Source organism: Candidatus Blastococcus massiliensis AP3 (assembly GCF_000582785.1).
GTDB classification, from domain to species: domain Bacteria; phylum Actinomycetota; class Actinomycetes; order Mycobacteriales; family Geodermatophilaceae; genus Blastococcus; species Blastococcus massiliensis.
Genome location: NZ_HG931174.1, coordinates 397331 through 455001 on the forward strand (window position 1 = coordinate 397331; position 57671 = coordinate 455001).

The 57671-nt window shown below is 73.5% G+C and carries 45 protein-coding genes and 1 pseudogene (1 of these 46 cut by a window edge); 14 read left to right on the forward strand and 32 right to left on the reverse strand.

The annotated features are described in order from the left end of the window. The 4 genes from BN344_RS10345 to BN344_RS10360 all read right to left on the reverse strand — a co-directional run. Positions 1 to 1130, reverse strand: a 1130-nt coding sequence (locus BN344_RS10345) for an AAA family ATPase (protein ID WP_155858889.1), incomplete at its 3' end; no start/stop codon positions are given. After that, positions 1127 to 2284, reverse strand: coding sequence for an exonuclease SbcCD subunit D (locus tag BN344_RS10350; RefSeq protein ID WP_040338443.1), 1158 nt, complete (start codon positions 2282 to 2284; stop codon positions 1127 to 1129). The genes BN344_RS10345 and BN344_RS10350, both read right to left, overlap by 4 nt. A gap of 79 nt (positions 2285 to 2363) precedes the next feature. After that, a complete protein-coding gene (locus tag BN344_RS10355; protein ID WP_081788537.1) occupies positions 2364 to 3005 on the reverse strand; it encodes a PH domain-containing protein in 642 nt (213 codons plus the stop codon). Positions 3006 to 3386: 381 nt separating this feature from the next. Next, on the reverse strand, positions 3387 to 4214 hold the full coding sequence (locus BN344_RS10360) for a biotin--[acetyl-CoA-carboxylase] ligase (protein WP_040338444.1): 828 nt from the start codon (positions 4212 to 4214) through the stop codon (positions 3387 to 3389). 118 nt (positions 4215 to 4332) lie between these two features. Here BN344_RS10360 and BN344_RS10365 point away from each other — a divergent pair, with 118 nt between their 5' ends. The 4 genes from BN344_RS10365 (at position 4333) to BN344_RS10375 (ending at position 8627) form a co-directional block, all read left to right on the forward strand. After that, a complete protein-coding gene (locus BN344_RS10365; RefSeq protein ID WP_040338445.1) occupies positions 4333 to 5961 on the forward strand; it encodes an acyl-CoA carboxylase subunit beta in 1629 nt (542 codons plus the stop codon). Further along, complete coding sequence (locus BN344_RS19545) at positions 5958 to 6173, forward strand: acyl-CoA carboxylase subunit epsilon (protein WP_081788538.1); 216 nt, start codon at positions 5958 to 5960, stop codon at positions 6171 to 6173. The genes BN344_RS10365 and BN344_RS19545 overlap by 4 nt, the downstream gene beginning before the upstream one ends. Further along, a complete protein-coding gene (locus BN344_RS10370; RefSeq protein ID WP_040338446.1) occupies positions 6170 to 6775 on the forward strand; it encodes a Maf family protein in 606 nt (201 codons plus the stop codon). Before BN344_RS19545 ends, BN344_RS10370 begins: the two co-directional genes overlap by 4 nt. Positions 6776 to 6863: 88 nt before the next feature. Then, positions 6864 to 8627, forward strand: coding sequence for an acetyl/propionyl/methylcrotonyl-CoA carboxylase subunit alpha (locus BN344_RS10375; protein WP_040338447.1), 1764 nt, complete (start codon positions 6864 to 6866; stop codon positions 8625 to 8627). A gap of 72 nt (positions 8628 to 8699) precedes the next feature. On the opposite strand, the gene BN344_RS10380 is transcribed toward BN344_RS10375, so the two are convergent. The 17 genes from BN344_RS10380 to BN344_RS19060 all read right to left on the reverse strand — a co-directional run bounded on the left by BN344_RS10380 (position 8700) and on the right by BN344_RS19060 (position 33185). Further along, positions 8700 to 10385, reverse strand: coding sequence for a reprolysin-like metallopeptidase (locus BN344_RS10380; RefSeq protein ID WP_155858837.1), 1686 nt, complete (start codon positions 10383 to 10385; stop codon positions 8700 to 8702). A 111-nt stretch (positions 10386 to 10496) separates the two neighbouring features. Beyond that, positions 10497 to 12842, reverse strand: a complete 2346-nt coding sequence (locus BN344_RS19045; protein WP_051515784.1) for a hypothetical protein — start codon at positions 12840 to 12842, stop codon at positions 10497 to 10499. Between the two features lie 71 nt (positions 12843 to 12913). After that, positions 12914 to 14317 (reverse strand): NAD(P)H-quinone dehydrogenase, encoded by a 1404-nt coding sequence (locus BN344_RS10390; protein WP_040338449.1) that lies wholly within the window; start codon positions 14315 to 14317, stop codon positions 12914 to 12916. Between the two features lie 64 nt (positions 14318 to 14381). Continuing rightward, positions 14382 to 15101 (reverse strand): polyprenol monophosphomannose synthase, encoded by a 720-nt coding sequence (locus BN344_RS10395; protein ID WP_040338450.1) that lies wholly within the window; start codon positions 15099 to 15101, stop codon positions 14382 to 14384. Positions 15102 to 15135: 34 nt separating this feature from the next. After that, a complete protein-coding gene (mptB, locus tag BN344_RS19050; RefSeq protein ID WP_051515786.1) occupies positions 15136 to 16629 on the reverse strand; it encodes a polyprenol phosphomannose-dependent alpha 1,6 mannosyltransferase MptB in 1494 nt (497 codons plus the stop codon). A 142-nt stretch (positions 16630 to 16771) separates the two neighbouring features. Next, a complete protein-coding gene (locus tag BN344_RS21030) occupies positions 16772 to 17710 on the reverse strand; it encodes a WxcM-like domain-containing protein (protein WP_040338451.1) in 939 nt (312 codons plus the stop codon). After that, a complete protein-coding gene (locus BN344_RS19055; RefSeq protein WP_051515787.1) occupies positions 17707 to 18117 on the reverse strand; it encodes a GtrA family protein in 411 nt (136 codons plus the stop codon). Before BN344_RS19055 ends, BN344_RS21030 begins: the two co-directional genes overlap by 4 nt. After that, the gene (locus BN344_RS10415) at positions 18104 to 19135 is read right to left on the reverse strand and encodes a glycosyltransferase family 2 protein (protein ID WP_197022301.1); all 1032 of its coding nucleotides are present in this window, start codon (positions 19133 to 19135) and stop codon (positions 18104 to 18106) included. Before BN344_RS10415 ends, BN344_RS19055 begins: the two co-directional genes overlap by 14 nt. A gap of 1 nt (position 19136) precedes the next feature. Next, the gene (locus BN344_RS10420) at positions 19137 to 20306 is read right to left on the reverse strand and encodes a DegT/DnrJ/EryC1/StrS family aminotransferase (protein ID WP_081788540.1); all 1170 of its coding nucleotides are present in this window, start codon (positions 20304 to 20306) and stop codon (positions 19137 to 19139) included. A 288-nt stretch (positions 20307 to 20594) separates the two neighbouring features. After that, positions 20595 to 22106 (reverse strand): hypothetical protein, encoded by a 1512-nt coding sequence (locus tag BN344_RS10425; protein WP_040338452.1) that lies wholly within the window; start codon positions 22104 to 22106, stop codon positions 20595 to 20597. Between the two features lie 274 nt (positions 22107 to 22380). After that, on the reverse strand, positions 22381 to 23796 hold the full coding sequence (locus BN344_RS10430; protein WP_040338453.1) for a hypothetical protein: 1416 nt from the start codon (positions 23794 to 23796) through the stop codon (positions 22381 to 22383). A gap of 109 nt (positions 23797 to 23905) precedes the next feature. Beyond that, a complete protein-coding gene (gene meaB / locus BN344_RS10435; RefSeq protein ID WP_040338454.1) occupies positions 23906 to 24919 on the reverse strand; it encodes a methylmalonyl Co-A mutase-associated GTPase MeaB in 1014 nt (337 codons plus the stop codon). 43 nt (positions 24920 to 24962) lie between these two features. Beyond that, positions 24963 to 27170, reverse strand: coding sequence for a methylmalonyl-CoA mutase (gene scpA, locus BN344_RS10440; protein WP_040338455.1), 2208 nt, complete (start codon positions 27168 to 27170; stop codon positions 24963 to 24965). Further along, entirely contained in the window at positions 27167 to 29086 is a 1920-nt protein-coding gene (locus tag BN344_RS10445; RefSeq protein ID WP_040338456.1) for a methylmalonyl-CoA mutase subunit beta, read from the reverse strand. Before BN344_RS10445 ends, scpA begins: the two co-directional genes overlap by 4 nt. After that, positions 29083 to 30375 carry an amidohydrolase gene (locus BN344_RS10450; RefSeq protein ID WP_040338457.1) on the reverse strand — a complete coding sequence of 431 codons (1293 nt, stop codon included), beginning with the start codon at positions 30373 to 30375 and terminating at the stop codon, positions 29083 to 29085. The genes BN344_RS10445 and BN344_RS10450 overlap by 4 nt, the downstream gene beginning before the upstream one ends. Beyond that, a complete protein-coding gene (locus tag BN344_RS10455) occupies positions 30372 to 31577 on the reverse strand; it encodes a glutamate--cysteine ligase (protein WP_040338458.1) in 1206 nt (401 codons plus the stop codon). Before BN344_RS10455 ends, BN344_RS10450 begins: the two co-directional genes overlap by 4 nt. An 87-nt stretch (positions 31578 to 31664) precedes the next feature. Beyond that, entirely contained in the window at positions 31665 to 33185 is a 1521-nt protein-coding gene (locus BN344_RS19060) for a peptidase M16 family protein (RefSeq protein WP_051515788.1), read from the reverse strand. A 233-nt stretch (positions 33186 to 33418) separates the two neighbouring features. Between BN344_RS19060 and BN344_RS10465 the strand changes: the two genes are divergently transcribed. The 8 genes and pseudogenes from BN344_RS10465 (at position 33419) to BN344_RS10500 (ending at position 42755) form a co-directional block, all read left to right on the forward strand. After that, positions 33419 to 34228 (forward strand): purine-nucleoside phosphorylase, encoded by an 810-nt coding sequence (locus BN344_RS10465; RefSeq protein WP_040338459.1) that lies wholly within the window; start codon positions 33419 to 33421, stop codon positions 34226 to 34228. Next, positions 34225 to 35049: an NAD-dependent epimerase/dehydratase family protein gene (locus BN344_RS10470; protein ID WP_040338460.1), complete on the forward strand. Its 825-nt coding sequence runs from the start codon at positions 34225 to 34227 to the stop codon at positions 35047 to 35049. Before BN344_RS10465 ends, BN344_RS10470 begins: the two co-directional genes overlap by 4 nt. Then, the gene (locus tag BN344_RS10475) at positions 35046 to 36665 is read left to right on the forward strand and encodes a phospho-sugar mutase (RefSeq protein WP_040338461.1); all 1620 of its coding nucleotides are present in this window, start codon (positions 35046 to 35048) and stop codon (positions 36663 to 36665) included. Before BN344_RS10470 ends, BN344_RS10475 begins: the two co-directional genes overlap by 4 nt. 241 nt (positions 36666 to 36906) lie before the next feature. After that, a pseudogene (locus tag BN344_RS10480) lies at positions 36907 to 38118 on the forward strand (acyltransferase family protein); the annotation flags it as partial. 169 nt (positions 38119 to 38287) lie between these two features. Then, a complete protein-coding gene (locus BN344_RS10485) occupies positions 38288 to 38869 on the forward strand; it encodes a DUF6318 family protein (RefSeq protein ID WP_040338463.1) in 582 nt (193 codons plus the stop codon). 431 nt (positions 38870 to 39300) lie between these two features. Beyond that, positions 39301 to 39768, forward strand: coding sequence for a hypothetical protein (locus BN344_RS20735; RefSeq protein ID WP_231486715.1), 468 nt, complete (start codon positions 39301 to 39303; stop codon positions 39766 to 39768). Between the two features lie 219 nt (positions 39769 to 39987). After that, the gene (locus BN344_RS10495) at positions 39988 to 42063 is read left to right on the forward strand and encodes an acyltransferase family protein (RefSeq protein ID WP_040338465.1); all 2076 of its coding nucleotides are present in this window, start codon (positions 39988 to 39990) and stop codon (positions 42061 to 42063) included. A gap of 128 nt (positions 42064 to 42191) precedes the next feature. Continuing rightward, positions 42192 to 42755 carry a dihydrofolate reductase family protein gene (locus BN344_RS10500; RefSeq protein ID WP_040338466.1) on the forward strand — a complete coding sequence of 188 codons (564 nt, stop codon included), beginning with the start codon at positions 42192 to 42194 and terminating at the stop codon, positions 42753 to 42755. A 12-nt stretch (positions 42756 to 42767) separates the two neighbouring features. On the opposite strand, the gene BN344_RS10505 is transcribed toward BN344_RS10500, so the two are convergent. Together BN344_RS10505 and upp are read right to left on the reverse strand one after the other, a co-directional pair. Beyond that, on the reverse strand, positions 42768 to 43658 hold the full coding sequence (locus BN344_RS10505) for a Gfo/Idh/MocA family protein (protein ID WP_051515789.1): 891 nt from the start codon (positions 43656 to 43658) through the stop codon (positions 42768 to 42770). 2 nt (positions 43659 to 43660) lie between these two features. After that, on the reverse strand, positions 43661 to 44284 hold the full coding sequence (gene upp / locus BN344_RS10510) for a uracil phosphoribosyltransferase (RefSeq protein ID WP_040339086.1): 624 nt from the start codon (positions 44282 to 44284) through the stop codon (positions 43661 to 43663). Between the two features lie 98 nt (positions 44285 to 44382). Here upp and BN344_RS10515 point away from each other — a divergent pair, with 98 nt between their 5' ends. Next, on the forward strand, positions 44383 to 45789 hold the full coding sequence (locus tag BN344_RS10515; protein WP_040338467.1) for a hypothetical protein: 1407 nt from the start codon (positions 44383 to 44385) through the stop codon (positions 45787 to 45789). Positions 45790 to 45922: 133 nt separating this feature from the next. On the opposite strand, the gene BN344_RS10520 is transcribed toward BN344_RS10515, so the two are convergent. The 8 genes from BN344_RS10520 to BN344_RS10555 form a co-directional block, all read right to left on the reverse strand. Next, complete coding sequence (locus BN344_RS10520; RefSeq protein WP_231486717.1) at positions 45923 to 47434, reverse strand: DEAD/DEAH box helicase; 1512 nt, start codon at positions 47432 to 47434, stop codon at positions 45923 to 45925. 331 nt (positions 47435 to 47765) lie between these two features. Next, a complete protein-coding gene (locus BN344_RS10525; protein WP_040338469.1) occupies positions 47766 to 48974 on the reverse strand; it encodes an acyltransferase family protein in 1209 nt (402 codons plus the stop codon). A gap of 8 nt (positions 48975 to 48982) precedes the next feature. Next, positions 48983 to 50041 carry a glycosyl hydrolase family 18 protein gene (locus BN344_RS19065; RefSeq protein WP_051515790.1) on the reverse strand — a complete coding sequence of 353 codons (1059 nt, stop codon included), beginning with the start codon at positions 50039 to 50041 and terminating at the stop codon, positions 48983 to 48985. Next, positions 50038 to 52359 (reverse strand): bifunctional polysaccharide deacetylase/glycosyltransferase family 2 protein, encoded by a 2322-nt coding sequence (locus tag BN344_RS10535; protein WP_051515791.1) that lies wholly within the window; start codon positions 52357 to 52359, stop codon positions 50038 to 50040. The genes BN344_RS19065 and BN344_RS10535 overlap by 4 nt, the downstream gene beginning before the upstream one ends. A gap of 425 nt (positions 52360 to 52784) precedes the next feature. Beyond that, positions 52785 to 53603, reverse strand: coding sequence for an ABC transporter permease (locus BN344_RS10540; protein ID WP_040338470.1), 819 nt, complete (start codon positions 53601 to 53603; stop codon positions 52785 to 52787). Continuing rightward, complete coding sequence (locus BN344_RS10545) at positions 53600 to 54511, reverse strand: ABC transporter ATP-binding protein (protein ID WP_231486719.1); 912 nt, start codon at positions 54509 to 54511, stop codon at positions 53600 to 53602. Before BN344_RS10545 ends, BN344_RS10540 begins: the two co-directional genes overlap by 4 nt. Positions 54512 to 54517: 6 nt before the next feature. Beyond that, on the reverse strand, positions 54518 to 54976 hold the full coding sequence (locus BN344_RS10550; protein ID WP_051515792.1) for a cytidine deaminase: 459 nt from the start codon (positions 54974 to 54976) through the stop codon (positions 54518 to 54520). Beyond that, positions 54966 to 55976, reverse strand: coding sequence for a BMP family lipoprotein (locus BN344_RS10555; protein ID WP_040338471.1), 1011 nt, complete (start codon positions 55974 to 55976; stop codon positions 54966 to 54968). Before BN344_RS10555 ends, BN344_RS10550 begins: the two co-directional genes overlap by 11 nt. Before the next feature lie 231 nt (positions 55977 to 56207). Here BN344_RS10555 and BN344_RS10560 point away from each other — a divergent pair, with 231 nt between their 5' ends. Further along, a complete protein-coding gene (locus BN344_RS10560) occupies positions 56208 to 57392 on the forward strand; it encodes a D-alanyl-D-alanine carboxypeptidase family protein (protein WP_040338472.1) in 1185 nt (394 codons plus the stop codon). Positions 57393 to 57413: 21 nt separating this feature from the next. Here BN344_RS10560 and BN344_RS10565 read toward each other — a convergent pair whose 3' ends face one another. Next, positions 57414 to 57671, reverse strand: the 3' portion of a protein-coding gene (locus tag BN344_RS10565) for a 2'-5' RNA ligase family protein (RefSeq protein ID WP_040338473.1). Its footprint extends 288 nt past the window's final position; 258 of the gene's 546 nt are visible here — the last part of the coding sequence; the start codon falls outside the window, past its right edge; the stop codon is at positions 57414 to 57416.

A 57671-nucleotide genomic window follows, 5' to 3' on the forward strand; every position in this document is an offset into this window, starting at 1 on the left:
CGCAGCGCCGCCACCTCGTCCCGGAGCGCCCGGGCCAGCGCCGCGTCCGGTTCGCGACCGGCGGCGACCGCCGCCCAGTGTTCGCGCGCCGTCGTGAGCGCTGCGGACGCCTGTTCGGCCTCCACCGCGGCGCGACCGGCCGCCTCGAGCACGTCACGCACCGGTTCGGCTCGCCGAGCGGAGTCCAGCGTGGCCCGCAGCGGCTCGAGGGCGGGCGCGGCCGCCTCGAGTCGTTCGAGCTCCGCGCGCGCCCGGTCGCGGCGGACGTGGCACTCCTCCTGGGCGCGGGCGTCGGCGAGGGCGGCCTCGCGGGTGCGCGCCAGATCGGCGGCCTCGTCGGCGGTCGTCGTGGCCCGGGCCGCCGCCTCGGCGGCGCCGACGCGGACCGTGCGGACCCAGGCGGTGACCGGTGAACCGGGCGCCGCCCCCACCAGCTCGGGGGCGAACTCCTCGGGGACGGTGACGTCGGCCGCCTGGGCCACGAGCGAGACCAGGGTCCCGGCCCGCGCCCGGATGCGCTCCAGGCGCTCGCGGGCCACCGTGCGCTCGCCGGCGAGCCAGTCCTCCACCCGGGCGAAGCGGCCGACGTCGAAGAGGGTGCGCAGGAGCCGGCCGCGATCCTCCGGCTCGGCGCGGAGGAACCGGGCGAAGTCACCCTGCGGGAGCAGCACCACCTGGCAGAACTGCTCGGCCGAGAGCCCCAGGCGGGTGCGCAGGTACTCCGAGCCCTCGTCGATGCGGGTGCTGACCGGCTCCCAGCCCTCGCCGAACCAGCGCTGCAGCGTCAGGCGGGCCTGCTCGGTGGTCCAGCCCTCGCCCCGGCGCTTGGGCCGCTGCTGCTCGGGGCGCCGGGTGACCCGGAGGCGCTCCCCGCCCAGGGTCAGCTCCAGCTCGACCTCGGTGCGCAGGTCGTCGGGCGCGTGGTCGCTGCGCAGCCGCTTCTCCTCGCCGCGCGCTCCGGGGACCGTGCCGTAGAGCGCGAAGACGATCGCATCGAGCAACGTGGTCTTGCCGGCGCCGGTCGGGCCCCACAGCAGGAAGAGCCCGTCACGCCCGACGTCGTCGAGGTCGACGTCGACCCGCGACGCGAACGGCCCGAAGGCGGTCAGCGCGAGCTGGTGGACCCTCACGCGACGTCCTCGCGCACCGCGGCGGCCAGGGCCTGGCCGAGCAGGTCCCGCTCCGCGGCGCTCGCGGCGGCGCCACGGACGTGGTTGACGAACTCCTCGGCCACCTCCAGGTCGCTGCGCCCGCGGAGTCGTTCCTGGTAGCTGCGGCCATCGGTGTTCTCCCCGGCGCCGGCCCACTCCAGGTGGACGCAGTGCGGGAACCGCTCGCGCAGCTGCCGCATCGGGTCGGCCGGTCGGACGGCGTCGGTCAGCCGCGCCGACACGAAGTGCTCCTCGGCTGCGGCGTGCTCCGGCGCGGCGAGGAGCTCGGCCAGCTCGCCGGTGAGCACGCTCAGCTGCCGGGGCGCCGGCAGCGGCACCGGCCGGACCTCACCGAGGCCGCCCGCGTCGAGCTCGACCAGCCAGGCCTGCTTCTGCTGCCCGGCCTCCCCGAAGGAGTAGGCCAGCGGCGAGCCGCTGTAGCGCAGCCGCGGGCTGAGCGTCTGCGGACGGTGCAGGTGGCCCAGGGCGACGTAGTCGACGCCGTCGAACACGCCCGCGGGCACCAGGTCGACGCCGCCGACGCAGATGTCGCGCTCGCTGTCGGTGGGGACGCCGCCGCCCACGAACGCGTGCGCGAGCACCACCGAGCGCACGCCGGGACGCAGGAAGAGGTCGGCCCGGATGCGGTCCATCGCCGCGGTGAGCACGCCCTGGTGCCCCCGGGCGCCCTCGGCCTTGGCGTCCAGACCCAGCTCGTGCCGCGCGACCTCCGGCTCCAGGTAGGGGATGCCGTAGACGGCGACGTCGCCGTGCTCGTCGGACAGCAGCACCGGCTCGTCGAGGGCCTGCGTCGCGGCGCGCACGTGCAGCCCGGCGGTGGCGAGCAGGCCGGAGAAGGTGCCCAGGCGGCGGGCGGAGTCGTGGTTGCCGGGCGTGAGGATCACCTGGGCGCCGGCGCTGAGCAGCCGCCCGACCACCCGGTCCAGCACCGCGGTCGCGTCGGCCGAGGGCACCGCGCGGTCGTAGACGTCACCGGCGATGACGACCGCGTCGACCGACTCCGCGGCCACGACCTGGGCCAGACCACCGAGGACCGCCTCCTGCTCGGCGAGCAGGTCGGTGCCGTGCAGCGTCCGGCCGAGGTGCCAGTCGGAGGTGTGCAGCAGCCGCATGGGCGGAACGTAAGCGGGGGGTCCGACAGAACCGTCCAGGCGCGCCGTGACGGAACCGTCACAACGCGCTGTGGAGGGGTCAGACGACCGACGTCGGACGACCGCCGTAGCCGTCGCCGCCGGCACCGCGACGGGCCTGCGGACGGGTGTCGTGGGGAGCGTCGCCCCAGGACGGTCCGCCGTCCCAGTCGCCCGCGTCGCGGAGGTAGCCGGCGCTCTCCTGCGCCCGGCGGTCGGCGTCCTCCTCGATCATGAGATTGAGGAGCTGCTGGACCCCGTCGCTGTCCGGGATCTGCCGGAGCACCGTCGCGCCGCCGTCACCTGCGGTCTCGATCGTGATCGTGCCGGAGCTGATCAGCCGCTCCCAGAGCGTCTGCGTGTAGGAGACGTCGGTGATCCGCGACAGGCCCAGGTCACGCCCCCGGCGGGCCAGGATCCCCTCGCGGAACAGCAGCCGGTGGGTGGTCACGACGTAGTGCGTCGTCCGCCAGCGCAGCAGCGGTACGACGACGGTGACCACCAGCAGCACGACGGCGAGGCCGAGCAGCAGCATGCGGTAGATGCCCTGCTGCCGGCCGTCGGGGATCAGCGCCATGCCGAAGGACGTGCCGCCCACGATCAGCAGGAACCGCACCACCGGCCAGAAGATCGTGAGCCAGTGCGGGTGCAGGTGCCGGACGACCTCTTCGTCCGCGGCCAGCAGCTTGTCGGGATAGGGCATCACGTCAGGATGACGCAGCCGCGATCGATCGAGACGCAACAACGGCGCGGTGTCGCGCCGAGAGAGCCCGGAGGCTCCCGCAGGACTGACCGCCGGCAGGGTCGCGCCGAGTGGGCCCCGGAGGGGTCCGCACAGGCGCGACGGAGGCGCTCCGAGCAGCAGGGGGACGGCACGTGGCCGCAGGGTCGCGCCGAGTGGGCCCCGGAGGGGTCCGCGCAGGCGCGACGGAGGCGCTCCGAGCAGCAGGGGGACGGCACGTGGCCGCAGGGTCGCGCCGAGTGGGCCCCGGAGGGGTCCGCGCAGGCGCGACGGAGGCGCTCCGAGCAGCAGGGGGACGGCACGTGGCCGCGGTGCGATCCGGAGGATCGCGATGTCAGGGCGTCAGCCCTTCCTCACGTGGCGGACGTCGCCGCTGGCGAGCTCCACCGTGCCGGCGGGGGTCCGCACGACCAATCGCCCGTCCCAGTCGACGGCCTCGGCGACCCCGTGCAGGAGGGAGCCGTCGGGCAGGTGCACCTCGACCGTCGTCCCGACCGTGGACGACCAGCGCAGGTAGTCGGTGGCCAGGCCCGAGGACACCGGGTCGCCGACGTGCTCCACCCAGCGCAGGTAGCGCCGCTCCAGGGCACGTAGGAAGGCCAGGAGCACCGGCGCCCGGTCCACGGTCCCGCCGGTGACGACCGACAGGGACGTGCCGGTGTCGGGCAGCTCGGCTGCCGTCGTGGAGACGTTCAGTCCCGTGCCGACGACGACGGCCGAGCCCGAGCTCTCCGCCAGGATCCCGGCCAGCTTGAGACCGTCGCGGGCCAGCAGGTCGTTGGGCCACTTGACCGAGGCGAGGACGCCGGTCGACTCCCCCACCGCCTCGGCCAGGGCGACGCCGGTCAGGAGCGGCAGCCACCCCTTGCGGGCGGCCGGGACGTCGGGGCGCAGGAGCACCGAGACGGTCAGCCCCGCGCGGGGCGGGGAGGTCCAGACCCGGTCCAGCCGGCCGCGGCCGGCGACCTGGTGCTCCGCGAGGAGGACGGCGCCCTCGGGTGCGTCGCGGCCGGCCGCCGCGATCAGGTCCGCGTTCGTCGACCCCGCCTCCGCCACCACCTCGAGCGCGCGCCAGAGCGCGCTGTCGCGGACGAGGGCGGCCTCCAGGGCCCCGCCGTCGAGCGGCGGGCGCTCCAGATCCGACCATCGAGGTGAGGACTCGTCGGGCACTCCCCTACGCTACGTAACCCGTGACCGGGCGTGCGCGGTCAGGACGAGCAGGCGGCCCCGCCACCGCGGGCCCGCGCTGGGGGCACCTCCCGCTTGCGGGGGACTGCGAGGAGGAAACGTGAGCGCGGCTGAACTCGAGAACGCCGGGGAGCAGGTCCCCGACGACATCGACATCCACACCACCGCCGGGAAGCTGGCCGACTTCGAGCGTCGCGTCGAGGAGGCCCAGCACGCGGGCTCCGAGCGTGCCGTCGAGAAGCAGCACGCCGCGGGCAAGATGACCGCCCGCGAGCGGATCGAGGCGCTGCTGGACCCGGGCTCGTTCACCGAGTTCGACGAGTTCGCCCGCCACCGTTCGACGAACTTCGGCATGGACGCCAAGCGTCCCTTCGGCGACGGCGTGGTCACCGGGTACGGCACGGTCGACGGCCGGCCCGTCGCGATCTTCTCCCAGGACGTGACCGTCTTCGGCGGGGCGCTCGGCGAGGTCTACGGCGAGAAGATCGTCAAGGTCCAGGACTTCGCCATCAAGAACGGCTGCCCCGTCGTCGGCATCAACGAGGGCGGTGGCGCCCGCATCCAGGAGGGCGTGGTCTCCCTCGGCCTCTACGGCGAGATCTTCCAGCGCAACGTGCACGCCTCCGGTGTCATCCCGCAGATCTCGCTGATCATGGGCCCGGCCGCCGGCGGCCACGTCTACTCCCCGGCGCTGACCGACTTCATCGTCATGGTCGACAAGACCAGCCAGATGTTCATCACCGGGCCCGACGTGGTGAAGACCGTGACCGGCGAGGAGGTCACGCTCGAGGAGCTGGGCGGGGCGCGCACGCACAACACCAAGTCCGGCGTGGCCCACTACCTCGCCGAGGACGAGGCCGACGCGCTCGACTACGTCAAGGCGCTGCTGTCCTACCTGCCGAGCAACAACCTCGACCCGCTGCCGGCGCTGGACATCCCCCCGGCGGAGACCGTCCTCCCGGACGCGCTCACCGACGAGGACCTCGAGCTCGACACGTTCATCCCCGACTCGGCGAACACGCCCTACGACATGCACACCGTGATCGAGCACGTGCTCGACGACGGCGAGTTCCTCGAGGTGCAGCCGCTGTTCGCGCCCAACCTCCTCATCGGCTTCGGCCGGGTGGAGGGCCGGCCGGTCGGCGTCGTCGCCAACCAGCCCACCCAGTTCGCCGGGACCCTCGACATCGACGCCAGCGAGAAGGCCGCGCGCTTCGTGCGCACCTGCGACGCCTTCAACATCCCGGTGCTCACCTTCGTCGACGTCCCCGGCTTCCTCCCCGGGACGTCGCAGGAGTGGGAGGGCATCATCCGCCGCGGCGCGAAGCTCATCTACGCCTACGCCGAGGCCACCGTCCCCAAGGTCACGGTGATCACCCGCAAGGCCTACGGCGGCGCCTACGACGTCATGGGCTCCAAGCACCTGGGCGCCGACGTCAACCTCGCCTGGCCCACCGCGCAGATCGCCGTCGTCGGCGCGCAGGGGGCGGTCGGCATCCTGTACCGCAAGGAACTGGCCGCGGCCGAGGACCCCGACACCCGCCGCGCCGAGTTGATCGCCGAGTACGAGGACACCCTCGCCAACCCGTACATCGCCGCCGACCGCGGGTACGTGGACGCCGTGATCCCGCCGTCGCACACCCGGGTCCAGGTGACCAAGGCGCTGCGCGTCCTGGCCAACAAGCGCCAGACGCTGCCGCCGAAGAAGCACGGGAACATCCCGCTGTGAGCGAGGAAACCCCGCCGCTGCTCCGCGTGGTGCGCGGAGAGCCCTCGGCCGAAGAGCTCGCCGCGCTCACCGTGGTGGTCGCCGCGCTGTCCCAGCGCCGGGAACGCCGTCGTCCCACGCCGGTCGGCGCCTGGGCGTCGTACGGTCGCACCCATCGTCGGCCGGCCCAGGCAGGTCCGGGCGGCTGGCGCGCGGCAGGCAGCCCCGCATGACCGACCGCAGGCTGGTCCTCGCCTCGGCCTCCCCCGCCCGGCTCTCCCTGCTCCGGCAGGCGGGGCTGGCGCCCGAGGTCGTGGTGAGCGACGTCGACGAGGCGGCCTACCCCGCACCGCGGGTGGCCGAGCAGGTCGCCCTCCTGGCCGCGGCCAAGGCCGCCGACGTCGCCAAGCGGGTGACCGACGCGCTGGTGATCGGCGCGGACTCGCTGCTGGAGTTCTCCGGCAAGCCCCTCGGCAAGCCCACGGACGCTTCCGACGCCCGCGACCGCTGGCGCCGGATGTCGGGCCGCTCGGGCGTGCTGCACACGGGGCAGGCCCTGTTCGACGTACGCGACGGCGCGGTGGTGAGCCGCGACATCGCCGTCGCCTCCACCGTCGTCTACTTCGCCGAGCCCACGCAGCCCGAGATCGAGGCCTACCTGGCCACCGGCGAGCCCCTGGCCGTCGCGGGTGCCTTCACCCTGGACGGCCTGGGCGCCCCGTTCGTCCGCCGGGTCGAGGGCGACCCGGCCGCCGTCGTCGGGCTCTCGCTCACCGTGCTGCGCACGCAGCTGGGCAAGCGGGGCCTGGCCATCACCGACCTGTGGCGGCGCTGACCGCCGTCCCCGACAGGAGTGACCTGGCCCGGTGGGGCCGGCGAGCCCTGGTTACAGTCCGACCGGTCCACGGAAGAAGGAGAGCCCGGTGCAGAAGGTCCTGATCGCCAACCGCGGTGAGATCGCGGTGCGCGTGGCTCGTGCATGCAAGGACGCGGGGCTGACGAGCGTGGCCGTCTACGCCGAGCCCGACCGCGACGCCCTGCACGTCCGCGCCGCCGACGAGGCGTTCGCGCTGGGCGGTACGACGCCCGGTGACTCCTACCTGGTCATCGAGAAGATCCTCGACGCCGCCAGGCAGTCCGGCGCCGACGCGATCCACCCCGGGTACGGCTTCCTGTCGGAGAACGCCGACTTCGCCCAGGCGGTCATCGACGCCGGGCTGACCTGGATCGGCCCGTCCCCCGAGGCGATCGTCGCGCTGGGCGACAAGGTGCAGGCCCGGCACATCGCCACCAAGGCCGGCGCCCCCCTGGTCCCCGGGACCAAGGACCCGGTGAAGGACGCCGACGAGGTGGTCGCCTTCGCCGAGGAGCACGGCCTGCCCGTCGCCATCAAGGCGGCGTTCGGCGGCGGTGGCCGCGGACTCAAGGTGGTCCGGAAGAAGGAAGAGATCCGCGAGCTGTTCGACTCCGCGGTGCGCGAGGCGGTCTCCGCCTTCGGCCGCGGGGAGTGCTTCGTGGAGAAGTTCCTCGACAAGCCGCGGCACGTCGAGGCGCAGGTGCTCGCCGACCAGCACGGCAACGTCGTGGTCGTGGGCACCCGCGACTGCTCGCTGCAGCGCCGCAACCAGAAGCTGGTCGAGGAGGCGCCCGCGCCGTTCCTTACCGACGAGCAGCGCGCCCGCATCCACTCCTCGGCCAAGGCGATCTGCGCCGAGGCCGGCTACTACGGCGCCGGCACCGTCGAGTACCTGGTCGGCGTCGACGGCTCGATCTCCTTCCTCGAGGTCAACACCCGCCTGCAGGTCGAGCACCCGGTCTCGGAGGAGACCAGCGGCATCGACCTGGTGCGCCAGCAGTTCCGGATCGCCGACGGACTCCCCCTCGAGATCACCGAGGATCCCGAGCCGCGCGGCCACAGCATCGAGTTCCGGATCAACGCAGAGGACGCCGGACGCAACTTCATGCCGGCCCCCGGCCCGGTGAACCGCCTGGAGATCCCCCAGGGCCCCGGCGTCCGCTGGGACTCCGGCGTCGAGACCGGCGGGGAGGTCGCCGGTGCGTTCGACTCGATGCTCGCCAAGCTGATCGTCACCGGCGCCACCCGCGAGGAGGCCCTGCAGCGGGCCCGCCGCGCCCTGGACGAGCTGGTGGTCGAGGGCATGCCCACGGTCATCCCGTTCCACCGCGCCGTCGTCCGTGACGAGGCGTTCACCACCGAGCCGTTCACCGTGCACACGCGGTGGATCGAGACCGAGTGGGACAACCAGGTCCAGCCCTACGACGCCGCTCCGGCCGAGCAGGACGAGCAGGCCCCCCGGCAGACCGTCGTCGTCGAGGTCGGCGGGCGCCGGCTCGAGGTCTCGCTGCCCGCCGGGCTCGCCGCGGGTGGCGGTGGCGCTGCTCCCGGCGCGGCCGCCAAGCCGCGCAAGCGCGGCGGGAGCGGGGGTGGATCGGGCGCCTCCGGTGACTCCCTGGCCTCGCCCATGCAGGGCACGATCGTCAAGGTCGCGGTCGAGGAGGGCGCCACCGTGGAAGCCGGCGACCTGGTCGTCGTCCTCGAGGCGATGAAGATGGAGCAGCCGCTCACCGCGCACAAGGCCGGCACCGTCACCGGGCTGACCGCCGAGGTGGGCGCCTCGGTCACCAGCGGCGCGGTCATCTGCACCATCGCCGACGCCGCCGAGTAGTCGCACACGCGAGAGGAGGCCGGACCCGCCGAGCGGGTCCGGCCTCCTCTCGTCGGTGGGTGGGCCCCCGGCTCAGCGGAGGCGGAGCCGGCGCGCGCGCCGCACGACCAGCAGCGTCGTCCCGGCCAGGCCGGCACCGGCCAGCGCCACGGCCAGGCCGCCGAGCGAGGCGGTCCCGGAGGTGGGCTCCAGCATCGGGGAGGCGAGAACGGCGGACCGGTCCTCCGTCGGGAACCAGGGCACGGTCAGCGGGTCCACCTCCGCGACGGCGGGACCGGTCGCGGGGGACGGCGACGTGCCGGCGCCCTGTCCGGACCGGGCGGTGCCCGCCTGGAGCTGACCGGCGCCGTTGTCGCGCGGGGCCGCGGGGACGACGGCCTGCCCCGCGGCCGTGGGCACCACGTCGATCGATGCGCCGTCGGCGAGCGAGCGCACCGTCACGGTGAAGTCCCCGCCCGACAGGACGATCGGCTCGCCGGCGGGCAGCGCCGTCTGCAGGTCGGCGTCCCACCCGGCCGCGGCCGCCGGTGTGCCGTCCAGCAGCACGGCGGTGTCGGGGAAGGTCGCCGACCGGCGCAGCAGGACGCCGCTGTCGAGCCCGTAGCGGTTCTCGGCGGGACTGCCCAGCCAGGAGTCCTGCCGCGTCGCGCTGCGGTACTCCAGCCAGTAGTCGGTTCCCTCGGCGTCGGTGAGCCGGATCGCCCGGGTCCCGGAGCCGGTGGCCAGCGGAGCCAGGAGCAGGCTCTCGGGCGCGTCGTGGACGCCCAGGTGGCGCGTCCCGCTCGCGGGCAGCGCCCCGAGCAGCGCCGCCTGGGGGGCGCTCAGCGAGCCCAGGTGCTTCCAGGAGGCGCCCATGACGTCGTAGTAGTCGCGGTAGCCGGCGGTGCGGCACGTCCCGGTCTCGAGGGCGCCGTCGCACTGCAACGCCGACGAGTGGTTGAGGCCGAAGTTGTGGCCCAGCTCGTGGGCGATGACCGACGTCAGCTGGTCGCGGACGTAGAGCAGACCGCCCGAGCCGGGGCCGCTGCCGACCTCGGCGAGGGCGTAGTAGCAGCCGGGCTGGTTGCGGGTCTGGCTGCTGAGCCGGAGCAGCAGGTGCTTGCCGGGCCCCGGCTGGAAGCCCACCTCGGCGGCGACCTCGTTCCACAGCGCCCGCGCGTCCGCACACCCGGTCGTCGTGGTGATCCACTCGTGCGTGGGGCCGACGCCGACGCGGACGGCGCCGCCGGTCTGGCTCGACCAGAACTCCGCCACGGGGCCGCTGACGAGCGCGGCGACCTGGCCGGCGGTGGCACCGGCGTCCGGCGCGGTGCCGGCCGGCGCGACCAGGACGACGGTGACCTCGTTGGTGACGGGACCGGGCAGCACGGCCGCGGGCGCCGGCGGGACGACAGCGCCCGTGCTCAGCACGGGGAGCGGCTCGCCGTCCTCCTCGCCGGTGACCTCGCCGTCGACGTCCAGGGTGACGGTGGAGCCGACCGGGAGGTCCTCGACGTCGGCGCTCTGCACGGGCACGGCGCCCTGGGCCGTCTCCACCCAGGTCAGCGGGTCGGCATCGTGCCCGTGGCCGTGGTGGTCGTGGTGCTCGGTCTCGGGCACCGCCTGCACGAGTCGACCGACGACGGTCGTGCCGGCGGGCTCGTCGGCGGAGGCCACGGCCACCACCGGCCCGGCCGTGACCGCAGCGGCGACCGCGCCGGCGACGACGAGGACGCGCAGGAGGGCAGCGGGACGGCGGAGACCGCGAGCAGGAGACATCCACTCCTGCATCGGCGGCTTCGGCGGCGACCGGCACGACCTTCAGCCCAAACGCGGACACATCCGTCGCACCCGCCGCAGTCCTCACACCCGGCCCGCGGGTCCCGTCGCTCAGCGCCTGGAGACCTGGCCCCGACCGTCGACGACGAGCAGGCCGCCCTGGAACCGCTGCTGGAGGACCACACCCCCGCGGAGGACGAAGTGCGGTGCGTCGACCGGGTAGCCGAGCCGCCCTCGCTCCCAGCCCTGCCCTTCCCAGGCCCGCCGGATCGCCTCGGCCCAGCCACCCACCGGATGGGCACCCGACCTCGGCGACCAGTAGACGGCGCCGCCCTGGAACGGCTGGAAACAGCCGCCGTCCCGCAGACCGCACACCTCGTTGCCCACCGGATAGCCCAGGCCACCGAGCTCCCAGCCCTGCTGAGCCCAGCGCTGCCCGATCGCACCCAGCACCACGTGCGCACCCGAGGCCGGCGACCAGTACACCGACCCACCCTGGAACGCCTGGAAACAACCACCGCCCCGCAGACCGCACACCTCGCCGCCCACCGGATAGCCCAGGCCACCGAGCTCCCGGCCCTGCTGAGCCCAGCGCTGCCCGATCGCACCCAGCACCACGTGCGCACCCGAGGCCGGCGACCAGTACACCGACCCACCCTGGAAGTGCTGGGAACACCCACCGGCCCGCCGCCCGCAGGCGGGCTCGCCCAGCGGCCTTCCGAGCCGGCCGTCCGCCCCTCCCGTGCTCCGCCACGGGGACCCGAGCGCGCCCCAGACCAGGGCGGGACGCCCGGTCACGTCCCTGACCAGATGGCCGCCCTGGAACGTCTGGTAGCAGGCGGCGGTGCACCGCAGCGCGTCGACGGGGTAGCCGAGCACGCCGCTGGCACCGCCCCGCGCGCGCCAGGCGGCCAGCTCGACCGAGCCCATCACCTGCGCTCCGGTCGCCGGGCTCCACGAGACCAGGCCGCCGAGGTACTCGCGGGCACAGCCACCAGCGGGGAGGCCGCAGGCCAGGGCCGCGCGGGCCGGCCCGAGCGGCCCGGCGTCCCCGCCCAGCCGCCGGTGCAGCGCATCGACGGGATGCATGACGTCGGCACCGCTCAGCACGCGGACCTGTGCCGAGGTGGCGGTGAGCTGCACGAGCTCCACCTCGAAGCGGCCGCCGGCGAGGACGACCCGCTGCCCGGCGGTGCGCAGGGCCGTCTGGGAGTCAGTGCTCCAGGACGCCGCCGGGGAGGGGGTGGCGTCCAGCAGCAGGGAGGTGTTCTGCCCGGTCGCGCTCTGGCGCACGAGGACGCCGGTGCCCAGCCCGAACACGTCCTGGGGTGTGCCCAGCCAGCCGTCCGTGCCCGTGGCCGAACGCAGCTCCACCCAGTACTGGGTCGAGCCGTCGGTCAGTGTCAGCGCGCGCACCCCGGAGGTGGCCGCGACGGGCGACAGGGACACCGTCGTCGCCGGGTCGGCCGCCGTCAGGGCGACGACCCGGGCGGGCGGCAGGACGTTCAGCCGGGCGGCGTGCGGGGCGCCGAGCGAGCCCACCTGCGACCAGGAGTAGCCCATGACGTCGTAGCCGTCCCCGTACGCGGTCACCGAGCAGCTGCCCGCGTCGACCGAGCCGTCGCACTGACGGAGCGAGGCGTGCCCGAGGGAGAAGTTGTGCCCGAACTCGTGGGCGATCAGCGACGTCAGCACGTCGGTCACCCAGAGCCGGCCGCCACTGCCGATCCCGCTACCGACCTGGGCGAGACCGGCCCCGCAGCCCGGCGCCGCACGGGAGACGTAGAGGAGCAGGTGCCGGCCGGGGCCACCGGCCCAGCCGACCGCGGAGGCGACCTCGTTCCACAGCGAGCTGGGACTCGCGCACGTGGCCGTGGTGACCATCCAGTCCCGCTGGCCGGTCACCTGCAGCTGGACCTGTCCCCCGGTCTGCTCGGCCCAGAACGTCCGGACCGGCCCGTCGACGGCGCTGACCACGTCGGCGAGCCGGCGACCGTCCGTCGGCACGCCACCCGGCTGAACCATCACGACGGTGACCTGGTTGGTGCCGCCGACGAGGGCGGACGACGTCGGTGCCGCCTCGAGCACCTCCACGTCGACCACCGTGCGGGCCGGTTCGAGGCCCTCGTCCGCGGCCTCGTCGCGGACCTCGCCGCCCACGGTGACCTCGACGAGGGCACCGGCGGCCAGACCGGCGCTCCGGGGCAGCTCGGCGGTGGGCACGCGGACGCTGTCGCCGTCGGCTGTCTCCACCCACGACAGGGGTCCCTGCTCCGCGTGCTGGTCGGCCTCGTGTGCGTGGGCGAACTCCGGCCACGCCTGGACGAGCTCTCCCACGACGGTGTCCAGCTGGTCGGCACGGGCGGCCGAGGAGCCGGCCACCACGAACACGGGCACGGTCACGACGGCGGCGGCCAGCGCGGCGAACGGGGCGCGGAGGCGGACGAGCGGGTTCACGAGCTACTCCTGGAAGAAGGGGGTCCTCTTCCATCGGCTCGTCCTGGCCACTCCCTGAGCGGTCCGCCCGGTCAGGCCAGGTGATCGGCCCCCATGAGCCGCCGTCCGGCCTCGGTGATCGAGCCCGACAGCGACGGGTAGATGGCGAAGGTCTGCGCCAGGTCGGCCGCAGTGAGCCCCTTGGTCACCGCGAGCGCGATGGGCAGGATCAGCTCCGAGGCTCCCGGTGCCACGACGACACCGCCCATGACCACGCCGCTGGACCGCCGGGCGAACAGCTTGACGAACCCGTCGTGCAGATCGGCCATCTTGGCGCGGGCGTTGGTGGCCAGCGGCAGCCGCACCACCTCGACGTCGTCGCCCTCGGCGACGTGCGCCTCCTGCACGCCGACCGTCGCGATCTCGGGGTGGGTGAAGACGTTCGCCGCCACCGTCTTGAGCTTGATCGGGGCCACCGCCTCCCCCAGGGCGTGCCACATGGCGATGCGACCCTGCATGGCCGCCACCGAGGCCAGCTGGAAGATCCCGGTCACGTCACCGGCCGCGTACACGCCGGCGACCGAGGTCCGCGACACGCGGTCGACGACGACGTGCCCCGCCTCGGTCAGCTCGATCCCGCACGCCGCGAGGTTCAGCCCGGCGGTGTTCGGCACGGTGCCCACGGTCATGAGCGCGTGCGAGCCCTCGACCGTGCGACCGTCGGTGAGCTCGACCGAGACGCCCTTCTCCGAGCGCCGCACGCCGGCCGCCCGGCCGCGCTCGAGCCGGCCGCCGCGGGACTGGAAGACCTGCTCCAGCACCTCGGCGGCGTCGGAGTCCTCGCCGGGGAGCACGCGGTCGCGGGAGGAGACCAGGGTGACCGGCACGCCGGCCTCCAGGTAGCCGGAGGCGAACTCCGCACCCGTGACACCGGAGCCCACGACCACGAGGTGCTCGGGCATCTCGGCCAGGTCGTACACGTCGCGCCAGTCGAGGATCCGCTCGTGATCGGGTTCGGCCCCGGGCAGCACCCGCGGGTCGGCGCCGGTGGCGATGAGGACGACGTCGCCCTCCAGCTCCTCGGTGACCGCGCCGTCGGCGTCGACGACCTCCACGCGGTGCGCCGCCAGGCCGCGCATGTCGTCGGAGAGCCGTCCGCCGCCGCGCACGATGCGCACGCCCTCGGCCGCGAGCCGCTCGTGGATGTCGGCGGACTGCGCCATCGCCAGGTGCTTGACCCGCTGGTTGGCCGCGGGCAGGTCCAGCCCGACCCGCGACAGCTCGGCGCCGTGCACCCCGAGCGCGGCCGAGTGGCGGACCGACGTCATCGCACCGGCCGAGGCGATCAAGGTCTTCGAGGGCACGCAGTCGGACAGGACGCTGGCGCCACCGATGCCGTCGCGTTCGATCACGGTGACCTGTGCACCGAGCTGGGCGGCGACGAGCGCGGCCTCGTAGCCGGCCGGTCCGCCGCCGATGATCACGATGCGGGTCATGGGTCTTCTCCGATGCTGTGCGGGGGTTCGCCGGCCATTGTCCCGCGACGACGCCCGAACGGCGTCAGGACGCGGGCGGGGACGGCGTGCGGCGGATCCGCCAGACGGCGGAGACGGCCTCCACCGCGATGCCGGTGCTCATCTTCGACACCCCGACCTCGCGGTCGCGGAAGACGATCGGCACCTCCACGACGACGGCGCCCGCCTGCAGCGCGCGGTACGTCGTCTCGATCTGGTACCCGTAGCCGTTCGCCGCGAAGGAGTCGACGTCGAGGCGGGTCAGGAGGTCCGCGCGCCAGGCCTTGAATCCGCCGGTGAGGTCGCGCACCGGCGCCCGGAGCACCGAGCGCGCGTACAGGTTCCCCACCCAGGAGACGGTCCGGCGGCTCCAGGGCCAGTCCGCCACCTCCCCGCCGGGCACGTAGCGGGAACCGATCACCAGGTCGGCGTCGCCGATCCGGGTCAGCAGGTCGTCGACCGCGCGGGGGTCGTGCGAGCCGTCGACGTCCATCTGCACGATGACGTCCCAGCGCTCCTGTCCGAGCGCCCACCGGAAGCCGGCCACGTAGGCCGTGCCGAGGCCGAGCTTGCCCGAGCGCTCCAGCAGGTGGACCCGCCCCGGGTGCTCGGTCGCGAGCGCCTCGACCTCCGCGGCGGTGCCGTCGGGCGACCCGTCGTCGACGACGAGGACATCGGGCCGCGCCGGGCGGTCGAGCACCGCCTCGACGTGCCGACGCACGTTCTCGACCTCGTTGTAGGTCGGCGTGACCACCAGGACGCGCACGGTGCCTTCTCTCTGCTCGGACGGTGGGGACACGTCAGTGGACGCCCGCAGGATCCTGCCGGGCCCGCCACTGACGACGTCGCAGGGCCCAGGCGATGCCGCCGACGAGGACGACGGCGTAGACCCCCAGGACGAACCGGTCGACGCCCGGGCGCGAGAACAGCGCCAGGACCGACTGCCCCCCGGGCTGCGTGGTGAACAGCATGAGCACCGACCACACGGCCACCATCGTCCGTTCCGCCCGCGTGCCGGCCGCGGCGAAGATCATGGTCGGCCAGAGGAAGTACCACGGCCACACCACCGACCCGGTGACGATGACGACCACGAAGGCCCATCCGGTCACGCGGACCGGACCCCATCGGCCCAGCAGCAGGGTGAGCAGCAGGGTGGCGACCGCGCCGACGACGAGGGCGGCCAGCCGCAGCCCGTCGAGCGGCGGGTCCTGCAGGTCGATGGTCACGGCGAGCGCCGTCGTCGGCGTGAGGGGCTCGAGCGCCTTGCCGGGGACCTCGAGGTTGTCCAGCCATCCCCATCCGAAGCCGGACAGCTGGACGCTGAGGGCGAAGGCACCGGCGCCCACGGCGCCGGCGAGGGCGAGCGCCCGCAGCCGGGCCGGCCAGCCGGTCTGCCTGCGGGCGTAGTCCACGCCGATGACGAAGACGGCGACCAGGGCGATGACCTTCACGCCGGCGGCGGCCACGCACAGCAGCACACCCAGGAGCGGCCGTCCGCGCAGGGCGAGCAGCAGACCGGGCAGCACCAGGGCGACCATCAGCGCGTCGTTGTGCGCGGCCGAGACGATGTGCAGCAGGACCAGTGGGTTGATCACGCCGAGCCACACGGCCCGGTTGGCCGCGAACCCGTAGTGCCGCGCGATCTTCACCAGGACGACGGCGGCGAGCAGCCAGGCCGCGACCGACAGCACCCGCAGGGCGACGAACACCGACAGCAGGTCCACCTCGAACACCCGCGACAGCCCGCTCAGGAGGAAGACGAACGGCGGGCTGTACGGGGTCGGCTCGAAGCGCCAGAACTCCTCGGCGCCGCGCACGACCCACGGGTCCTCGACGACCCCGGGGCCGTTCTCGTACGGGTCGATCCCGCTGCGGACGGCGGCGCCGATGGCCGTGTAGAAGTACGCGTCACCGCTGAACAGCGGCGGCCCCACCAGGAGCGGGACCGACCAGAGCGAGCCGACGAGGAACAGCCAGCGCGCCGCCACCCCGCGCCGCACGGCGACGAGCAGGAGCAGCCACGCGGCCGCCCAGACCGCCAGGACGACCGCGTTCCAGGTCTTCGCCGCGGTCTTCCCCATCTCCTCGGGAGAGAGCGCCTCGGAGTTCTCGAAGAACCACAGGTCCTCGACGAAGAGGTGGGACCCCAGGGTGGTGCCTGCGACGACGAGGTAGGTGGCCGCGGCCAGGCCGAGCAGCGTGGCGGCGACGAGGACCGCGACCGAACGCCGGTCGGGGCGGCGGGGAACGTATGTTGCCGGAGGAGCCGAGGACTCGTCGGTCCGTCCGGTCACGCCTGCGCTGACGGTCGTCTCCTGAGGTCTTCGTAGTTCGCGGTCCGGACCTGAGGCCGCTGAACCGCGGCGGACCGGCAGACTCCGCGTGAACCGGTCAGCACCCTAACAGCGCCGGACACCGGGTCCGCCGCGCTCGCGGTCAGTGACCGACGTGCCCGTTCTGCGCCACCTCGGCCAGGAACATCTCGTGGTCCCGGATGTAGTCGCCGGCGTCGTAGGGGTCCGAGGCCAGGACGAGGAGCACGGCGTCGGCGGAGTAGCGGTACTGGGTGCCCCAGATCATGGGTGCCATGTGCAGGCCGACGTCGGGACGGTCGAGGACGAACTCCTGCCGGGTCGTCCCGTCGTCGACCACCGCGTTGACGCTTCCCTGCACGCAGACCAGGAGCTGGTGGCACCGCCGGTGGGCGTGCGCCCCCCGGACGTCCGTGGACGGAACCCCGAACACGGTGAAGAAGCGGCGTGGGACGAAGGGCAGCTCCTGCTCGAAGTTGGCTGCCACGAGGCTGCCGCGGAGGTCGTCGGCACGGGTGAGCCGGATGACGTCGACCCCGGGCACGCGGCTCGTCGGCAGCGCGCCGGCTGCGACATCGACCTCGGGCTCGCCCAGGTCGGCGTCGACGTAGCCGACGATCCGGGCGGGGTTGCCGACCACGATGGCGTTCGGCGGCACGTCCTTGGTGACGACGGCTCCGGCGCCGACCATGGCGTGCCGGCCGATCGAGACGCCGGGGAGGATCGTGCAGTTGGCGCCGAGCGAGGCCCCGGGTCCGACGACCGTCTGCGCGAACTTCTCGGGATAGGCCTTGCTGCGCGGGAACGGGTCGTTGGTGAACGTGACGTTCGGGCCCACGAAGACGTCGTCGGAGAGCCGGACGCCGTCCCAGAGCTGCACGCCGCACTTGACGGTCACCCGGTCGCCGACCACGACGTCGTTCTCCACGTAGACGTTGTCGCAGATGTTCACGTCGGCGCCGAGACGCGCGCCCGGCAGCACGTGCGCGAAGGCCCAGATCCGGGTGCCTTCGCCGATGTCGCTGCTCTCGCAGAGCCCCATGTCGTGGACGAAGTAGTTCATCGGGAGATCTCCTGTGCAGGGGTGGGGCGGGAGACGGGAGCGAAGATGACGCGTCCACCGAGGAAGCTCAGCGGAGCAGTGACGGCGATGGTGGCCAGCGCCAGCGGGATCGACGACCACTGGAGCCGGGAATCCACGAGGTCCACCACGGCCAGGCCCACGGCGTAGACCACGAGGTACCACGCCACGAAGGCGCCCATGCGGAGCCACGAGCTCTCGGCGGAGAAGACGTACCTGCTGGTCATCACCGTCGTGAAGGCCAGCCCGAGCACGTAGACGACCGTGTAGGCCACCGTCGGCTCGATCAGCCCGGCGAGCACCGCGAGCAGGACGACGGTCACCGCGGTGTTGGCGCCCCCGACGAGGAGGAACCGCCAGGCCTGGCGCAGGTGGTCAGACCTCGACACGGTCCGGCGTCTCGGAATACGTGCGAGTCCCCGGGATCGTCGGTGCGACGGCGGGAACCTGCTCCGTCGTGAGCCGCGGTGCCCGGAAGCGCTCGTGCGACATGGACACCGAGCTTGGGCGGCCCTTGCTGTTCTCGTAGGTGCGCCAGACGTAGGACCCCACGACGCCGAGGCCGAACAACAGGGTGAACGTGGAGAGCAGGACCACGAGCATCAGCGGCGTGTACCCGGCCTCGTCGATGACACCGGACAGGCGCGCGCCGACCAGGAAGGCGCCGGCGAGCACCGTGAGGACCGCACCCACGGCTCCGATCATCGTCAGCAGCATCACCGGCACGTCGGTGAACGAGAAGACGCTGTCGAGGAAGTAGCGCATCTTCCGCTTGAACGACCAGCCGCTCTTCCCCTCGGGCCGCGGGGCCCGGCGGTAGGGCACCTCGACGCGCCGGAAGCCGAGCCAGTAGAGCAGGCCGACGAGGCTCGAGTGCGACTCGTCGAGGGCGACGAGCTGGTTGGCCACCTGCCGGGTGCACCCGAAGATGTCGACGCCGCCGGCGGGCATCTCGCGGTGCACGCTGCGCCGGTACAGGGCCCAGAAGGCGCGCGACAGGAACATGGTGGTGCGCGGGTCGTCACGGCCCGCGCGGGTGCCGACGGCGACGTCGTACTCCCCCGTCGCGAGCGCCTGGAAGAACTCCTCGACGAGCTCGACCGGCTCCTGCAGGTCGGCCGCCATCGCTGCGACGAAGTCGCCCTCGGCGGCGGCGAAGCCGGTGCGGATCGCGGCGAAGGACCCGAAGTTCCGCGAGTGCGCCACCAGCTGGGAGTGCAGTGCAGCCGTGGAGAGCAGCCGGCGGAGCACCAGCAGCGACCCGTCCGGCGAGCCGTCGACGACGAAGACGGCCTCCAGGGGGCCGTCCAGCCGGGTCGCGAGCTGCTCCAGCCGCTCGACGAGGGCAGGGAGCGTGGCTTCGTTGCCGTACACCGGGACGACGACGGAGTAGCGGATGGAGGTCATGTCACAGCTCCCGCAGGGCCGCGCACACGCGGTCGATCTCGTCGGTGGTCAGCTCGGGGAAACAGGGCAGGCTGAAGACCTGACCGGAGCGCTCCTCGGTGACCGGCAGCGAGGTGCCGGCGTACTCCGCGAGGAAGGGCCTCTGCCGGTGGTCCGGGATCGGGTAGTGCACGTCCGTCTGCACCCCCGCGGCGGTCAGCGACTCCCTGGCCGCGTCGCGGTCCCGTGCCACGGCGACCGCCAGGTGAGCGACGTGGCCCTCCCCGACGGCGGGCAGTACCCGGACACCGGTCCCCTCGGCGGCCTCGACGTAGCGCGCGATGATCGCTCGGCGGGTCTCGTTCCACGCGTCGAGGTGGGAGAGCTGCACCCGGAGCAGCGCCGCCTGCATCTCGTCCAGGCGGCTGTTGCGACCGCCGTCCTCCCCGACCTCGTACTTCGCGGTCCAGCCGTACATCCGCAGCCGGCGGGCGCGGTCCGCGACGTCCGCCCGCGAGCTGGTGACAGCACCGCCGTCGCCGAACGCGCCGAGGTTCTTCGTCGGGTAGAAGCTGAACGCGGCGACGTCGCCCAGGCTGCCCGCGCGAGCACCGGGTGCACCTGCACCGGCTGCCTGCGCGCAGTCCTCCAGGACCGCGATACCCCGGTCGTGGAGGACCTTCCGGATCCCGGCCACGTCGGCCAGCCGGCCGTAGAGGTGGGTGACGACGACGATCGACACGTCGTCGCCGAGCACCGCCGAGACGGCCTCAGGGGTGAGCAGCAGCGTCTCCGGGTCGACGTCCGCGTAGCGGGGACGCAGCCCGGCGCGCCGGATGGCGGTCGAGCTGTACATGCCCGCGTTCGCGGCCGTGACCACCACGGAGCCCGGCGCGGGATCCAGCGCCTTCAGCGCGATCTCCAGGGCGTCGGTGCCGTTCGCCACGCCCACGCAGTGCTCCGCGCCCAGGTACGTGGCGAACTCGCGCTCGAACGCGGCGTGCTCGGGTCCCTGGACGTACCACCCGCTGCTCAGCACGCGGGCCGCCGCCGCCTGCAGCTGCTCGGACAGGCTGCCGAAGCCGCGCTTGAGGTCGTTCAGCGGGACCGTCGGCCGCCGCTTGAGGTCGTGCGGCGCGATCGCCGGCCGGGTCGCCGTCTCGAGGACCTCGTGCGCCAGAGCCTTCGTCATGCTGTCTCCCGTATTCCGCGCCCCGGTCCGGATTCTGTGACTCCGCGTGATTCCGCGAGCACCCCCGGTGGCAGTTCCTCACGCTACCGGCGGGTTGAGCCGAGAACGCGAATCGAATCCGAACAGGAACGCGATCGGCCCGTGCGTCTCAGCAGTCACAGGGCGCAGGCTCACAGCCTTGCCCGGGCGGGGTGCGCCACAGCCATGAGCGGACCGGTTCGTCACCTTTTGCGGTTGAGGCGCGACAGCTTCGGTGGCACCGGCCTCACACCCCTTCGCCGAGGCGGATCAGTCGACCGCGTGCAGGCGGACCGTTCCCAGGGAGGTCTCCTCGGAGCCGATGAGAGTGCTCCCCGGCCCGGACAGGTAGCTGCCGCAATCCTCCGTCGTGCCGATCGGGAAGACGGCGGCCTTCGGGTGGTCCCGGACGACGCCGGTCGCGGTGCACAGCACGCTCTGCGCCCCCTGCCCGAACTCGACGTCGAGGGCGACGTCCAGATGGGGCGGCAGGAGCAGGTAGACGTCGCCGTACCTGCCGCTCACGTCCTCCACGACGAGCGTGGCGTCGTCCGGCAGCTCCTCCCGAGCCTCACCGACGACAGCGATCAACTCCTGCTGCGCCGAGGAGTAGTTGGTCCACTGGACGTAGCCCGCCACCGCGCCGACCGCTGTCGCCACGACCGTCCCCACGAGGATTCCGCGCCCCACTCGCGTGTCGTCGGGCAGTTCGTCCGCGAGAACGCACGCGATCACCCAGAGGGTCAGCCCCACGGGGGCGGCGATGCGCTCGATGTCGTTCAGGTGCAGGACGGTCGACGCGTAGGCGAGGCCGGCCAAGGGCGAAGCGAGGGCCAGGGCGAGGAGGCTCCAGACCTGCCACCGCGCCAGCCGGCCACTCAGCCCGAGCGCGATGACGGCCACGACCACGACCACCAACAGCAGGAGCACGGCCTTGCCGTGGAGGACGAGCGTCCGGAGCAGCGCCCGGAGCAGCTGTCCCGGATCCCCCAGTCCCTGGGACAGGAATCCGGACTCGTAGGTGTCGGCGCTCAGCCTGGGCGCGATGACGACCGACCACGACATCACCGCCCCCACGGTCGCGGTGGTCACGACGACCAGAGCCACGCCCCGACGACCGGCCGCGGCGGTCACCGCCAGGGCGACGGAGGCGAGGACCAACGTCCCGGCCGGAGCCTGGTAGGTCAGCATCCCGAGCGCCGGCGCGACGACCACGAGGACCAGCCACCGGCGGTCGCCCGCGTGCAGGTAGCGAAGCGCCGCGCCCAGCCAGACGACGACGCCCAGGATCGCGACCTGCGACGGCATGAAGCGCAGGACGTCGCCGGCGACCCACCACGGGTGCAGCGCGACGGCCAGCCCGAGGACCCAGCGCACCCACCACGACGAGACGAGGGGTCGCAGCGCCCACATCGCCAGCAGGAACTGGGCGACCGCGACGAGCGCGAGGACACCGTACGGGCCGGCCATCGCGCCGTCCGCGGCCACCATCCCGGTGTAGTGCGGCACGACGTGCAGTGGTCTGCCGAGATTGGCGGAGAACCGGTCGGCGAAGCCGCCGAGCCCCTCCACCTGCCAGGCCCACGCGAGAGCCCAGTCCTCCAGGAGAGCGCCCTGCCACGGCCGGAAGTGCAGCGCGGCCACGAGTACCGCACCCACGACCGTGAGCACCGTCAGCAGGACGCCGTGCTCCGTCCTGCCCTGTTCCGACGGCGCCGTTCGGCCGGGCGGCTCGATCGCCTCGTGTGCGTCGAGCGTGGCGGTCGAGGTGCTGGAGGACATGCGGTCCGCAATCTGTCGGGGCCGGAAGCGACGGGGCTCGCTGCGAGCCCTACCGGGGCGCCTCGTGACTGGGTGTGTTCATCCGAGCGCGACCGGTGGCGTCGCCGACGATACGGGACGGCTCCGACCCCCAGCGAGTCTTCGGACGAGCCGTCCGCCGGCCGCTCCCGCCGCCCCCACCCGTCACACGGCGAAAGGTTCTCGGCTTGCGTCGACCGGCCCGAGCGGGATGGACCGGTCCGCTCCGCGCTGCGGCTCCCAGGACAGCGTCGGGTCAGGCGCGGGCGCAGTCCTGAACCGTGGCGCGCCCCTCGACGGGGTGCTGGAGGCCGGTCACGCCGACCGCGAAGACAGCCAGGACCGCCACGACGAGGAAGCCGGACCGAACCCAACCCGCCCGGTCGCGAGGAGTGTGCAGCCCGTCGGCCACCAGCGCCGCACATCCGGCGATACCGATCAACACCAGCACCAGCGCGAACCGGCTCTCCGGGGCGGCGGACAGGAGCGAAAGCAGGGTCCCGACCCAGACGAGCAGAGCCGCCACCTGGGCCAGCGACAGGACCCGCAGCCCCCTCGTGACCACCGCGTGCAGGCCGACAGCCGCCCCGGTGACGGCCACGGCGGTGACCAGGACGGCGATCAGGGCGTTGACCCCGGGCGCCTCGTCGGAGTACGGCACGGCGAGGCCCCAGTGCAGGGCGGCCGCGACCTTCTGCGCCGACAGGACCGACGCCTCGACCGGGTGGGACAGGAACGCGGCCACCAGTCCACCACCGGACGTCGGGGGCGCGTCCTCGACGGCCTGCGCCATCGACGGGCTGCAGTAGAACAGTGGCGCCACGCTGTCGGGAGTGACCAACGTGTCGTAGCGGACCGTGAAGGAGGCCCAGTGCGCCTGCCGGCCGGACAACCCGAAGGTCTCCTCCGGCCACGGCAGCCAGGAGGTCCCGCGCGCCAGGTTGTACAGGCTCTGGGGCAGGAGGGCGGCCGCCGCTCCGGCGAGGAACCACAACCCCGAGATCCTGCGTGCGACCAGGACCGCGATCACCACACCGGCGACCGGGAGCAGCACGGCCGGCCGCAGGTTGAACGCCAGACCAGCAGCAGCGCCCGCGACCAGCAGATGCTGCCACCGGCGGCCGTGGAGGGCGATCGTCGCGGCGAGAAGGAGCGACGCCGCCCAGACGTCGGTCAGCGGGATGGGGGCGAACCCGGCGAGCAGCAGCCCGGTCCCCAGGGCGCATGCCCACACCAGGCGGGGGGTGACCGGTCGCCAGATACCGACGAAGCGCGGCAGGAGGAACGCACCGGTGCCCGCGAGGAGCAGGGCGTTCTGGACCATGACGGCGAAGGCAGCTCCCGCTCCACCCGCCAGGGTGACGACCACACCGGCCGGGAGGTACAGGAAGCTGGTCGCGATGCCGCGCAGCTCCAGCCTGCCCGCGGCGTGCAGGTCGCCGCCCTGCAGGATCGCCATGGTGGCGTTCCAGTAGGTCGACGCGTCGGCGTAGAAGACCGACGCGGGCTGCTGGAGGCAGGTTGCGAGGACGACCAGCGCCGCCGCGGCCCACTGCGCTCGACGGACGGGCGTCCGTAGCCCCAGCCACGCCTGCCGGCCGGCGGGCGGTTCCCCGGGCCGCTCCGGGGAGGGGCCGGGCCGCTCGACGACGGCAGAATTCCGGGCGGCCATGGTCGGGAGGCTAGCCCGCGCGAGGTCCTCCACCGGGCATCCGGCCCGGTGGCAGCCACGCCAGCCCCTCTGCGTCCCTGGCGTCACGGCAGGGTGGGCCGGAAGCTCCTCAGGCGGTGTCGGCGGCGGCGTCGTCCGGGTGCGCGAGGAACGCCTGCAGAATCTGTCGCGCCGCCAGCGCCGGCGTGAGCTCACCCGCGAGCACGGCCTTCTCCAGGGTCGGCGCCAGCGCCCGGACGTCCGGGTGCGCCCGCAGCGAGTGCTCCAGCCCGTCGCGGACGAGCTGCCAGGTCCAGCGCACCTGCTGGGTGCGCCGGCGCTCGTCGAAGGCGCCGGATGCCTTGGCCCGCTCCTGGTGCTCCACGAGCTTGGCCCATACCTCGTCCATGCCCTCGCCGGTGAGTCCGGCGCAGGTGAGCACCGGGACGTCCCAGTCCTCACCGTGGCCGCGCAGCATCCGGATCGCCTGCCCGAGTTCGCGGGCCGCCTTGCGGGCGCCCGGAGCCCCGTCGCCGTCGGCCTTGTTCACCGCGATGACGTCGGCGATCTCCAGGATCCCGCGCTTGATCCCCTGGAGCTGGTCGCCGGTGCGGGCGAGTGTGAGGAACAGGAACGAGTCGACCATCTCCGCGACGGTGATCTCCGACTGCCCGACGCCCACGGTCTCGACGAGCACGACGTCGTAGCCGGCGGCCTCGACGACGACCATCGACTCCCGCGTCGCCTGCGCGACCCCGCCGAGGGTCCCCGACGTGGGCGAGGGGCGGATGAAGGCGTTCGGGTCGACGGCGAGCCGGGCCATGCGCGTCTTGTCGCCCAGGATCGAGCCGCCCGAGCGCGCCGAGGACGGGTCGACGGCGAGGACCGCGACCTTCGAGCCCGCCGCGGTGAGGGTCACCCCGAGCTGGTCGATGAACGTCGACTTCCCGACGCCCGGGACGCCGCTGATGCCGACCCGGCGTGCTCCCCCGGCGTGCGGCAGCAGCTCCACCAGGAGTTCCTGGGCCTGCTCCCGGTGGTCGGCCCGCCGGGACTCGACCAGGGTGATGGCACGCGCCATGACCCGCCGGTCGCCGGCGAGCACCCCCTCGGCGAGCGCGGGGACCTCGATCGGACGGCTCACGCCGCCTCCCCCAGGGCCCACATGGCCATTCTGGCCCTTCTCATCAGTGACCCAGGCGCTGCGAGAGCGTGCGCAGCAGCTCCTGGGCTGCCTCGGCGATGACCGTGCCGGGCGGGAACACCGCGGCCGCGCCCATCTCCTTGAGGGTCGGGACGTCGTCGGGCGGGATGACGCCGCCGACGACGATCAGCACGTCCTCGGCACCGAGCTCGGCCAGCGCCTGCTTGAGCGAGGGCACCAGCGTGAGATGACCGGCGGCCAGCGACGAGACGCCGACGACGTGCACGTCGGCCTCCACCGCCTGCCGGGCGACCTCGTCCGGCGTCTGGAACAGCGGGCCGACGTCGACGTCGAAGCCGAGGTCGGCGAAGGCGGTGGCGATGACCTTCTGCCCGCGGTCGTGGCCGTCCTGGCCCATCTTGGCGACCAGGATGCGGGGGCGGCGGCCCTCGGCCTCCTCGAACGCCTCGGCCATCCGGCGGGTCTCGTCCATGGGCCCGGATGCTCCTGCCTCGTCGCGGTAGACACCGGAGATGGTGCGCACCTGGCCGGCATGCCGTCCGTAGACCTCCTCGAGCGCGTCGGAGATCTCGCCGACGGTCGCCTTGGCCCGTGCGGCGTCGACGGCCAGCTTGAGCAGGTTCGACTCCAGCCCGCCGTCCCGGCGCCCCTCGGCCGCGGCACGGGCGGCGTCGGTCAGCCTGCGCAACGCCTCGGTGACGGCTCCGCCGTCGCGCTCGGCGCGCAGCTGCTCGAGCTTGGCCTTCTGCTGGGCGAGCACGTCGGCGTTGTCGACCTTGAGCACCTCGATCGCCTCGTCGGCCTCGACGCGGTACTTGTTCACGCCGATGACCGGCTGGCGGCCGGAGTCGATGCGCGCCTGGGTGCGGGCCGCGGCCTCCTCGATGCGCAGCTTCGGGATGCCCTCGTCGATGGCCTGCGCCATGCCGCCGGCCTCGGTGACCTCCTGGATGTGCGCCCACGCGCGCCGGGCCAGGTCGTAGGTCAGCTTCTCGACGTAGGCGGAGCCACCCCAGGGGTCGATGACCCGCGTGGTGCCCGACTCCTGCTGCAGCAGCAACTGGGTGTTGCGGGCGATCCGGGCGGAGAAGTCGGTGGGCAGGGCCAGCGCCTCGTCGAGCGCGTTGGTGTGCAGCGACTGGGTGTGCCCCTGGGTGGCGGCCATGGCCTCCAGGCAGGTGCGGACGACGTTGTTGTAGACGTCCTGCGCGGTCAGCGACCAGCCCGAGGTCTGCGAGTGGGTGCGCAGCGAGAGCGACTTCGGGTTCTTCGCCCCGGCCTCCTTCACCAGCTTCGCCCACAGCAGCCGCCCGGCCCGGAGCTTGGCGACCTCCATGAAGAAGTTCATGCCGATGGCCCAGAAGAACGACAGGCGCGGCGCGAACGCGTCGACGTCCATCCCGGCGTCCTGGCCGGCCTTCAGGTACTCGACGCCGTCGGCGAGGGTGTACGCGAGCTCCAGATCGGCCGTCGCCCCGGCCTCCTGGATGTGGTAGCCGGAGATCGAGATCGAGTTGAACCGCGGCATCTGCTGCGAGGTGAACGAGAAGATGTCGCTGATGAGCTGCATCGAGGGCTTGGGCGGATAGATGTAGGTGTTCCGCACCATGAACTCTTTGAGGATGTCGTTCTGGATCGTGCCGGTGAGCTGCTCGGGCTTCACGCCCTGCTCCTCGGCGGCGACGATGTAGAGCGCCAGCACCGGCAGCACGGCGCCGTTCATCGTCATCGAGACGCTCATCTTGTCCAGCGGGATCCCGTCGAACAGCTGCCGCATGTCGAGGATCGAGTCGATGGCGACGCCCGCCATGCCGACGTCGCCGACCACACGGGGGTGATCGGAGTCGTAGCCGCGGTGGGTCGGCAGGTCGAAGGCGACGCTCAGGCCCTTCTGACCCGCGGCGAGGTTGCGGCGGTAGAAGGCGTTGGACTCCGCGGCGGTGGAGAACCCGGCGTACTGGCGGACGGTCCACGGCTGGGTCGTGTACATCGTCGGGTAGGGGCCGCGCAGGAACGGCGGCAGACCCGGGAGCGTCTCGAGGAAGTCCAGGTCCCGCAGGTCCTCCGGCGTGAACAGCGGCGGGACGGCGATGCCCTCGGGGGTCTCCCAGGCCGCCTCCTCGACGCCACGGCCGGTGGTCTCCTTGAACGCCTTGGCCCACTCATCGGCCGACGCGGTGGCCGACGGGCGGCCCAGCTCGACGCCGCCGAAATCGGGGATGGTGCTCATGACTGCGCTCCTTCGAGGCCCAGCTGCGCGTGGACGGTGCGGAGCACGTCCAGGGCGTCGCATCCGGCGTACACGTACCCGTCGACCCCGTCGACGGCGAGGTCGGGCTTGCCGGCCAGCCACACCTGGGTGGCGCCGGCGTCCTTGAGCGCGGCAGCCAGGCCGGCCGCCGCCTCGGCGTAGTCCTTGTCCGTCCCGCAGATGCAGGCCACCGTCGTCCCGGCGTCGGCGACGCCCTCGGCTCCGTCCCCCGAGGGCGTGGCCAGCCCACCGGCCTGGAACAGGTTGCCCGCGAAGCTCGCGCGGGCGGTGTGCCGCGCGATCGGCCCGATGGTCGCCAGGTAGACGGCGGGCCGCTCCCCCGCGGCGTCAGCGGCGTCGCGCAGCGCCTCGTACTCCTGCGCCGCACGGACCCGGGGCAGCCCCCCGCCGCGGTGCAGGTCCGCCGCGGGCTGCCGCTCGGGCAGCTTCTCGGCCAGGTTGGGGAACTCGCTGACGCCGGTGATGGCGTCGGCACGGGTGGCCAGCCGCTCCGCGCGGGCGTCCCAGGCGGTGGCGATGCGGTCGCGGACGAGACCGGAGTCCAGGGCCGCGGCGAGGCCACCGGCTCGTTCGATCTCGGTGAACCACTCCCAGGCGGCGCGGGACAGCTCGTCGGTCAGCGACTCGACGTACCAGGACCCGCCGGCCGGGTCGAGGACGCGGGCGAGGTGCCCCTCCTCCACCAGCAGGCTCTGGGTGTTGCGGGCGATGCGCCGCGAGAAGGAGTCGGGCAGGCCGAGCGCGGCGTCGAAGGGCTGCACGGTGACGGCGTCGGCGCCGCCCACGCCGGCGGCGAAGCAGGCGACCGTGGTGCGCAGCATGTTCACCCAGGGGTCGCGCTTCGTCGTCATCACCGAGGAGGTGACGGCGTGCTGGCGCTGCGCACGGGCCTGCGGTGCGGCGCCGCTGACCTCGCCGACGCGGTCCCACAGCCGGCGGGCGGCCCGGAGCGCGGCGATGGTCGTGAACTGGTCGGCACTGGCGCTGTAGCGGAACTCGAGCTGGCCGAAGGCCTCGTCGACGGACAGGCCGGACTCCGTCAGCGCCCGCAGGTAGGCGACTCCGGAGGCGAGCGAACAGCCCAGCTCCTCGACCGCCGAGGCGCCGGCGTCGTGGAAGACCGTCGCGTCGACGACGACGCTGCGCAGGTCGGCGTGGGCGGCCGCGCGGCGGGCGACGTCGGCCAGGCCGCCGAGGTCCTGGGCCTGCCCGGAGGCGGCGTGCTCGCCCAGCGGGTCGAGGCCGAGCGAGCCCCCGGGAGCGAGGTCGTCGCGGCCCTCGACGAGGTCGAGGAACGCCGTCGCCGCCGATTCGCCGCCCTCGACGGAGACCGGCGCGAGGTCGAGGTAGACGTCGGAGAGCACGTCGCCGAGCCGGTCGGCGGGAACGGCGCCCTCGCCGACGACGAGCCACAGCGAGGTGACGCCGTTCTCCAGGTCGGCGGCGATGGCCTCCTTCGTCGCGGCGACGTCCGGGTGCGCGTGCCGCTGGCGGACGTCCCAGCCGCCGGGCACGTCGCCGTCCGGGCCACCGGCGGCACCGGTCGCGCCGGCCCGCGCGCCGCGCACGAACGGGGGGAGGCCGGGGACGCCGACCGCCGTCGGCAGGTCGGCGGCGTCCTCGGCGGTGTACAGCGGGGCGACGGTGACCCCGGGGGCGACCGGGCGGCGCAGGGCGTCCTCGACCGGCTCGGGGAGATCCTCGCGACCGGCCTTGCGCAGGACGCCGGCCACCAGGTCCCGCCACTCGTCGCGGGTGACCGCGGGGAACTCGGCGGCGAGCCCGAGGTCCGCGGGGACCTCGTGCTCGCTGGGCACCGTGGCGTCGGCCGACGCCGGGGCCGGACCGCTGCTGTGCTGGTCGGTGGAACTCATCCTCGGTGGGTCTCCTCGACAGGGGGTCTACCTGCAGTGTCTCCGGCCTCGTGCCGTCCCGTGCGGCCGGGTGGCGGTGCGGCCTGCGGGTGCAGCACCGCGGCGTCGGCCTCCAGCGCGTGCAGCGCCGTGCGGGCGAGGAGCAGCACCCCCAGCGGGATGGCCCGCTCGTCCACGTCGAACGTGCCCCGGTGCAGGTCGAGCGGGGCTCCCCCGCCGTGCGTGCCGAGCCGGGCGAGCGCGATCGGCAGCCGTTCGGCGAACCAGCCGAAGTCCTCTCCACCCATGCTCTGCGGCGACAGGACCACCTCGTCGCCGCCCACGGTCTCCAGCGCGGCGGCCCGGAGCAGCGCCACCGAGCGCGGGTCGTTGACCACCGGCGGCACCCCGCGGACGTAGTCGACCTCCACGGCAGCGCCGCTGGGGGCCGCGACCTTCGCGACCAGCGAGCGCAGCAGCTCCTCCGCGCCCTGCCACGCGTCGCGGTCCAGCACCCGGACGGTCCCACGCAGAGTGCCGCGTTGCGGGATGGCGTTGGCTGCCACGCCCGCGTCCACGGAGCCCCACACCAGCGACATCCCGGCGCGCGGGTCCACCTGGCGCGACAGCAGTCCGGGCAGCTCGGTGATGAGCCGGCCCAGCGCGTCGACGAGGTCGACGGTGAGGTGCGGGCGGGCGGTGTGCCCGCCCGGGCCGGTGAGCGTGACGTCCAGGCGGTCGCAGGCGGCGGTGATGGCTCCGGTGCGCAGGCCGATGCGCCCGACGGGCACCGACGGGTCGCAGTGCAGGGCGAAGGCCCGCGAGGCGCCGTCGAGCACGCCCGCGGAGACCACCTCGGTCGCGCCGCCGGGCAGCGTCTCCTCCGCCGGCTGGAAGATGCAGCGCACCCGCCCGGGCAGGCCGTCGAGCGTGGCCAGCGCGAGGGCGACGCCGAGGACCACCGTGGTGTGCACGTCGTGACCGCAGGCGTGGCACAGGCCCTGGCGGGTCGAGGCGTAGGGCACGTCCTTGAGGTCGGCCAGCGGCAGGGCGTCGATGTCACCGCGCAGGACGACGGTCGGCCCCGGGCCCTCCCCCACCTCCACGACCAGCCCGGTGCCGGTGGGCAGCCGCCTCGGGGACAGGCCGGCTTCGCGGAGCCGCTGCTCGAGGTAGGCCGTCGTCTCGAACTCGGCGTAGGCCAGCTCGGGGTGGGCGTGGAGGTGCCGCCGCACCGCGACCAGCTGCGCGGTGTGCGCCTGCACCCAGTCCTCGACCGCGGCACCGAGCTTCTCGACGACGGGGGTCACGCGGCGTGCCCTCCGGCGCAGTCGCCGGGGCCGGGCACGGGCTCGGTCGGCCGCCCCACCGGGCCGGTGGCGGGGAGACCGTCCCGGAGCTCGGCGAGCAGGCTGTCCACGACCGGCTTCAGGTCGCCGTCGTGCGCGGCCGCGACCGCCCGCTGCCGCTGGTAGGAGGCGCCGACCTCGAGCACCCGGAGCACGTCCTCGAGCTCGGCCTCGCAGCCCAGCCGCTTCGCGGTCGGCCGCAGCTCCTCGACCAGCTCGAGGATCGCCTGCCGCACCGGCTGCACCGTGCCCTTCTCGTCGACGACGATGTCCGCGTCCAGGCCGTACCGGGCCGCCCGCCACTTGTTCTCCCGCAGCACCCAGGACGCCGGCGTCGGCAACGTGTAACCGCGGTCGAGCTGGTGGTCGAACTGCTCGACCAGGCACTGGGCGAGAGCGGCCACGGCACCGATCTCGTCGAGGGTGGGCAGGCCGTCGCAGATGCGCAGCTCGACGGTGCCGAACTCGGGGTGCGGCCGGACGTCCCACCACACCTCGCGGACGCTCTCGATGGCGTTCGTGGAGATGAGCGTCTCCATGTACCCCTCGAACTCGTCCCAGCCCGCCAGCTGGTAGGGCAGCCCGGCCGTCGGCATGCCCTCGAAGATCTTGGTGCGCGACGAAGCGAGCCCGGTGTCGCAGCCGACCCAGTACGGGGAGGACGACGACAGGGCCAGGAAGTGCGGGATGTACTGGCACAGCGCGTTGACGATCGGGATCGCCTTCTCCGGCGACCGCACGCCGACGTGGACGTGCACGCCGAAGATCTGCAACCGGCGGGCCATCCACTGCATCCGCTCGACCAGCTGGAGATACCGCTCCTTGGGCGAGATGAGCTGCGTCTGCCAGTCGGTGAACGGGTGCGTGCCCGCGCACATCAGCCCCAGGCCGCGCTGCCCGGCGGCCGCGGCCACCTCCGCCAGGGTGCCGGCGAGGTCGGCCTTGGCCTCCGCGACGGTCGTGCAGATACCGGTGATGATCTCGATGGTCGACTGCAGCAGCTCGTGCTTGGCCTTCGGATGCTCCTCGGCGCCGCCGGGCCGCAGCTGCTCGAGGATCTCGATGGCGCCCGGCGACAGCTCTCCGGTGGCGAGGTCGACCAGCTGCAGCTCCCACTCCACGCCCAGGCTGGCCCGCTCGGACGAGCAGAAGGGGATCTCCACTTCGGGAAGTCTAGGGACGACCGGCGACGCCCACGCGGCGAGCGGCCACGATCACCCGTGCGATGGACGGCACGCCGGACGGACGCGTCACCGGTCCGCCGGCGCCGCGACCGACGCCTCGGGCGCGGCGCTCCGGCCGGACTCGCGGGAGGGCGCCGCGGGCACCCAGGCGGAGCGCGGGAGGCGGGCGCGGACCAGGTCGACGGCCTTGCGCCCGAAGACGTCCTCGTGCACGTCGATGCCGCAGAGGTTGCGGCCGATGACGAACACCCCCTCGCCGGTCATGGCCGGTACCGCCGCCTCCACCTCGTCCCAGCCGATCACGTGGCCGTCGCCGTCGGCGTCGGCGTGCGCGAGGAAGTCGTCACCGACCACGAGACGCATGCGCGCGCCCCTGTTCAGGGCGCGGGCCAGCAACGGAGGCCGGAAGGTGGTGCCGGTCTTCGGCAGGTAGGGGACGAGGTTGCAGAGGTACCGGCGCTGGATGCCTCCGCCGAGCGCCCCCGGGTTCACGCCCTCGGGGACCAGGAGGACCGCCGTGGCCACGGTGCGGCGCAGCGCCTCGGCCACCTGCTGCGGGGTGAGCTCGCGCCAGACCGCCAGGCCGTCGGCGCCGGACCGGTACGGCAGGTCGAACAGGTGGCAGTAGGCGGCCTTCGACAGCTCGCCCAGGACCGTCTCGTCCCCCTTGTCCATGTCCTCGGCGTAGCCGTCCACGACGTGCTGGAGCTCGGTGGCCGAGGGGCCGTCTCCGGCGAGGTCCAGGTACTGCTCCCAGAGCAGCCGGGCCACGGACGCCTCCTCGCCGTCCCGGGCGTCCACCAGGACGGCGACCTCCCGTTCGCCCGGTGCGACGTCGGCGATCTCCATGTCGGCGTGGTAGCTCAGCCCCCGCTCGTGACGGGCGACGTCGCGTACGCGCTGCACGAGGGCGTCGATCCCGGCGCCGACAGCGGCGTCGAGCTGGTCGCCGGCGGAGATCAGCAGGCCCACACCGAGAGCCGGGCCCCCCATCCAGACCGGACCCCGCTCGATCCGCCGGACGGGCGCCGGGCGCTGCGGGCGCGGCCCGTCGGGCAGTGGCAGCCGGAGGTCCGCGGAGACCTCCCCGTGCCACATCAGGGCGGCGTTGCTGCGCACGAACCAGCGCCTGGCGTGCTCGCGGACGACCTCGCCGGTCAGCCCGACCGGCACCCCACCGCCGGCCAGGGCGATGCCCGGTCCGGTCAGCCGGAACCGGGCGGCCCACAGGGCGGCGGCCGTGGGGTGGGCGCCGGGGCAGTTCTCGGCCTCCAGTACGCCGATCTCCTGCTCGATGCGGTGCACCGGCAGGTCGGCGAGAGCGGCGCAGATGCCGGCGAGGAAGGCGACGACCGCCTGCGGCCGTCCGGTGGCGTGGAAGACCGTCATCTCCGTGTCCACCATGGCGTTGCACTCGAGGTGCGACTTGGGCAGCGAGCCCATGACCAGGTGTTCGACCAGGTGGGTCACGCCGAGGATCCCGTAGGTCTCGTCGCGGACACCCACCCCGAAGGTCAGGGCGGCGGTCACCCGCTCGGGGCCGGGGGCCGTGAACACGGGGACGCCGTCGATCTCGATGCGCTGCACGGCGACATGCTGGTGACCGGGGCCGCCCCGCCGACGCCGACACGCGGCGGATCCGGGAGCCGAGGGGCGACTGGGACGGGAGTGCCGCGGCGGAGGTCCGCCGGGGCGAGTGCCCTGCCCCCGCCCGGTGCCGCGCCCGCACGCGGCCCATCTGGAAGGATCCGGCCGGTGGCGAGGTCGGCTCGTCCCGTCACGGCATCGCCGCCCCCGGTAGCGCTACCAAGGAGCACTGCGTGAGCCAGCCCCCCGGGACCGACGCCCAGTCCACCGCCGCGCTCGCGGCCGACGACCTCACGACCGCCCTCGGCGGGAAGCACGACGTCGCCGTCGTCATGGGCTCCGGCTGGGCGCCGGCGGCCGACGCCTTCGGCCCGGCCGACTACAGCGTGGCCATCGGCGAGCTGCCGGGATTCACCGCGCCCACCGCGGTGGGCCAGGGCGGCGAGGTCCGATCGGTCCGGGTCGGCGGCCGCAAGGTGCTGCTCTTCCTGGGACGGACGCACCTCTACGAGGGCCGCGGCATCGAGCCCGTGGTGCACGGCGTCCGTACCGCGGCGGTGGCCGGGGTGCGGACCGTCGTCCTCACCAACGCCGCGGGCGGGCTGGCGCCCGAGCACCGTGTCGGTCAACCCGTCGTCATCGCCGACCACCTCAACCTGACCGCGCGCTCACCGCTGGTGGGCGCGGACTTCGTCGACCTGACCGACCTCTACTCCGCCCGCCTCCGGGCGCTGGCCCGGGAGATCGATCCCACGCTCGTCGAGGGCGTCTACGCCGCGCTGCCCGGCCCCCACTTCGAGACGCCGGCGGAGATCCGGATGCTGCGGACGATGGGTGCCGACCTCGTGGGCATGTCGACGGCTCTGGAGGCCATCGCCGCTCGCGCGGCCGGCCTGGAGGTGTTCGGCATGTCGCTGGTCAGCAACGCCGCGGCGGGCGTGACCGGGGACAAGCTCGACGCGGCCGAGGTGATCGCGGCCGGCAACGCCGCGGCAGGGGCGCTGGGGACGTTCCTGGTGACGTTCGTCGGACAGCTCCCGTGACCGGGCCGGTCCTGGTGACCGGCGCCGCGGGGCTGATCGGCATAGTCCTGCGCGGCGGACTCCCGGAGCGCGGCTGGGTCGTGCGCGGACTGGACGTCGTCCCGGTGACCGACCCGCGTCCCGGCGAGGAGCACGTCGTCGGCGACGCCACGGACCTCGCGGTGGTGGAGGCTGCCGCGCGGGGAGCGGCCGCCGTCGTGCACCTGGCCGCCATCGCCACGGAGTCCACCTGGCCGGCGATCGCGCACGTCAACATCGACAGCACGTACTGCGCGCTGGAGGCCGCCCGGCGGGCAGGCGTCGGCCGGGTGGTGCTGGCCAGCAGCAACCACGCCACCGGGTACACCCCACGCCCCGGGGGCGGACTGCTGCGCGAGGAGGACGCCCCGCCGCGGCCCGACACCTACTACGGCGTCTCGAAGGTGACGATGGAGGCACTGGGCTCCCTCTACGCCGACCGCTACGGGCTGGACGTCGTCTGCCTGCGCATCGGGAGCGCCTTCCCCCGGCCGACGACGACGCGGCAGCTGTCCACCTGGCTCTCGCCCGGCGACACGGTGCGCCTCGTCGACGCCGCGCTGACCGCCCCCTCCCCCGGCTTCCGGATCGTCTGGGGTGTCTCCGCCAACACCCGCACCTGGTGGGACCTCACCGCTGCCCGCGCGCTGGGCTACGAACCGGCCGACGACGCCGAGGTGTATGCCGGCGACCTGATCGCCGTGCACGGCGAGCCGGACCTGGCCGACCCCGTGCACGCCCGCGTGGGGGGCGAGTACGCCACGCCGGCCTTCGACGCGGACCGCGTCGGGGGTACCGCGTGACGCCCTCCGCCGAGGCGCGGGACTGGGCGGCCGCGGATCCGCACGCCGGTGACCGCGCCGAGATCGAGGCGCTGATCGACGCCGGCGACGACGCCGAGCTCGCCCGCCGCTTCACCGGCCCGCTGACCTTCGGGACGGCGGGACTGCGCGGACCGCTGCGCGCCGGCCCGGCAGGGATGAACGCCGCCGTCGTGACCCGCGCGGCGGCCGGGCTGGGGTCCTGGCTCACCGCGTCCGGTTCGGCCGGTGGCGGCGTCGTCATCGGGTTCGACGCGCGGCGCCGGTCGGAGGAGTTCGCGCGGATCTCCGCGCAGGTGCTGGCGGGGGCCGGCTTCGCGGTTCAGGTGCTTCCCCGGCCGCTGCCCACGCCGGTGCTCGCCTTCGCGGTTCCGCACCTGGGGTGCGTGGCGGGCGTGGTGGTGACCGCCAGCCACAACCCGCCCGAGGACAACGGCTACAAGGTCTACCTCGGCGACGGGGCGCAGCTGGTGCCGCCGGTCGACCGGGAGATCGAGGCCGCCATCGCCGCGGTAGGCCCGGCGCGCGAGGTGCCGCTGTCCGACGACTGGGTCACCCTCGGCGACGACGTCGAGGCGGACTACGTCGCGGCCGTCGTGACCGCACTCGAGCCGGACCGGGTGGCCTCGCGAAATTCGCTGACCGTGGCCTACACCGCCCTGCACGGCGTGGGGGCCGGGACGACGCGGGCCGTGTTCGCCGCCGCGGGGCTGGCCGAACCGGTGAGCGTGGCCGAGCAGGACGAGCCGGACCCGACGTTCCGCACCGTGGCCTTCCCCAACCCCGAAGAGCCCGGGGCGACGGATCTGCTGGCCGCGCTCGCCGACCGGATCCGGGCGGACGTCGCCATCGCGCAGGACCCCGACGCCGACCGGTGCGCCGTGGTCTGCGGCGGACGGCAGCTGACCGGCGACGAGGTCGGGGCGCTGCTGGCCGACTGGCTGCTGCGCCGCGGGGTGCGGGGCACGTACGCGTCGTCGCTGGTCAGTGGCTCGCTGATGCACGTGGTCGCGGGCGCCGCCGGGCAGCCGACCGAGGAGACGCCCACCGGGTTCAAGTGGATCGTGCGGGCGGGTTCGCCTGCCGCGCCGCTGGTCTACGGGTACGAGGAGGCGCTCGGTTACGCCGTGGCGCCGTCGGTCGTCCGGGACAAGGACGGGATCTCGGCGGCGCTGGCAGTGGCCCTGCTCGCCGCGGAGCTGAAGGCGACGGGTCGGACGCTGCTCGACCGGCTCGACGACCTGGCCCGCGACCATGCCTTGTTCGTGACCGGTCAGCTGTCGGTGCGGGTCGAGGACCCGGACGTGATCCCAGCCGCGATGGCGCGCATCCGGTCGGCGCCGCCTGCGTCGCTGCTGGGGCGTCCTGTCGTCTTCGCCGACCTCGTGGACGAGACGCCGTCGGTCGACGCCGTGCGCCTGCTGGGCGACGGGATGCGGGTGATCGTCCGGCCGAGCGGCACCGAGCCGAAGCTCAAGGCCTACCTGGAGACGGTGGTGCCCGTGCACGAGGACGCGGGACTGATCGCCGCGCGCGGGCGCGGCGAGGACGAGCTGGACCAGTTGCGCGCGGAGCTGTCGGCGGCCCTCGGGCTGTAGGGACGGACCGATCCTTCCTCGGAAGTGCCCGGGGGTCCCGGCTGTCACTGTGACCGCAGGGCTGCCCTTGCGTGACAGCCCGAGCGCTATGTCACCTGCCATGCTCGCTGGGTGACCGAGGCCGTTCGTCGTACCGACGGCGACTCTTCGGCCAGCACCCGCGTCCCGATCCACGCACTGACCGGGCTGCGGCTGTTCGCCGCACTGGCGGTCTACTTCTCCCACCTCGGCAGACCCCCCCGGTGCGCCGGAGTGGCTGCTCACGCTGCAGCAGAGCGGATACGCCGGGGTCACGTTCTTCTTCGTGCTGTCCGGCTTCGTCCTGACACTGAACTACTTCGGGTCGCTGAGAACCCGGGAACAGCTGTGGTCGTACGCAGTCGCCCGGGTGGCGCGGGTGTATCCGCTGTACCTCGTGGTGCTCGCGTGGCCGACGGTTCACCTGTGGGCCTCGGGCAACTTGCCGAAGACCAACCTGTTGCTGCACGTTCTCGGAGTCCAGGCGTGGCACCCCGACCTGATGACCCTCGTGACGTTCGTCGGGCCGGCATGGTCGATCAGCGTCGAGCTGTTCCTCTACGCGACCCTGCCCCTGCTGGTCGTCGGCGTGCGACTGCTCGACCGCCGGATGTGGACCCTCGTCGGCTCGGTCGTGCTGGTCGTCCTGGCTCTCGCCGCCGTCACCTATCTCTTCCAGCACACCGGCCGAGCCGACCTCCCCCGCACCGACAGCGGGTCCGCGCACCGCTGGCTGTACCGGACGCCGCTGACGCGGATCGGAGACTTCCTGCTCGGCATCCTCGCGGCCCGCGTCTACGTACGGCTGAGGGGCACCCGATTCGGCACGTCGTTGGCCCGCTGGCTGATCGCCGTGTCCATCGTCGCGACCTTCGTCCTCGGCAGCCAGCCGGCGTTGCTGTTCAGCGCCTGGTCGTGGGACGTCATGTACGCGGCACCTGCGACGGCGTTGATCCTGGGCCTGGCGCTCGCACCTCGGCACCCACTCAGCCGACTACTGGCGCTGCAGCCGATCGTGTTCATGGGTGAGGTGTCCTTCGCCTTCTACCTCGTCCACGTCAGCGTGATCCAGGCCGTCGGAGCCGGGGCCTGGACCCCCGGGGTCACTCGGCACAGTCTTGCCCTCGAAGCCATGAACCTCGGGCTGGCGCTGGTCCTGGCCGTGGGCTTGCACGTCGGCATCGAGAAGCCGGCTCGGGTGTGGGTGACCCGAGCACTCCACCGCCGCCGCCGGCCGGTGCCGGCACCGCGGCACGTCTCGTCGGGCACGCGGTCGCACGGCGGACGCCCGCTCTCCGCTCCGCACGACAATCGAGCATCTCTCGAGGACGGCCCCCTCACCGCACCGCCCCGAGAGGTGCGCGACGGCTTGCCAACGAGGCCGAGGCGCCCGATCGACGAGTCGGACGGCGCGTACCCGCTCGCCCGGCGCTGATCTCCCGGCCAGCACGCGTCGGCCTCGCACCCAGCGAGGTTCTGCTGCGTCACACGCCCGCATGAACCTGGGAGCCATGCGCGCGGGTTGTCCACAGCGCACAGATGCGGCGGCGTTCCGACTCTGCGTAGTCTCCGGCGAGCGCTGTTGATCAAGACGAGGTGACCACGTGGCACGACGCTGGATCGCACGGCTGTCGATCGGTCTGATCGCGGCGGTGGCGCTCACCGGGTGCTCGGACAAGCAGGAGGCCAGCGAGAGCCTCCCCTCGGCGAGCAGCAGCGCGGCTCCGTCCGAGGAAGAGCTCGCGCCGCTCGGCCCCGAGGACATGCCGATGCCGGACGAGGCCCGCACGCAGGACGCCGCCGGCGCCGAGGCCTTCGTCCGCTACTACGTCGGCCTGATCAACCGGACCTCGACGGTCATGGACGCGCAGCCCCTCCGCGAGTTCAGCGATGGTTGTCGGGAGTGCGACCGCATGGCGAAAGTAGTTGAAGACAACGCCGCGGCTGGACACCGGTTCGTCGGTGGGGAGGTGGCGATAACGCACCTCGCGCCCATCGTGGTTGAAGCGGCCACCGCGGAATTCGACATGCGGGGAGACCTCGCAGCAGGGTCGGCAGTCGACGCATCTGGCGCAGAGATTGCTGACCTTGGATCGGCGGCCTATTCCGGCCTGGCCGGGGGTGCCGCGGTGCGTTGGAACCCAATCAGGGACATGTGGGTCATGACGGCGTTCACTCTCGAATGAGGCATCGACTCCTCGCCCTGTCGGCGATAGCGGCCGGTCTCGTGATGTCTTCGCCGGCTGCGGTTCACGCAGAGGAATCCTGCGGCCGGAAGATCTGTCCTGACGTCTCCTACGCTCCCGGGGCATTGCAAGCCTCGAATGTCGCTGGATCGCCGGCGGGCTGGACTGCCGACAATGCCGCGGTACCCAACAACCCTTTCCGCTATCGCCTGCTCGTGCCGTGCGTCGTCAGCGATGCGGAGGTGGGGGCCTGCCGGCCGAGCGACTTCAGGGACTGTCAGCCACCGCCGGGCCGGGTGGTCAACTTCTACATCATCGAGCGTCAGCGACTCGTGCTCGCTGACGGAACGGTCGAAGGCGGGTCTCGACCGGAGGGAAACCCAGCCCCCGGGACACCTGTCGGGTCGTGGCTGGACGCCGGCCGTGAGTGCGTGGACGTCACGGCGTTGAACCCGCCGCCGTCGCCGGACGAGGTGTTCCGCTACTTCCAGACACTGCCGCTCCCCGAGTTGCCCACCAAGCAGCAGCCGCCCGGCAACGGACTGGTCGGCCTGCCGGTCATCTTCTACACCGACGGCCCCACCACCCAGACCTTCAGCCTCGACATCCGCGGCTTCACCGTCGACATCGTCGCCCGCGCCACCGGCTTCACCTGGCACACCGGCGACGGCGCAGACCTCACCACCACGAGCCCCGGCGCCCCCTACCCGGATCACACGATCAGCCACGACTACGGCAGCGGCAGCTACACCGCCTCCCTCACCACGACCTGGACGGCGTCCTTCAGCATCGACGGCGGCCCCACCGTCCCCGTTCCCGGCAGCACCACCACCGAAGGCCCACCAGTCACCTTCGACGTCCTCCAGGCCCGGCCGGTCCTCACCAACCCGTTCGACTGACCGCCCGGTACGAACACCTGCCACTCCGTCCTCAGGGGTGCCGCCGAGCGACCACAGGTCCACGACCGAGTCGAGACGCCGCGTAGCGTCGCGGTGGACGACGCTGCCGGGGCACGACCTCCCCCGGCCCGCGTCGAGAGCCCAGGACCAGGTCCCGCGTACCGGTTCGAGCAGCACGCCACAGAGATCGAGTCCACGCCGGGGATCTGAACGCACCGCATGTCACCAACTGCCACCACCACCGTCGCCGCAGCACCCCTCGACGGCACTGCTCGGCGACACCGCTCCGAGATCGACGGCCTGCGCGCCGTCGCCGTGTGCCTCGTCGTGGGCTACCACGCCTTCAGCGGCCGGGTCTCCGGCGGAGTCGACGTCTTCCTGGCGCTCAGCGGCTTCTTCCTCGTCCACAGCCTCACCGGCCAGCTCCGGCGCACCGGCGGCGTGCACCCTCTCCGGTCGATCATCCGGACGCTGAGCCGACTGGTCCCGGCCGCGGCCCTGGTGCTCTTCGGCACTCTCCTCGCCAGCCTCTGGGTGCTGCCCGAGACCCGGTGGCGGGAGACCGCCGAGCACCTGCTGGCCTCCATCACCTTCACCGAGAACCACCTGCTCGTCCGTGAGGCCGTCGACTACTCGGCCAGCAACGCCCTGGCCAGCCCGATGCAGCAGTTCTGGTCGCTGTCCATCCAGATGCAGGTCCTGCTGGCCGTCCCGCTGCTCGCGTGGCTCGGTGCGCACCTGGTCCAGCGCAGCCCGTGGCGCCGGTATGGCCGGTTGATCGCGATCACCGCCGTCGCACTGGTCACCGCCGCCTCGCTGTGCTGGTCGGTCCTCGCCACGGCGACGCACCAGCAGGTCGCTTACTTCTCCACGCTGCCGAGGTTGTGGGAAATCGGTGCCGGCGCGTTGACGGCGCTGCTGCTCGTGCGGGTACGGCCCGGCGCGGCCTCCGCGACAGCGCTCGGGTGGATCGGCGTGGCGGCGCTGGTCAGCTGCGGTGCCCTGCTCGACGGTGCCCGCCAGTTCCCGGGATGGCAGGCGGCGTGGCCGGTGTTGGCCGCGATCGCCGTCATCGTCGCCGCCGACCACGGCGGCCGCTTCGGCGTCCACCGGGTGCTGTCACGACCGGTCATGAGCTGGCTGGGTGCCCGTTCCTATGCGCTCTACCTGTGGCACTGGCCGATCCTGGTGCTCTACCTGGTGCACAGCGGGCGGGAGACGCCGTCCCTCGCCGGGGCCGTGCAGGTGATCGGCCTCTCCCTCATCCTCAGCGAAGCGACCTATCGCTGGGTGGAGCAGCCGGCTGCCGAGCGGATCCGGGTTCGCCGCCCGGTGATCGCGCTGGCCGCCGTCACGGCGTGCGCGGCTCCGCTGGTCACTGCCGGCTGGGGCACCGCCACCTGGATGGACCGCGAGGCGACCCGGATCGCTGCCATGGCCGACGACCCGAGCTACCCGGGAGCGAACGCCCTGCAGACCCCCCTCGTCTCCACCGGTGGCATCGCCGGAGTGGATCCGCTCCCGCCGAACTCGGTGATCCGCGACGACTGGGCGTGGCTGCCGCCGGAGGCCGCCTGCAGCACCGAGACCGAGGACGCCGAGCCGGTGCCCGTCGAGATGGAGTTGTGCGTGCTCGGCGAGGACGACCGGCCGCACCGGGTGGCCGTCGTGGGCGACTCGCACTCCGCCCAGTGGCTGCCGCCGGTCGCCGCCCTCGCGGAGGAGCGGGACTGGCAGGTCGTCTCCATCATCCGGGGCGGCTGCAGCCTGTCGACGGAGTCCGAGTTCCTCCAGGAGGGCGACCCGGACTACGAGGCCTGCACGGCATGGCGGTCACGCCTCGTGGAGCGGGTCGTCGCGCTCGAACCCGACCTGGTCCTCACGGTCGGCACCCGGACCGCGCCCGGGGACCAGGAGGAGTGGCTGCCCGCCGGCTACGTCCAGGCGTGGCAGCAGCTCTCCGACGCCGGCCTGCGCGTCGTCGGCATGCGGGACACCCCCAGACACGTCGAGGACGTCCCCGACTGCATGGCGCGGTGGGGCGACGCCTCCCCCCGGTGCGCGGTCCCGCGGTCGTCCGTCTACACCGACGGGCTGCTCGACTCGGCTGCCGAGGTGCTGCCCCCGGGCGTGAGCCTGCTGGACACGAGTGACTACTTCTGCGACGACGCAGTGTGCCCACCCCTCGTGGGCAACGTGCGGGTGTACATGGACAGCAGCCACGTGACCGGCACGTACATGCGTACGGTGACGCGCCTGCTGCGGGACGACCTGCTGCCGACGATCGGCTGGTGACCGCAGCCGCGCCCCGTGCGGCTGAGGAAGGGCCCGACGGCTCCCCGAGCGTCTCCGGCACGGACCGATGAGAGCCGAGGCTCTCCCCGGTCTTCCCCCCGAGGGCCACCGGCCCGGAGGAGGTACACATGCGCAGGATCGTCTTCCACCTGATGGTGTCGCTCGACGGCTACTTCGAGGGACCCGACGCCGACATCGGCTGGCACCGCGTCGACGAGGAGCTCCACGCCTTCTTCAACGCCCAGCTCGCCACGTGCAGCGCCTTCCTCGAGGGCCGCGTGACCTACGAGCTGATGGAGGGCTACTGGCCGACGGCGGACCAGAACCCCGGCAGCTCGCCGCCGGAGGTCGAGTTCGCACAGATCTGGCGCAGCATGCCCAAGATCGTCTACTCGCGCACCCTCGACGCCCCCGGCCCCGACGCCACGGTCGTCCGCGACGTCGTGCCCGACGAGGTCCGGGCGCTCCAGGCCGAGCCGGGCGGGGACATGGTCGTGGGTGGCCCCGTGCTCGCCGCGGCGTTCCGGGAACACGACCTCATCGACGAGTACCGGTTGTTCGTGAGCCCCGTCGTCCTGGGGGCGGGCCGAAAGGCGTTCCCACCCGGCGGACCCCCCGCCGACCTCGACCTGGTCGAGACGCGAGCCTTCGGCAACGGCGTCGTCATGCTGCGGTACGAACGGTCCCGCTGACCGTCGCACCGCTCAGCGCGGGACGGACTCCCGGCAGCCGGACTCCAGCGCCCGGGCGACGGTCTCCAGCACGGCGACGACGTCGCGCCCGAAGGCGACGTCGCACGGGTGAGCGCCACCTGTCAGCGCCGCGGCCGCCAGTTCGTCGACCGCCACCCCGAACGCCTCGACCGCCGACCCGGCCTCGGGCAGCAGCACCAGCCGGCCGGCGTCGCCGTGCACGAAGAACTCGACGCCGGACGACATCGGGGCCACCGAGAGCGAGAGCGAGACCGACGACGCGACGCCGGACGCGTGCGTGAGCACCAGGTGCACCGTGTCACCCACGCCCTGGCCGGCCTGCACCGCGACCACGGGGCCGAGCGCGGGGACGAGCACCGAGAGGGCGTGCGGCCCGACGTCCCAGAGAGCCCCGTGCTCCCGCCGCCACGGCGAGGAGTCGAACGGCGAGCCCGCCAGGGACGCCAGCCACGACCCCGCCCCGCCGGCGAGCTGCGTGCGGCCCGCCTGGGTGAGCCAGGTCGAGGTGGCGACCTGGAAGCGGAGGGTGAAGAAGACGACCGAGGCCACGCCGGCGGCCCGCACCGCGGCCACCAGGCCGTCCGCAGCCGCGGTCGAGAGCGCGATCGGCTTCTCCAGCAGCAGGTGCTTCCCGGCCGCGGCGGCCCGTTCGGCCAGCGGCACCTGCACGTCCGGCGGCAGCGCGATCGTCACGGCGTCGACCAGGCCCAGCAGCTCGTCGAGTTCCCCGAAGCCCGGGACGTCGAACTCCGCGCCCACGGCCTTGGCCCTCGCCACGTCCCGGCCCCAGACGCCGACCAGCTCCGCGGTCGGATGGCCGGCGAGCGCCGGGGCGTGCACCGCTCGCGCCCAGGGGCCGGTGCCCAGCACCCCGAAGCGCACGCTCAGACCGCGCCGAACTGGCGGTCGCCCGCGTCGCCGAGGCCCGGGACGATGTACGCCTTGTCGTTGAGCCCCTCGTCGACGCTGGCCGTGAACACCCGCAGCGGCAGCCCGCTCTCCTCGAGCCGGGCCAACCCCTCGGGCGCGGCCAGCGCGCACAGGACGGTGATCTCGGTGGCGCCGCGGGCGGTCAGCAGTCCGCAGCAGTGCACGAGCGAGCCGCCGGTCGCGAGCATCGGATCGAGCACGATCACGTGCCGGTCGACCAGCGACTCCGGCAGGGAGGCCATGTAGGCCTCGGGCTGGAGCGTCTCCTCGTTGCGGGCCAGCCCGACGAATCCCATCTGCGCCTCGGGCAGCATCCCGTGCGCGGTGTCGGCCATGCCCAGTCCCGCCCGCAGCACCGGCACGATCAGTGGCGGAGCGGCCAGCCGGTACCCGGTGGTCTCCACGACGGGCGTGCGGATCGGCTCCTCGGCGAGCGCGAGATCGCGCGTCGCCTCGTAGACCAGCATCTGGGTCAGCTCGCGCAGAGCTGCGCGAAAGGCCGCGTTGTCCGTGCGTTCGTCCCGCATGCGGGCCAGGCGGGCACGTGCCAGCGGATGGTCGACGACGGTGAGCTGCACGGGCGACACGGTATCGGCCTCCTCCCGCCCGCCCCGCGTCCCACCCGGCGGCCGAGAACGGTGGAGAGCCGGGCGCGCGCATCTGGCAGGGTGTCCCCGTGGCCAGGCCCAGCATCGTCCCCATCGCTCTCACCCTCGACGACCGCACGGGCTACACCCTGTGGGCTCCGCCGTGGGAGGAGGACGGCGAGGAGTGGCAGGCCTTCCTCGGCACCACGGTCGAGGTCCGCGCCGACATCAACGACGACGACCCGGAGAACCCGGTCCCCACCGCCGTCGTCCATCTCTTCCCGTCCCCCGCGGCCCTGGCCGCGTTCTGCCGCACCAGCACCGACCACGACCTCGCCGACCACCCCGTGTGGCCCGTCGTCACCGGGCTCGGTCCCGCCGATCTGACGCCGGACGACGACCACCGCTTCGACCTCGACGGCGTGTACGACGTCGCCGCGGAGAACCCCGACCGCTGGGCGGTCGAGGAGCTCGCCGCGACCCTCGACATCGTCAGCCGGCTCGCCGAGTGCCTGGACGCCGGCGACGAGGACGACGACGACCTCGACGACGAGACCGAGTTCGAGGCGGTCGCCGAGCTGATGGCCAAACCGGAGATCGGCTCGCTCGGCCTGGGCCCCGACGCGTTCGTCGGCCGGTCCGGCGAGGACGCCTGGGTCGGGGTCGGCGGCGCGCTGGACGACCTGTGGGAGGACGTCGTCGAGGAACTCGGCGAGCACCTCGACTGGACCGGCGCCGGCACCGTGGCGGTGGCCGACTACCCCTCGGCGTCCGAGGCCGTCGAGGAGGGACCGCTCGCCCTGCCCGACGAGGACGACGCCGACTCCGACGACGACCTGACCGACATCGAGGCCGTCGACGTGCGCTCGGGTGCCACCGCGGCCGGTGTGCGGACGATCGCCGGCGGCGGGCGGCTCACCCACGACCCGGCCGCCGTGGCCGCGGCCGCGGAGTTCTGGGAGGCCGTCGGCATCCTGCCCGTGGAGATCGTGGTCCCTGACGGCGCGGGGGTCACGCTGCGCTGCTACGTCGAGGACGTCGCCCGCTTCCTGGGTCGCGACGGCGAGATCTTCCTGTTCGACACCCCGGCCGCGCTCAGCCGCTTCTGCGCCGGCGCCGAGCGCCACGACCTCAGTGAGATCGCCTCCTGGCCGGAGGTCGCCGAGACCGACACCCGGCCGCTCCCGGCCGAGCAGGACCGCTACGACCTGGCCGGGCTGGCGGAGGTGCTCGGCGAGGTCGCCGACGGCGCTGCCGGGCTGGTCAGCTACGCCGCCCTCGAGCAGCCGGTCGAGGGCGTGCGCGACCTCGCCGAGTACGCGCGGCTGCCGCGGGTCGAGGAGCTGCTCTCCCCCACCGAGCCCCTGGGCCGGGCCGTGGCGGTGGGCGAGCAGCGGCCGGACACCGCGCTGCGCCAGGAGGACGCCGCCGCCGTCCGCCCCGCGTGGGACGAGATCGTCGGGCTGATCAGCGGGAAGCTGGTCTTCCGCGACTGATCGACGAGATCTGCACACTCGGGTCCATCAGGGGTCCGAAAGCACCGAGTGTGCAGATCTCGCCCCGAGAAACGACAGAGCGGCCGGCCCCGGGGTGTCCCGGGACCGGCCGCTTCGTCGTTCTGGCTACTGCTCAGGCGCCGTAGCGCGAGGGGCGGCTGGGCCGCCCACCCGGGCGACCGCGGTCACCGTAGGAGCGCTCGCCCGACGAGCGCTCGCCGTAGGACCGCTCACCGGTGGACCGCTCACCGGCGGGCCGGGGACGGTCACCGAACGAGCGACGCGGGCCGCCACGGTGTCCACCGGGGCGGTCACCGTCGCGACGCGGACGGCCACCGGGGCCACCGCCACCGCGACGCATGTCGCGCTGGGTGCGCTCCTTGGGCTCCACCGGGATGCCGGCGGCGACCAGGTCCAGGATCGGCTTGTCGCCGGGCCGGGTGCGGTCCAGGGGCGGGTCGACCTTGGCCGTGCGGAACCGGCGCTTGGCCTGCCCCACCTGGTCCGGGAGGAGCAGCGAGACGACGACGCCGGCGGCACCGGCGCGGGCGGTGCGGCCCGAGCGGTGCAGGTAGGTCTTGGCGTCCGTCGGCGGGTCGTAGTGCAGGACCAGCGAGACGTCGTCGACGTGGATGCCGCGGGCGGCGACGTCAGTGGCGACCAGGACCGGCGAGCGGGCGTCGGTGAACTCCTCCAGCGCGCGCTTGCGCGCCGACTGAGGCAGCCCGCCGTGGATCGCCTCGGCCTTGATGCCCGCGGCCTTGAGGTTGTCCGCGAGCCGGTCCACGCCGAGCTGGGTGCGGGCGAAGATGATCGTCCGGCCGGGGCGGGAGGCGAGCTCCGTGGCGACCTGCAGCTTGTCGCGGAAGGCGAGGGTGAAGGCGAGGTGCTCGGCCGGCGGGGCGTCGTCACCGGCGCGCTTCACCTCGTGCCGCGCCGGGTCCTTGAGGTACCGGCGGACCAGCGAGTCGACCTCGCCGTCCAGCGTCGCCGAGAACAGCAGGCGCTGGGCGTCGCGGGCGGTCTGGTCGAGCAGCTCCTTGACGACCGGGAGGAAGCCCAGGTCGGCCATGAAGTCGGCCTCGTCCAGGACGGTGACGACGACCTCGGCGAGGGTCGCCTCGCCCTGGTTGATCAGGTCCTGCAGGCGACCGGGCGTGGCGATGATGACGTCGACGCCGCGGCGCAGCTGCTGGATCTGGCGGTACATGGGCGCGCCGCCGTAGACGGTCGCCAGCTGCACGCCGGTGGCCTGGCCGAGGGGCGCCAGGTTGTCGTGCACCTGCTGGGCGAGCTCACGGGTCGGCACGAGGACCAGCCCGCGGGGGGCGCGGCGCCCGTTCTTGACCTCGGCACCGATGCGCGCCAGCAGCGGCAGGCCGAAGGCCAGCGTCTTGCCCGAGCCGGTGGCGGCCTTGCCGAGCACGTCGCGCCCGGCGAGAGCGTCGGGCAGGGCGGAGGTCTGGATGGCGAAGGGGCGGTGGATGCCGCGCCGCTCGAGCGCGGTCACCAGCGGCTGGGGCAGGCCCAGCTGGCCGAAGGTCGGGCCCTCGGGCTCCGCGGCCACCTCGGGGGTGGTCTCCGCGGCGGTGTTCTCGATGGTGTTCTCGGTGGTGGTGACGACGTCGTTCGACTCGAACGACACAGGGTTGACCAAAGTCATGCGGGGTGGGGCTCCGATACTGCTCGGAGCGCGTCCCGTGGAAGAGGAGAGCGCCGCAGGTACCGGCGTCCTCACTGGCGATCGAGTGCGCCCAGGGATGGAACGCGTGATCTGCACGGATGCGCTCATGCCCGGACCAACCGTCCGGGAGGATGACCGGCGTTGTGCCGGTACGCCCAGGTTAGCAGCGGGGCGGGCCCGGCGATTCCCCGGAAGGGGGTGTGTGCGGTCACTCTCCGTCAGCCACGCAGCGCGTGCTCACGCAGGGAGTACGCCGTCGGCCGGCAGGCGCGCGCGGCGGGCGCGCAGGCAGTCACCCGGCGTCCCGAGGGAGCGAGGCCCCTCCGCCCGACCGGACGACGCCCGATGGCTCGGCCGGCTCTGCAGCCGGCAGCCCGCGCAGCAGGTTGTCCCGCACCACGTTGTCCCGGACGACGAAAGTGCGCTCGAGTTCGGCCGGCCGTGGTCGCTCTCCGGGCCGACGGGCGCCGAGCAGGGTCGGCCACAGGCCCGCTCCGACGTCTTCGGCCCAGCCCACGAGCAGGACGACGGCGAGGAGGAGCACCCAGGTCGCCGCAAACCGGAGCGCGGCGCCCGAGGCGTCGTCGGTGTGGTACTCGGCCAGCGGTGAGAGCGCGAGCGCCGGCACCGCCGCCGCTGCCGCGGCGGGTGCCCACAGGAACACGGTCAGGGTCCGGGCGCCCACGGCCGACATCACGGCGCCGGGCCATCCGCCCCGCACGCGGTCTCCCCGCCACGGGACCCGCAGCACCAGGATCACCGCGCCGAGGGAGTACAGGAGCGCCGCCAGAGGGAGGTCGCCGATCCTGGCCACCTCGGATCCGTCCTGCCGCCACACGGCGTAGCCCAGGCCGGAGCCCAGCAGGGCGACCCCGGCGGGCAGGGCCACGCGCAGCGACAGCCGGGCCAGCCGACCGTCGTGCCGGGCGAACCCGACCATCCAGCAGCAGGCGTAGACGCAGACCTCGATGACGACGTCCCGGGACCCCCCGGTCAGGGTGGCGATCCCGGCGGTCAGCACCAGGACCGTCAGCACCGGCAGGGACAGGATCCGCAGCGGCCACCGCCGGAACAGCCACAGCAGCGCCGGCGTGGCGAGGACCAGCCACAGGTAGGTCGGTACGTGCCAGGCCGTCAGCACCCACGGGACGCCCTCCAGCGAAGCGGGCGGATCCGAGATCGGGACGACCCACAGCCACACCCTCGACCAGCTGAACGGCTCGGCTCTCTCGAACGGGGCGGCCTGCCAGCCGATGGTCAGCATGGTCGCCACCACAGCGGTCGCGAACAGCCAGAAGGGCAGCAGGAGCGACGTCAGAGCACGGCGCACGAACGCGCGGGCGGATGCCGCCCGGTCCGCCGCCGAGGCGGCGACGGTGCCGCCGACGGCGAAGAGGATGCCGACCGCAGGGAACAGCGTCAGCCACGCCAGGTCCAGGACTGCATCGCTCACCACGAGGACCAGAGCCACCGCGGCCAGGATCCGCAGGTAAGGATCCACCTGGCCCCTCATGCCGGGCCGCCGCCGGTGACCGCCGCCAGCGCCGGCCAGACCGCCGGATCCTCACCGCCGAGCTGCCAGATCGCGACCCCGCGCAGCCCCGCGTCGCGCGCCAGGGTCTGCGCGGCGCGGAGTGAGCGCGCGTCCTCGTACCAGACGGTGTGCTGCTCGCCGTCCCGCACGTAGTCGAAGGTCCACGACGCCGACGCCTCGTCCCACACCGGTTCGGCACCGACCTCGTCGGCCAGCGCCACGGCATCGGCCGCGTTGACGACCTCGCCGCGAGTGCCCACCCAGTCGTAGCCGTAGGTGGGCAGCCCGAGCATCAGCTTGTCGGCGGGCACTCGCTCGAGGGCGTAGTCGATGACCGACGACACCCAGTCCAGCGGAGCGACCGGCCCGGCCTCGCCACCGCTCCACGAATGGTCGTAGGTCATCACCCGCACCTGGTCGGCGACCTCCCCCAGCAGCCGGTAGCTGTAGGCGAGCGTCCCCGGGTTCTCGTCGCCCGTCCGCGCCGGCACGGCCACGGTCAGGGCGAGGCCGTGCTCGTCCAGGTCCGCACCGAGCGCGGTGAGGAAGTCGATGAACTGCGGCCCGGCCGTGGGCGGCAGCGCCTCGTAGTCGATGTCGATGCCGTCCCACCCGTTGCCCAGCGCGAGGTCGACGAGCGCCTCCCGGTGGGCTTCGGCCCGGTCCGGGTCGGCGAGCAGATCGGCGATCATCTGCCCCTGCCACGTCCCGTCGGCGTAGTTCTGGACGGTGGGCAGCAACCGCGCGCCGGCGTCGTCCAGCCGGTCGAGCACCGCCGAGGTCGGGGGCGTCACCACGAGCTCGCCGTCGAGGCCGACCGTCGCCCAGGTCGGGCTCACCTCGGTGACCCCGCCGTCGGCGAGCGCCGGGCGCAGCGACTCCGCGCTGCGCTCGTCCCAGACGGGCAGCCACGCGGCCGCGACCAGAGTCCGGTCGCGGTCGGCGATCCGCGCGGGCAGCGTCAGGGCGGCGGTCACGGCGAGGACGACGACGACGGCAATACCCGCTGCGTACAGCCACAGGCGCCGGCTCACGCGGGCACCGTCACCGGCTGCTCGGCGTCCTCGTCCATGTGCGCCGTGCGGGCCAGCTTGTTCCAGCCCAGCCGGATGCCCCGGATGGCCGTGCCGATCGTCGCGTACAGCAGGTAGGCGCGCAGCGGCTCGTAGATGAAGCGGTACAGGGGAACCATCAGCAGGTGGGCCGGCCTCTCCTTGAGCAGGCAGACCGCCACCGCGGCGACCGCCCCGTAGATGACGGCGAACAACAGGAAGTAGCCGAGGACGGGCAACGGCCCGTCCGAGGCGAGCATCTGGAGCACCACCACGACGACGAGCGGGGTGAACACCAGGGGCAGCAGGATCTGCAGCGCCGCCATGGGCATGATCAGCATCCCCAGCCAGCCGAAGCGCGGGCGGAACAGCATGTCGCGGTGCCGCCAGACCGCCTGGACCGTGCCGAACATCCACCGCACGCGCTGCTTGAGCAGGGCGTCCACCGTCTCCGGCGCCTCGGTGAACGCGACGGCCTCGTCCGCCTGCTCCACCCGCCAACCCCGCTGGTGCAGCAGCAGCGTGAGGTCGCAGTCCTCGGCGAGCGTGGCGTTGCTGTACCCGCCGGCCTCGAGCACGGCGTCCCGGCGCCAGGCGGCGCAGGCGCCCGGCACGATCATCACGGCGTTCAGCAGCGCCGACGCCGAGCGGTCCACGCCGATCTGGGTGATGTACTCCAGCGCCTGCCACCGTGTGACGACGTTGCGCGCGTAGTTGCCCACCTTGATCACGCCCGCCACGGCGCCCACGTCCGGCCGCGTGAAGCCGGCGACGAGGTGCCCGACGGTGGTCGGGGCGAAGAGGGTGTCGGCGTCCAGGGTGACGACGACGGGATGGGCCGCAGCCCGGAAACCCCGGTTGAGCGCCGCCCACTTCCCCGAGTTGGGCTGCTGCAGCAGGCGGACCCGCGGGTCCAGCGCAGCGACGTCGCGCACCATGGCCGCCGTCCCGTCGGTGCTGCCGTCGTCCACGACGACGACCTCGTCGACCGGGTACTCGGACGCCAGGACGTACTGCAGCGTCCGCGTGATCACCATTTCCTCGTTGTAGGCGGCGATCAGCACCGACACCCCGGTCGCACCGGCGACGTTCGTCAGGGTCCGCCTGCGTCGCGCCCGGATCAGCGCGAGGACGGTGTTGAACACCCCCAGTCCGAGCATCGTGACCAGCGCGAGCACGAAGAGCACCGTCAGCACCGAGTCGGGCAGCACGAACAGCACGTAGGCCAGAGCCACGGCCACGCTGTCCCAGCCGGACTCCTCCGCGGTGCCGGTGGCCGCCTCGACGTCCGGCATCACCTGAGGCATGGACTGGAAGGTGTAGCCCGCCGCCTTCGCCTCGACGATCAGCTTCTCGACGTACTCGAGGGTGAGCGTCCGCTCCGCGCCGCCGTCGTGCAGCAGCACCGTGAGGTTGTCCTGCCCGCCCAGCGGTGGCATCGGGACCTCGTCGACGTCCGTGCCGACGGGGAACGACCAGTCCTGCGGGTCGAAGTCGTGCGACGCGACGACGTAGCCCAGCTGCTGCGCGCGCAGGATGCCTTCGAGGTCCTTGCGGATCGACTCGTCGTCGGCGCCCTCGTACGGCAACCGGAAGTAAGAGGCGTACTCCCCCGTCTGCGCCCGCAGGACCCGATCGGTCAGGGCCAGCTCCGCCCGCTGCCGGAAGGACGGCGTCACGTTCATGTCGACGTGGGTCAGCGTGTGGTTCGCGACGGCGAATCCCTCGCGGGCCATGCGCTGCACGATCTCCGGGTGGCGGGCCACCTCGTCGCCGATGACGAAGAAGGTCGCGGGCACGCCGTACTCGCTGAGCAGGTCCAGCAGCCGCGGGGTGAAGACCGGGTGCGGACCGTCGTCGAAGGTGAGCGAGATCGTCTTCTCCGCCGTCTCGCTGTACCCGTAGCGCTGGACGGCGTAGTCGGCGTCCCCGACCCGGGTGGTGTCCTCCGCGGACAGCTCGTCGACCACCTGGCCGTGGAAGGGCTCCTGGGCGTAGGCACGTCCGCCCGACTCCAGCACCCGGACGACCCGCACCAGCGGACCCTCGCCGATGACGGGAGGATCGCCGATCTCAGCGGTCGTCGGTCCCGCCGGCACCTCGGCACCGGCCAGCGCCGGGGAGGCGGTGAGCCTGGGCACGGCCACTGCGACGCAGGCGACGAGTGCGGCGAGGAGGAGCAGCCCGACGAGGCGGATGCGCCGCCACCGGAGCCCGGTCGGGCTGAGGAACACGGGCAGGTCACCGATGTCCCGAGCCCGGGCGGCCGAGCTCCCGCCCCGCTGGGTTCGTCTGATCACGTTCTCCTTCGAAGGGGCCGGGTGTGCCCGGACACGACGGCGCGCTGTCGACATGTCGACGCGTCGGCACATCCAGCCTTCGAAGCCGACCCCGTTCCCGGTTCAGCACGGGGTGAGGCGCCGACCTGCGGCTCGTACATCCGCGAGCCCGATGGTTCAACGCTTGACGACCTAACGCAACGCGAGGGCGAAACCCTCGGGCAACGACCAGCGTGTGGTCACGCAACGTCACTGATCACGGGGTGTCACGTGCTGACCCCCGGATACGGGGAATCGCTGTGCAGCACTACTCAACCCGGCTCTGGCCAGGGCCCCGCCGAGGCCTGCGAAGGCTTCACACGATCGTCATCGAGATGACTCTCGGTAAGTCCCGTTGTGCCCCGCCGGACCAACGGAGAGTGAACAGCGCCCCGAGGGCCAGCCCCTCAGCCCCGGTCGTGCCAGCGGAACGTGCGCACGCAGAGGACCAGCCCGACGACGCACCAGGCGGCCAGGACCAGCGCGACGCGGCCCAGCTCCCAGGAGCCGGCCGGCTCGTCCGCGGCCAGCGCGTCGGGGAGGAACACCGAGCGCAACCCCTGCGCCATCCACTTCAGCGGGAACAGCGAGGCGATCGTCTGCATCCACGACGGGATCTCGCTGAACTGGAAGAAGACCCCCGAGATGAACTGCAACAGCAGCGCGAACGGCGTCACCGTGGCCGAGGCCGAACGGCCGTTCTTCGCCAGGCTGGAGACGGCGATGCCCAGCAGCGTGCACGCGGCCGCACCGAGGCCCGCCACCCAGGCGAAGGTCAGCCAGTCGGTGCCCGACGGCAGGTCGATGTCGTAGAACACCACCCCGACCAGCAGCAGGACGACGATGCTGGCCACCGAGACGGCGAGCACCTGCACGACCTTGCCGACGAAGTAGGCGCTGCGCGGCATGGGCGTCCCGGCCAGGTGCTTCAGCGTTCCGTCGGAGCGCTCGGTGGCGATGCTGATCGCCATGTTCTGGAGGCTGGCGCCGAGGATGCCGGCCGCGATGATCCCGGCCATGAAGTACTGGGTGAAGGTGACCCCCGAGCCCAGGTCGAAGTCGAGCACCGCGCCGAAGACCACCAGCAGCAGCACCGGCAGCAGCAGGGTGAACACCACCGATTCGCGCTGCCGGAAGAACTCCTTGAGCTCCACGGCGCTGCGCGAGCGGTAGACCGACGCGAGCGGCGGGAGGACCGTCCGGTCCGCGGGGGCAGCCGTCGTCATCGGGACTCACCGATCATCCGCAGGTACACGTCCTCGAGGGTGGGCCGCGCCACGGTGAGGTCCGGGACCTCGCCCGGGAAGCGGGCCGCGAGCTGGGCGACGAAGGCCGTGGGGGTCGCCGTCGCCTCGGTCCGCCGGACGCCGCCCTCGGTCCAGCTGACCGTCGCCGGCGCCGTCTCCCGTCCGCCGAGGGCACCGGGGACGGCGACCTCGACCAGCCGGCCGCGGGCGATGACGCCGACGCGGTCGGCCAGCGCCTCGGCCTCGTCCAGGTAGTGGGTGGTGAGCAGCATCGTGGTGCCCAGGTCGCGCAGCGAGCGGATCAGGGACCAGAACTGGCGCCGGGCCTCGGGGTCGAAGCCCGTGGTCGGCTCGTCGAGGAAGAGCAGGGTCGGCCGGCCCACGATGCCCAGCGCCACGTCGAGCCGGCGGCGCTGCCCGCCGGAGAGGGTGCGGCCGCGCACGCCCGCCTTCTCGGTCAGGCCGACCAGCTCGATCACCTCGTCGACGTCGCGGGGGTCCGCGTAGTAGGAGGCCTGGGCGGCGACCAGCTCGCGCACGGTCAGCTGGCTGTCCCCCGAACCCGACTGCAGGACGATGCCCAGCCGGGCCTTCCACCGGCGGGTGGCCGCCGCGGGGTCCTCGCCCAGCACCCGGACGTCGCCGCCGTCCCGGGAGCGGTAGCCCTCGCAGATCTCGACCGTCGTCGTCTTGCCGGCACCGTTGGGGCCGAGCAGCGCGAAGATCTCCCCCCGGCGGATGTCCAGGTCCAGCCCGTCCACGGCGGTGAAGTCGCCGTACCGCTTCACCAGGCCGCGGATCGAGATCGCCATCTCCGGCGCAGGCTCGCTCCCCGGTCCCGCCGCGAGCGTGCGACCGGTGGGGAGGAGGGAGTCCTTCTTCTGCACGGGGGATCAGTGTCCTCCATGCACCTGTGGCCCCCTCCCGGGCCCCGGGTCCCGCTCCGCGGCGGCCGCCAGGTCCTCGGGTCCGAAGGCGTCGGGCAGCACCTCGCGCAACGGGACGACGCCCCGGGACGCGGTCTCGAGGAGGAGCTCCGGGCCGCCGAACTCCCACAGCAGCTGCCGGCACCGGCCGCACGGCATGAGCGGTCGCCCGTCGCCCCCCACGCAGGCGACCGCGACGAGACGGCCGCCGCCGGTGCGGGCCAGCTCGCTCACCATCCCGCACTCCGCGCACAGGCTGAGCCCGTAGGAGGCGTTCTCGACATTGCAGCCGGTGACCAGGCGCCCGTCGTCCACCAGCCCGGCGGCGCCGACCGGGAAGTTCGAGTAGGGCGCGTAGGCCTGCGTCATGGCCGCACGGGCAGCGGCGCGGATCGCCTCCCAGTCCACGACGGCATCACGGGACATCCGGCACCTCGATCCCGCCGGCGGCGATCTGCTGGCGGTAGTGGTCGAGGACCGTCCGGATGTCGTCGAGAGCACCGCCGGAGTGCGACAGCTCGACGCCCCCGGTGGAGAGGTCCTGCACCATGTCGGTCCCCGGCTGCAGACTCCCGTCCGCGAAGGCGGTGACGTAGGCCTCCACCGCGACGTCGGCACGGGTGAGCACCGACGTCATGAGCACGGCCTGCTGCTCCGGTGACCCGTCGAGGTACTGGTCGGAATGCGCGCCGATGGCCCGCTGCCCGGCGCCGACGGCGGCCCGGACGACACCCTCGCCGGAACCCTCGCCCGCGGAGAACACGATGTCCGCCCCGGCCCGGTACATCTCCTGTGCGGCCGCCTCCGACTCGGCCGGGCCGGAGGTGCCCGAGGGCAGGTGGTGCGTGTCGACGACGACGCCGGGGTCCACCGCCGTGGCGCCCGCGACGAAGGCTGCTCCGAGCCCGCCGGCCGGCCGGTCGCCGATGAAGCCGACGTGGCCGTTCACGCTCTTGGCGCCCGCTGCGACGCCGGCGAGGAACCCGCCCTCCTCCTCGGCGAACACGAGCCCGGTGAGGTTGCCGGCACCGAGCCCCGTGACCGGGACGTCGAGGATCGCGAACTCCGTCTCCGGGTGGTCGGCGGCCACCTCGGCGACCCCCCGGCGGTCGTCGAAACCGACGGCGATCACGGGGTTGAAGCCGGCGGCGGCGAGCCTGGTGAGCATCGCCTCGCCGTCGGCGTCCCCCTCCGGGGAGAGCACCTCCACGTCTCCCCCCAGGTCGGCCGCGGCCGACCGTGCGCCGTCCACCGCCCCCTCCCTGAACGCCTCGTCGCCCCGCCCGCCGGTGTCGTAGGCGACGCCGATCCTCAGGTCCACCGGCGGCGCGTCCGGCCCGCCGGCCGAGCCGGCGCAGGCCGACAGGCCCAGGCAGCCGGCCACCAGCACAGCGGCGACCGTTGTCGTCGACCGCGCTCGGGGCACGTGCTCTCCTCTCCGGGACACGGGGTCCGGTGGTGTGCGGGGGTCGTCGTCCACGCGTCGTCCACCGGGCGCTGGACGCGCCGGGCCGACGCACGACGACCGACGCTAACCGGGCTCCGAGCCCCCTCCGGCGGCCGCGACGGGGATTGGGACCCGATCGTTGCGGAACGCCCGCAGGTGCCCGGCCGGGCACCTGCGACCGCCGGGACGCGCGCCCCCTACGGTCGGCGCATGGGGCTACGGGACGGCGTGCGGGCGGCGCTGGCCGTGCTGCTCTGCACCGGGGCGGTCCTCCTCGGCTCGACACCAGCAGCCGGGGAGGCGCCCCGGCCGACGGCGGATCCGTCCGCGCCCACCCCGACCGCGCCCCGCACCGCGCGGCCCCCGCAGGGCAGCGCCCCCGACGGGCGCACCGTGGGCGGTGAGGACCTGGACACGCGCGGGGTGGTCGTGGCCGACGGCGCCCCTCCCCTGCCCGGCATGATCGCCGCCTCGGGGTGGCTGGTGGCCGACGCCGGTAGCGGCGCGGTGCTCGCCGCCCGCGACCCGCACGGCCGCTACTACCCGGCGAGCACGCTGAAGACGCTGACACTGCTCACCCTCGCGCACCGGCTGGACCCTGCTCAGGTGGTGGCGGGGACACCCGAGGACGAGCAGATGGAGGGCAGCCGGGTCGGGCTGGTCACCGGTGGCCAGTACACCGTGGGCTTCCTGTTCCAGGGGCTGATCCTGCAGTCGGGCAACGACGCGGCCAACGCGCTGGCCCGCGCCGCAGGTGGCACGGCGGCCACCCTCGAGGCGATGACCGCCACCGCCGAGTCCCTCGGCGCCTACGACACCGTGGCCGGCTCGCCCTCGGGTCTCGACGTCGCCGGGCAGTCCTCCTCCCCCTACGACCTGGCGCTGATCTTCCGGGAACTCGTCGAGGACCCGCTGACCGCCGCGGTGCTCACCACGCCGACGGCCCAGGTGCCGGAGGTACCCGGCTTCGCGCCGGGCTTCCAGATCCAGAACCAGAACCCGCTGGCCGGCTACCCCGGCACGCTCGGCGGCAAGACCGGCTTCACCGACGCCGCCCGCCACGCCTTCGTGACCGCCGCCGAGCGCGACGGTCGCCGGCTGGTCGTGAGCGTGCTCGACACCGAGAACGAGCCGCTGCGCGCCGGGGAGCAGGCCGCTCTGCTCCTGGACTGGGGCTTCACCGTGCCGCCCGCGACCGAGGGCGTGGGCCGGCTCGTCCGACCTGCGGACCTGGTCTCCCCGCCCGCCCCCGCTCCCCCGCCCGACCGCGAGCCGTCGGAGCGACGGGCACCCGAGGCCGTCGGGAACTCCGGCCCCGCTCCGGCGCTCGTCGGCGTGGGAGTGGCGGTGGTCGCGGCGGTCGTCGTCACCGTGGTCGGCCGGCGGCGCGCGTAGCGACCTGCCCGCCGCCCTGTGTCAGCGGGGCGGTCCGGTGAGGGGGTACTCGCGGGCGATGGCCCACGCGCCGTTCGGCGTCTGCTCGAACTCGGTGAAGCGGTCGACCTGGAACTCCGCCGAGAGGTCGGCCAGGCCGGTGTAGGCCAGCTCGAGCATGTCGGTGGCGACGTCATGGGCGACGGTCACGTGCGGGTGGTACGGGTAGGCCAGCGGGCGGTCCAGTGGACCGGTGCGCACGTCGCCGGCGATCAGCTCGCAGTCGCCGATGCCGCGGGC

What these genes read in the sequence shown, in the direction of transcription:
- BN344_RS10350 (WP_040338443.1), bottom strand. Translation starts at nt 2,284, where the DNA reads ATGCGGCTGCTGCACACCTCCGACTGGCACCTCGGCCGGACGCTGCAC.
- BN344_RS10355 (WP_081788537.1), bottom strand. Translation starts at nt 3,005, where the DNA reads ATGCCCTATCCCGACAAGCTGCTGGCCGCGGACGAAGAGGTCGTCCGG.
- BN344_RS10370 (WP_040338446.1), top strand. Translation starts at nt 6,170, where the DNA reads ATGACCGACCGCAGGCTGGTCCTCGCCTCGGCCTCCCCCGCCCGGCTC.
- BN344_RS10380 (WP_155858837.1), bottom strand. Translation starts at nt 10,385, where the DNA reads ATGTCTCCTGCTCGCGGTCTCCGCCGTCCCGCTGCCCTCCTGCGCGTC.
- BN344_RS10390 (WP_040338449.1), bottom strand. Translation starts at nt 14,317, where the DNA reads ATGACCCGCATCGTGATCATCGGCGGCGGACCGGCCGGCTACGAGGCC.
- BN344_RS21030 (WP_040338451.1), bottom strand. Translation starts at nt 17,710, where the DNA reads ATGAACTACTTCGTCCACGACATGGGGCTCTGCGAGAGCAGCGACATC.
- BN344_RS10415 (WP_197022301.1), bottom strand. Translation starts at nt 19,135, where the DNA reads ATGACCTCCATCCGCTACTCCGTCGTCGTCCCGGTGTACGGCAACGAA.
- BN344_RS10420 (WP_081788540.1), bottom strand. Translation starts at nt 20,306, where the DNA reads ATGACGAAGGCTCTGGCGCACGAGGTCCTCGAGACGGCGACCCGGCCG.
- BN344_RS10425 (WP_040338452.1), bottom strand. Translation starts at nt 22,106, where the DNA reads ATGTCCTCCAGCACCTCGACCGCCACGCTCGACGCACACGAGGCGATC.
- BN344_RS10430 (WP_040338453.1), bottom strand. Translation starts at nt 23,796, where the DNA reads ATGGCCGCCCGGAATTCTGCCGTCGTCGAGCGGCCCGGCCCCTCCCCG.
- scpA (WP_040338455.1), bottom strand. Translation starts at nt 27,170, where the DNA reads ATGAGCACCATCCCCGATTTCGGCGGCGTCGAGCTGGGCCGCCCGTCG.
- BN344_RS10445 (WP_040338456.1), bottom strand. Translation starts at nt 29,086, where the DNA reads ATGAGTTCCACCGACCAGCACAGCAGCGGTCCGGCCCCGGCGTCGGCC.
- BN344_RS10495 (WP_040338465.1), top strand. Translation starts at nt 39,988, where the DNA reads ATGTCACCAACTGCCACCACCACCGTCGCCGCAGCACCCCTCGACGGC.
- BN344_RS10500 (WP_040338466.1), top strand. Translation starts at nt 42,192, where the DNA reads ATGCGCAGGATCGTCTTCCACCTGATGGTGTCGCTCGACGGCTACTTC.
- BN344_RS10540 (WP_040338470.1), bottom strand. Translation starts at nt 53,603, where the DNA reads ATGACGACGGCTGCCCCCGCGGACCGGACGGTCCTCCCGCCGCTCGCG.
- BN344_RS10550 (WP_051515792.1), bottom strand. Translation starts at nt 54,976, where the DNA reads ATGTCCCGTGATGCCGTCGTGGACTGGGAGGCGATCCGCGCCGCTGCC.
- BN344_RS10560 (WP_040338472.1), top strand. Translation starts at nt 56,208, where the DNA reads ATGGGGCTACGGGACGGCGTGCGGGCGGCGCTGGCCGTGCTGCTCTGC.